Annotated in this window: 52 protein-coding genes and 1 riboswitch (1 of these 53 running past the window's edge); of the genes, 32 read left to right on the top strand and 20 right to left on the bottom strand. The window is 40.7% G+C overall.

Annotated elements, in window-relative coordinates:
* Positions 1–104 precede the first annotated feature (104 nt).
* From DS2_RS09900 to pepA, 4 genes are all read right to left on the bottom strand, one after another.
* A complete protein-coding gene (locus DS2_RS09900; RefSeq protein ID WP_035014595.1) occupies positions 105–1,943 on the bottom strand; it encodes a DEAD/DEAH box helicase in 1,839 nt (612 codons plus the stop codon).
* 76 nt (positions 1,944–2,019) lie between these two features.
* Positions 2,020–4,866 carry a valine--tRNA ligase gene (locus DS2_RS09905; RefSeq protein ID WP_035014596.1) on the bottom strand — a complete coding sequence of 949 codons (2,847 nt, stop codon included), beginning with the start codon at positions 4,864–4,866 and terminating at the stop codon, positions 2,020–2,022.
* A 26-nt stretch (positions 4,867–4,892) separates the two neighbouring features.
* Entirely contained in the window at positions 4,893–5,333 is a 441-nt protein-coding gene (locus tag DS2_RS09910) for a DNA polymerase III subunit chi (protein ID WP_035014597.1), read from the bottom strand.
* Positions 5,333–6,838: a leucyl aminopeptidase gene (gene pepA / locus DS2_RS09915; RefSeq protein WP_035014598.1), complete on the bottom strand. Its 1,506-nt coding sequence runs from the start codon at positions 6,836–6,838 to the stop codon at positions 5,333–5,335. The genes DS2_RS09910 and pepA overlap by 1 nt, the downstream gene beginning before the upstream one ends.
* A 315-nt stretch (positions 6,839–7,153) precedes the next feature.
* On the opposite strand from pepA, the gene lptF reads away from it, so the two are divergent.
* From lptF to DS2_RS09930, 3 genes are all read left to right on the top strand, one after another.
* Positions 7,154–8,266 (top strand): LPS export ABC transporter permease LptF, encoded by a 1,113-nt coding sequence (lptF, locus tag DS2_RS09920; protein ID WP_035014600.1) that lies wholly within the window; start codon positions 7,154–7,156, stop codon positions 8,264–8,266.
* Positions 8,263–9,327, top strand: coding sequence for an LPS export ABC transporter permease LptG (lptG, locus tag DS2_RS09925; RefSeq protein ID WP_035014601.1), 1,065 nt, complete (start codon positions 8,263–8,265; stop codon positions 9,325–9,327). The genes lptF and lptG overlap by 4 nt, the downstream gene beginning before the upstream one ends.
* Positions 9,328–9,409: 82 nt before the next feature.
* Positions 9,410–9,802: a YbaN family protein gene (locus DS2_RS09930; protein ID WP_035014602.1), complete on the top strand. Its 393-nt coding sequence runs from the start codon at positions 9,410–9,412 to the stop codon at positions 9,800–9,802.
* On the opposite strand, the gene DS2_RS09935 is transcribed toward DS2_RS09930, so the two are convergent.
* Positions 9,799–10,992 carry a flagella assembly protein FlgT gene (locus tag DS2_RS09935; RefSeq protein ID WP_035014603.1) on the bottom strand — a complete coding sequence of 398 codons (1,194 nt, stop codon included), beginning with the start codon at positions 10,990–10,992 and terminating at the stop codon, positions 9,799–9,801. The genes DS2_RS09930 and DS2_RS09935 overlap by 4 nt on opposite strands.
* A 261-nt stretch (positions 10,993–11,253) precedes the next feature.
* On the opposite strand from DS2_RS09935, the gene DS2_RS19865 reads away from it, so the two are divergent.
* From DS2_RS19865 to DS2_RS09950, 3 genes are read left to right on the top strand one after another with little or no spacing between them, the layout of a single operon-like run.
* Positions 11,254–11,931 (top strand): FlgO family outer membrane protein, encoded by a 678-nt coding sequence (locus DS2_RS19865; RefSeq protein ID WP_152537590.1) that lies wholly within the window; start codon positions 11,254–11,256, stop codon positions 11,929–11,931.
* A complete protein-coding gene (locus DS2_RS09945) occupies positions 11,924–12,394 on the top strand; it encodes an LPP20 family lipoprotein (protein WP_035014604.1) in 471 nt (156 codons plus the stop codon). Before DS2_RS19865 ends, DS2_RS09945 begins: the two co-directional genes overlap by 8 nt.
* A gap of 32 nt (positions 12,395–12,426) precedes the next feature.
* Positions 12,427–13,122 carry a FlgO family outer membrane protein gene (locus DS2_RS09950; RefSeq protein WP_051479780.1) on the top strand — a complete coding sequence of 232 codons (696 nt, stop codon included), beginning with the start codon at positions 12,427–12,429 and terminating at the stop codon, positions 13,120–13,122.
* A gap of 171 nt (positions 13,123–13,293) precedes the next feature.
* On the opposite strand, the gene flgN is transcribed toward DS2_RS09950, so the two are convergent.
* The 3 genes from flgN to flgA form a co-directional block, all read right to left on the bottom strand.
* Positions 13,294–13,719 carry a flagellar export chaperone FlgN gene (flgN, locus tag DS2_RS09955; protein WP_035014605.1) on the bottom strand — a complete coding sequence of 142 codons (426 nt, stop codon included), beginning with the start codon at positions 13,717–13,719 and terminating at the stop codon, positions 13,294–13,296.
* Position 13,720: 1 nt separating this feature from the next.
* A complete protein-coding gene (flgM, locus tag DS2_RS09960; RefSeq protein WP_081754248.1) occupies positions 13,721–14,050 on the bottom strand; it encodes a flagellar biosynthesis anti-sigma factor FlgM in 330 nt (109 codons plus the stop codon).
* A gap of 76 nt (positions 14,051–14,126) precedes the next feature.
* Entirely contained in the window at positions 14,127–14,816 is a 690-nt protein-coding gene (gene flgA, locus DS2_RS09965) for a flagellar basal body P-ring formation chaperone FlgA (protein WP_035014606.1), read from the bottom strand.
* Between the two features lie 208 nt (positions 14,817–15,024).
* Here flgA and DS2_RS09970 point away from each other — a divergent pair, with 208 nt between their 5' ends.
* The 16 genes from DS2_RS09970 (at position 15,025) to DS2_RS10045 (ending at position 31,704) form a co-directional block, all read left to right on the top strand.
* Entirely contained in the window at positions 15,025–15,954 is a 930-nt protein-coding gene (locus DS2_RS09970) for a chemotaxis protein CheV (protein WP_035014608.1), read from the top strand.
* A gap of 9 nt (positions 15,955–15,963) precedes the next feature.
* Positions 15,964–16,791, top strand: coding sequence for a CheR family methyltransferase (locus DS2_RS09975; RefSeq protein WP_035014609.1), 828 nt, complete (start codon positions 15,964–15,966; stop codon positions 16,789–16,791).
* Positions 16,792–17,007: 216 nt separating this feature from the next.
* Positions 17,008–17,409, top strand: coding sequence for a flagellar basal body rod protein FlgB (flgB, locus tag DS2_RS09980; protein WP_035014611.1), 402 nt, complete (start codon positions 17,008–17,010; stop codon positions 17,407–17,409).
* Entirely contained in the window at positions 17,409–17,840 is a 432-nt protein-coding gene (gene flgC / locus DS2_RS09985) for a flagellar basal body rod protein FlgC (RefSeq protein WP_035014612.1), read from the top strand. The genes flgB and flgC overlap by 1 nt, the downstream gene beginning before the upstream one ends.
* Before the next feature lie 18 nt (positions 17,841–17,858).
* Positions 17,859–18,599: a FlgD immunoglobulin-like domain containing protein gene (locus tag DS2_RS09990; RefSeq protein ID WP_035014613.1), complete on the top strand. Its 741-nt coding sequence runs from the start codon at positions 17,859–17,861 to the stop codon at positions 18,597–18,599.
* Positions 18,600–18,630: 31 nt separating this feature from the next.
* Positions 18,631–20,073, top strand: a complete 1,443-nt coding sequence (flgE, locus tag DS2_RS09995) for a flagellar hook protein FlgE (protein ID WP_035014614.1) — start codon at positions 18,631–18,633, stop codon at positions 20,071–20,073.
* Positions 20,074–20,249: 176 nt separating this feature from the next.
* Complete coding sequence (locus DS2_RS10000) at positions 20,250–21,014, top strand: flagellar basal body rod protein FlgF (RefSeq protein WP_035014615.1); 765 nt, start codon at positions 20,250–20,252, stop codon at positions 21,012–21,014.
* 28 nt (positions 21,015–21,042) lie between these two features.
* Positions 21,043–21,831, top strand: a complete 789-nt coding sequence (gene flgG / locus DS2_RS10005; protein ID WP_035014616.1) for a flagellar basal-body rod protein FlgG — start codon at positions 21,043–21,045, stop codon at positions 21,829–21,831.
* Positions 21,832–21,856: 25 nt separating this feature from the next.
* A complete protein-coding gene (flgH, locus tag DS2_RS10010; RefSeq protein WP_035014617.1) occupies positions 21,857–22,549 on the top strand; it encodes a flagellar basal body L-ring protein FlgH in 693 nt (230 codons plus the stop codon).
* A gap of 10 nt (positions 22,550–22,559) precedes the next feature.
* Positions 22,560–23,648, top strand: a complete 1,089-nt coding sequence (locus tag DS2_RS10015) for a flagellar basal body P-ring protein FlgI (protein ID WP_035014619.1) — start codon at positions 22,560–22,562, stop codon at positions 23,646–23,648.
* An 11-nt stretch (positions 23,649–23,659) separates the two neighbouring features.
* Positions 23,660–24,625: a flagellar assembly peptidoglycan hydrolase FlgJ gene (gene flgJ, locus DS2_RS10020; RefSeq protein ID WP_035014620.1), complete on the top strand. Its 966-nt coding sequence runs from the start codon at positions 23,660–23,662 to the stop codon at positions 24,623–24,625.
* Positions 24,626–24,692: 67 nt separating this feature from the next.
* Entirely contained in the window at positions 24,693–26,741 is a 2,049-nt protein-coding gene (gene flgK, locus DS2_RS10025) for a flagellar hook-associated protein FlgK (protein ID WP_035014621.1), read from the top strand.
* Positions 26,742–26,744: 3 nt separating this feature from the next.
* The gene (flgL, locus tag DS2_RS10030; protein WP_035014622.1) at positions 26,745–27,971 is read left to right on the top strand and encodes a flagellar hook-associated protein FlgL; all 1,227 of its coding nucleotides are present in this window, start codon (positions 26,745–26,747) and stop codon (positions 27,969–27,971) included.
* Between the two features lie 353 nt (positions 27,972–28,324).
* Entirely contained in the window at positions 28,325–29,149 is an 825-nt protein-coding gene (locus DS2_RS10035) for a flagellin (protein WP_035014623.1), read from the top strand.
* Positions 29,150–29,652: 503 nt separating this feature from the next.
* Positions 29,653–30,477, top strand: a complete 825-nt coding sequence (locus DS2_RS10040; RefSeq protein ID WP_035014624.1) for a flagellin — start codon at positions 29,653–29,655, stop codon at positions 30,475–30,477.
* Between the two features lie 399 nt (positions 30,478–30,876).
* Complete coding sequence (locus DS2_RS10045) at positions 30,877–31,704, top strand: flagellin (protein ID WP_035014625.1); 828 nt, start codon at positions 30,877–30,879, stop codon at positions 31,702–31,704.
* Positions 31,705–32,015: 311 nt separating this feature from the next.
* Here DS2_RS10045 and DS2_RS19870 read toward each other — a convergent pair whose 3' ends face one another.
* Positions 32,016–32,999, bottom strand: coding sequence for a sel1 repeat family protein (locus DS2_RS19870; protein ID WP_051479781.1), 984 nt, complete (start codon positions 32,997–32,999; stop codon positions 32,016–32,018).
* A gap of 186 nt (positions 33,000–33,185) precedes the next feature.
* A riboswitch (Lysine riboswitch) is annotated at positions 33,186–33,361 on the top strand.
* Between the two features lie 62 nt (positions 33,362–33,423).
* On the opposite strand from DS2_RS19870, the gene lysC reads away from it, so the two are divergent.
* Positions 33,424–34,776, top strand: coding sequence for a lysine-sensitive aspartokinase 3 (lysC, locus tag DS2_RS10055; RefSeq protein WP_035014626.1), 1,353 nt, complete (start codon positions 33,424–33,426; stop codon positions 34,774–34,776).
* 38 nt (positions 34,777–34,814) lie between these two features.
* Here lysC and DS2_RS10060 read toward each other — a convergent pair whose 3' ends face one another.
* Entirely contained in the window at positions 34,815–35,366 is a 552-nt protein-coding gene (locus DS2_RS10060) for a DUF6702 family protein (RefSeq protein WP_035014675.1), read from the bottom strand.
* A gap of 215 nt (positions 35,367–35,581) precedes the next feature.
* Here DS2_RS10060 and DS2_RS10065 point away from each other — a divergent pair, with 215 nt between their 5' ends.
* The gene (locus DS2_RS10065) at positions 35,582–36,433 is read left to right on the top strand and encodes a 23S rRNA (adenine(2030)-N(6))-methyltransferase RlmJ (RefSeq protein WP_035014627.1); all 852 of its coding nucleotides are present in this window, start codon (positions 35,582–35,584) and stop codon (positions 36,431–36,433) included.
* Between the two features lie 4 nt (positions 36,434–36,437).
* On the opposite strand, the gene DS2_RS10070 is transcribed toward DS2_RS10065, so the two are convergent.
* Positions 36,438–37,325 carry a LysR family transcriptional regulator gene (locus DS2_RS10070; RefSeq protein ID WP_035014629.1) on the bottom strand — a complete coding sequence of 296 codons (888 nt, stop codon included), beginning with the start codon at positions 37,323–37,325 and terminating at the stop codon, positions 36,438–36,440.
* Positions 37,326–37,425: 100 nt separating this feature from the next.
* On the opposite strand from DS2_RS10070, the gene DS2_RS10075 reads away from it, so the two are divergent.
* On the top strand, positions 37,426–38,034 hold the full coding sequence (locus DS2_RS10075) for an FMN-dependent NADH-azoreductase (RefSeq protein WP_035014630.1): 609 nt from the start codon (positions 37,426–37,428) through the stop codon (positions 38,032–38,034).
* Between the two features lie 179 nt (positions 38,035–38,213).
* Entirely contained in the window at positions 38,214–39,326 is a 1,113-nt protein-coding gene (gene asd, locus DS2_RS10080; protein WP_035014632.1) for an aspartate-semialdehyde dehydrogenase, read from the top strand.
* Positions 39,327–39,393: 67 nt separating this feature from the next.
* Here asd and DS2_RS10085 read toward each other — a convergent pair whose 3' ends face one another.
* The 4 genes from DS2_RS10085 to DS2_RS10100 all read right to left on the bottom strand — a co-directional run bounded on the left by DS2_RS10085 (position 39,394) and on the right by DS2_RS10100 (position 42,373).
* A complete protein-coding gene (locus tag DS2_RS10085) occupies positions 39,394–40,530 on the bottom strand; it encodes a patatin-like phospholipase family protein (RefSeq protein WP_035014634.1) in 1,137 nt (378 codons plus the stop codon).
* A gap of 263 nt (positions 40,531–40,793) precedes the next feature.
* Complete coding sequence (gene fldA, locus DS2_RS10090; RefSeq protein WP_035014635.1) at positions 40,794–41,315, bottom strand: flavodoxin FldA; 522 nt, start codon at positions 41,313–41,315, stop codon at positions 40,794–40,796.
* Positions 41,316–41,336: 21 nt separating this feature from the next.
* Complete coding sequence (locus tag DS2_RS10095) at positions 41,337–41,531, bottom strand: DUF2788 domain-containing protein (RefSeq protein ID WP_035014636.1); 195 nt, start codon at positions 41,529–41,531, stop codon at positions 41,337–41,339.
* 68 nt (positions 41,532–41,599) lie between these two features.
* The gene (locus tag DS2_RS10100) at positions 41,600–42,373 is read right to left on the bottom strand and encodes an alpha/beta fold hydrolase (protein ID WP_035014637.1); all 774 of its coding nucleotides are present in this window, start codon (positions 42,371–42,373) and stop codon (positions 41,600–41,602) included.
* Between the two features lie 299 nt (positions 42,374–42,672).
* Between DS2_RS10100 and fadR the strand changes: the two genes are divergently transcribed.
* Positions 42,673–43,395, top strand: a complete 723-nt coding sequence (gene fadR / locus DS2_RS10105) for a fatty acid metabolism transcriptional regulator FadR (protein WP_035014638.1) — start codon at positions 42,673–42,675, stop codon at positions 43,393–43,395.
* Between the two features lie 140 nt (positions 43,396–43,535).
* Here the strand turns inward: fadR and DS2_RS10110 are convergent, their stop codons facing one another.
* The 4 genes from DS2_RS10110 to sodB all read right to left on the bottom strand — a co-directional run bounded on the left by DS2_RS10110 (position 43,536) and on the right by sodB (position 49,147).
* Positions 43,536–45,056: a SpoVR family protein gene (locus DS2_RS10110; RefSeq protein WP_035014639.1), complete on the bottom strand. Its 1,521-nt coding sequence runs from the start codon at positions 45,054–45,056 to the stop codon at positions 43,536–43,538.
* 9 nt (positions 45,057–45,065) lie between these two features.
* Positions 45,066–46,334 (bottom strand): YeaH/YhbH family protein, encoded by a 1,269-nt coding sequence (locus DS2_RS10115; protein ID WP_035014640.1) that lies wholly within the window; start codon positions 46,332–46,334, stop codon positions 45,066–45,068.
* 86 nt (positions 46,335–46,420) lie between these two features.
* A complete protein-coding gene (locus tag DS2_RS10120) occupies positions 46,421–48,343 on the bottom strand; it encodes a PrkA family serine protein kinase (protein ID WP_035014641.1) in 1,923 nt (640 codons plus the stop codon).
* Positions 48,344–48,565: 222 nt separating this feature from the next.
* Positions 48,566–49,147 (bottom strand): superoxide dismutase [Fe], encoded by a 582-nt coding sequence (gene sodB / locus DS2_RS10125; protein ID WP_035014642.1) that lies wholly within the window; start codon positions 49,145–49,147, stop codon positions 48,566–48,568.
* Positions 49,148–49,356: 209 nt separating this feature from the next.
* Here sodB and DS2_RS10130 point away from each other — a divergent pair, with 209 nt between their 5' ends.
* Both DS2_RS10130 and DS2_RS10135 read left to right on the top strand, forming a co-directional pair.
* The gene (locus tag DS2_RS10130; protein WP_035014643.1) at positions 49,357–49,707 is read left to right on the top strand and encodes a Grx4 family monothiol glutaredoxin; all 351 of its coding nucleotides are present in this window, start codon (positions 49,357–49,359) and stop codon (positions 49,705–49,707) included.
* 139 nt (positions 49,708–49,846) lie between these two features.
* Entirely contained in the window at positions 49,847–50,779 is a 933-nt protein-coding gene (locus DS2_RS10135; protein WP_035014644.1) for a LysR family transcriptional regulator, read from the top strand.
* Here DS2_RS10135 and DS2_RS10140 read toward each other — a convergent pair.
* On the bottom strand, positions 50,772–52,655 hold the full coding sequence (locus DS2_RS10140; protein ID WP_035014645.1) for a methyl-accepting chemotaxis protein: 1,884 nt from the start codon (positions 52,653–52,655) through the stop codon (positions 50,772–50,774). The two genes, DS2_RS10135 and DS2_RS10140, sit on opposite strands and share 8 nt — an antisense overlap.
* Before the next feature lie 61 nt (positions 52,656–52,716).
* Between DS2_RS10140 and glp the strand changes: the two genes are divergently transcribed.
* From glp to DS2_RS10155, 3 genes are all read left to right on the top strand, one after another.
* Complete coding sequence (gene glp / locus DS2_RS10145) at positions 52,717–53,964, top strand: gephyrin-like molybdotransferase Glp (protein ID WP_035014677.1); 1,248 nt, start codon at positions 52,717–52,719, stop codon at positions 53,962–53,964.
* A 200-nt stretch (positions 53,965–54,164) separates the two neighbouring features.
* Positions 54,165–57,569, top strand: coding sequence for an Ig-like domain-containing protein (locus DS2_RS20565; protein ID WP_035014646.1), 3,405 nt, complete (start codon positions 54,165–54,167; stop codon positions 57,567–57,569).
* Between the two features lie 90 nt (positions 57,570–57,659).
* A protein-coding gene (locus DS2_RS10155; RefSeq protein ID WP_035014648.1) for a hypothetical protein crosses the window boundary here: on the top strand, positions 57,660–57,671 show its beginning. The gene runs 1,146 nt beyond the window's last position; 12 of the gene's 1,158 nt are visible here — the first part of the coding sequence; its start codon is at positions 57,660–57,662; the stop codon falls past the right edge of the window.

Below are 57,671 nucleotides of genomic sequence, written 5' to 3' on the forward strand. Positions count from 1 at the left end.
TACTGTTATCAGTAGGCCTTTTTTCGTTTATACCATTCAAAAAGTTTTGATCTAACTTGAATTAGATTTCGAGTACATTCGTTAAATTTATTGCTGATTTGGCATTAATTAATCTGATTCGCCTTTCTAAAATTGCCTTGATAATCAAAAATACGCGTGCTAACTATCCAGTTTTTCTGTTTTGCTTTTTTATCTTGTTTAGCTATTACAAAGTCTGGATGTGGTAGAGTGTCTAAGTGAGGTGTTAATTCTGTTATTTGATCAAATTGCTTTGGTGATGTCCCAGAGCAGATTCGTCTTGAAAACGCCTGATTAAACACTTCACGCTGGCGTTTAGAATTAAAATTAAAGGTTTCTTTAAGCTCACTGCCGTCTTCATCAAAATATTGTATATAAAGCACTTGTCCTTTAATTTCAGCGGTTATTCCAGCACAACGAATAACCATAGCATCTTTAAGTTTTAGTGCGTCTTTTATTTGTTCATCTGGATCAACCAATACTTGTTTGCAAGCTTGGCAGTAACGTGCTGCTATATCATTTTCGTGCTGACATTTAGGGCATTGTTTAAAAACGAATCTATAGTCACATTGAATCGGTGGTTGTTGCTGAATTAAACCCCAACAACGGCGACCAAAGTGCTCAATTAGGTCTCCATCTGCATCCACTTTTCCCCAAAAGATATTTTGAAAATCACATACAGGGCAGGGTACTTGTACCGGCACTGTACCTTTATTCGGTCTAACCGAACCGACTTCTGGATAATAGAGATCAAAATCATTACCCGCATAATCTATCACCAAACAATCTTGTTTATTTGGCGCTAGCCTGAGCCCTCTACCAACGATTTGTTGGTAAAGGCTAATCGATTGGGTGGGCCTTAGTATCGCGATAAAATCGACGTGGGGCGCATCAAAACCTGTAGTTAAAACAGAAACGTTCACTAGATATTTAAGCTTTTTTTGCTTAAAAGCTTCGATTAAATCATCCCTTTGTTTGTTGTCTGTCTGGCCAGTGATCAAAGCGACTTGATCTGGGCTAAATTGGCTTAAATAATGAAAAACTTCTTGTGCATGTTCAACTGTCGCTGCAAAAACCATAATGCCTTGGCGGGTTTGTCCATGCTGATATATTTGCTCACAAATCGCTTGGGTGACTCTTGGGTATTTACCCACAAGCTCGTTAATATCATTAGGTTTGTATTCACCATTGGCGGTTGCTTTCAGTGAAGTAAAATCGTAATGCTCAGTTGCCGCTTTGACTAGTTTAGGTTCAGTTAAATAACCTTGTTTTATCATAACAGCTAATGGTTGCTCAAAAATGCAGTGTTCAAATTGTACTGGATGTTCGCTACGGGCAAATCCATAGTAATGATATCTGTATATCCAGCCTGTATCGAGCCGGTATGGCGTTGCAGTTAAGCCTAATACACGAAGATTAGGGTTGAGTTGTTGTAAATGGTTTAATACTCTGCTGTATTGGTTATGTGCCGTTTCACTAGCCAGGCCTGTTATTTTTCTGCCTGCCGTTTCCGAGCTTAACGTTTCAGCAGGTCTTGCTAGTTTTGCTGTTGGTAAACCAATGCGATGACACTCATCAATTATGACGAGTGAGAATTTTTCAGTAAATGAGGACAAGTTAGGTGCTACTGACTGAATACTGGCAAAGGTTACTTTAAATTGGGTTTGTTTTTTATTTAACCCAGCGGAGAATATCCCTGCAGTCAGGCCATAACTTTGATATTTGGCATGATTCTGTTCAACCAATTCTTTTACATGGGTTAAAACTAAAATCTTGCCTTTAGCTTTTTTCGCCAGTTCAGCAATAACTAAACTTTTACCAGAGCCTGTTGGGAGAACGATAACTGCAGATTGAGGGGATTTTTTAAAGTGTTCGATTGCTGCATCGACAGCTTGTTGTTGATAGGGACGAAGTTGATAGGCCATGTTTGGTTAGATAACAATGTGTGGTAGAGCTTGTATATCACTCTACCACACAAAGACTTCTGTCTAAGTTTTTGGGTTACAGCGCAGATATTTCATCATATTGCTGCTTTAACTTAGTTAATGCGCCTTCAAATTCGGCAAGTTTGTCTTTTTCTTTGTCTAACACGTGCGCAGGCGCATTATTAACAAATTTCTCATTCGAGAGTTTGTTTTGTACTCTACCAAGTTCATTTTCGGCTTTGTCCATGGCTTTTTTCAAGCGTGCAAGCTCTGCATCCTTATCAATTAAACCAGCCATTGGGATAAGTATTTGCATATCACCAACAAAGGCACTAGCTGAAGCTGGCCCTTTGTCGTCGGCTGCTAAAATTTCAATCGATTCGAGTTTAGCCAATGACTGTAAGAAGGTTTGGTTTTCAGCTAAACAGCGTTGGTCGTCAGTGTTTAGGTTGCGTAACAAGACATTTAAAGGTTTATTCGGCGAAATATTCATTTCACCACGAATATTACGAATACCTAAAATAAACTGTTTTAACCACTCAACGTCCGCAATTGCTGCTTCATCTACTTTATCCGCAGCAAATTGTGGATAGGCTTGCAGCATTATGGTTTCACCAGTTACGCCAGCCAGAGGTGCTACTTTTTGCCAAATCTCCTCGGTGATATATGGCATAACAGGGTGCATTAATCTTAATAAAGTTTCTAATACTTGAATTAAGGTTTTGCGTGTACCACGTTGCTGCGCTTCAGTACCATTGGTTAGTACAGGTTTAGTTAACTCTAAATACCAGTCACAGAATTGGTTCCAAGTAAACTCATACAAAGTTTGCGCTAATAAGTCGAAACGATAGCTATCAATATATTTGCGTGATGTTTCTATCGTTTGTTGCAAACGGCCTAAAATCCACTTGTCCGCTAACGATAATTCTATGTCACCGCCATTTGACCCACAGTCTTGTTCTTCTGTGTTCATCAATACATAACGGCTGGCATTCCATAACTTGTTACAGAAGTTACGGTAGCCTTCTAAACGTTTCATATCCCAATTGATATCGCGGCCGGTTGAAGCCATAGCTGCTAAGGTGAAACGCAATGCGTCAGTACCATGTGCCTCAATACCATTTTCAAAGGTTTTACGGGTATTCTTCTCAATCTTCTTCGCTAGTTGTGGCTGCATCATGTTGCCACAACGTTTAGTCACTAAAGATTCAAGGTCGATACCATCTATCATGTCGATAGGATCTAACACGTTCCCTTTAGACTTAGACATTTTGTCGCCATTTTCGTCACGAATAAGGCCAGTTACATAAACTGTTTTGAAAGGTACTTGTGCTTTACCATCTTCATCTTTAATAAAGTGCATTGTCATCATTATCATTCTGGCTACCCAGAAGAATATAATGTCAAAACCTGTGACTAACACTTCAGAAGGGTGGAAGGTTTTAAGTTCTGGTGTTTGCTCTGGCCAACCTAATGTAGAAAAGGTCCAAAGGGCAGATGAGAACCATGTATCTAATACATCTTCGTCTTGGGTTAAGGCTACATCGGCAGCTATATTGTTTTCGCTACGTACTTCAGCTTCGTCACGACCTACATATACATTGCCATCAGCATCGTACCAAGCTGGAATTCTGTGACCCCACCATAATTGGCGTGAAATACACCAATCTTGCACATCATTCATCCACGAGAAATACATGTTTTCGTATTGTTGTGGAACAAATTTAATCTCGCCATTTTTAACTGCATCAATTGCAGGCTCAGCTAATGGTGCAACACGTACATACCATTGGTCAGTTAGTAATGGTTCAATAACTACACCCGAGCGGTCACCATATGGTACGGTTAAACTGTGATCTTCAATAACGTCTAATAATCCGAGCTGCTCAAATTCAGCAACAATGGCTTTACGCGCTGCGAATCTGTCTAGACCATGGAAACGCTCCGGAATTGGTGCGTCTAATTCAAGCGGTTTGCCGTCAAAGGTAAAAGATTCACCTTGGGCTAAGATTGCAGCGTCTTTATCAAAGATGTTGATCATCGGAAGTTGATGGCGTTTGCCGACTTCATTATCGTTAAAGTCGTGCGCAGGGGTGATTTTCACACAACCTGTGCCTTTTTCCATGTCGGCATGCTCGTCGGCAACAATTTTAATGCGGCGCTCAACAATTGGTAAAATGATTTCTTTACCGATTAAATCTTGGTAGCGCTCATCTTCTGGGTTAACTGCAACACCAGTGTCACCTAACATGGTTTCTGGACGCGTGGTGGCCACTACAATGTAGTTTTTGCCATCTTTAGTAGTCACACCGTCCGCTAATGGATAGCGGAAATTCCACATGTGGCCTTTCTTGTCTTTATTTTCGACTTCTAAGTCTGAAATGGCGGTGTGGAGTTTTGGATCCCAGTTAACCAAACGTTTACCACGATAGATTAAATCTTCTTTGTGTAAACGAACAAACACTTCTTTTACTGCTTCAGATAAACCATCATCCATAGTAAAACGTTCGCGATCCCAATCAACTGATGCGCCTAAACGACGTAGTTGTTGAGTAATGGTGCCACCAGATTCTTTCTTCCAATCCCAGATACGGTCAATAAAGGCTTCGCGACCTAGGTCGTGGCGAGTTTTATCCTCTTCGGCTGCTAATTTGCGTTCAACCACCATTTGTGTCGCAATACCAGCATGGTCAGTACCCACTTGCCATAAGGTGTTAAATTTATCCATGCGCTTATAACGGATCAATGTATCCATTATGGTGTCTTGGAAAGCATGACCCATATGCAAACTACCAGTAACATTAGGTGGTGGGATCATAATGCTGTACGCTTGGCCTTCGCCAGACGGTTTAAAATAGCCTTTTTCTTCCCAAGCTTGGTAAAGGGCTTTTTCGATATTGGATGGATTAAATTTAGTTTCCATAGCCGGTGTCTTACTCTAATACTGTATTAATTGGTTGTTGCAGGTGTAGTTGCTAATGCAAAGCCTGCAGCTCGATAGTGTTTATAACGTTCACGCGCTTGTACTTTCTCAGCTTCTTCAGCGGGTACAAAATCACATACGTGTTTAAATTGTTTAGCAAAAACTGGCATCTGTTGGCTGATATTTATCAACACATCTTTGCGTCCACGTGGTGGTTGCCAACTTATTTCGACTGGGGAGCCATATTTGGGACCTTCACCAAATAAATTGTGTGGTACAAATTTATTTGGATCGAATTGCCATAAGTACTCATCAATTTGCTCTGCTTGCTGCTGATTATCGGCAAAAATAAATACGCGATTGTTTTGCCGATAGTGCTGTGAAGCAAGCTCGCAGGCATAATGGACAACAGCCGAAACATTTACGTCCGGCTGTTGCTCTACTATGTAAAAAGTTACTTGTGTCATTAACTGTTATTTACTTCTGCCGCACGATCAATTAGATACTGGGTTAACATTGGTACAGGGCGACCTGTCGACCCTTTGTTTTTGCCACTTACCCAAGCTGTACCAGCAATATCTAAATGCGCCCAATTATATTTACGGGTAAAGCGCGATAAGAAACAACCTGCGGTTATACTACCAGCTGGTCGACCACCAATATTGGCCATATCCGCAAATGGGCTTTCCAATTGCTCTTGATACTCATCCCATAAAGGTAAACGCCAGGCTCTATCGCCAGATTGTTCTGATGCGTTCATTAATTCGTGCGCCAGTGGGTTATGATTACTCATTAAACCCGTTGCATGTTTGCCTAATGCAATCACACAAGCGCCTGTAAGTGTCGCAACGTCGATGACTACATCTGGATTAAAGCGTTCAACATAAGTGAGCGCATCACATAACACCAATCGGCCTTCAGCATCTGTATTTAATACTTCAACAGTTTGACCTGACATAGTGGTAAGTACATCACCAGGACGATAAGCATTGCTGCTCGGCATGTTCTCGCAGCCTGCTAAAATACCAACAACGTTTATAGGTAAATTAAGCTGAGCTAACGCGTGCATCGTACCTAAAACGGAAGCGGCACCACCCATGTCGTATTTCATTTCGTCCATTGCTTCGCTAGGTTTAATTGAAATGCCGCCAGTGTCAAAGGTTAGGCCTTTACCAACTAACACGATAGGTGCAACATCTTTATTCGCGCCTTGGTATTGAATGACCGACATCACAGATTCATTGTCCGAACCTCGGCCAACCGCTAGATATGAACCCATACCTAATTTTTCCATGTCAGCTTCTTTAACTAAGTAGGTGTTAATTGTCTGGTAATTTTCGGACAAAGCTAGCGCCTGCTCACCCAAGTATTCTGGGTTGCAAATATTGGGTGGCATATTCGCAACATCACGGCAGACTTTTTTACCCGTTGAAATGGCTAGTGCTTGCTCAATTGCTTTTTCACCTAATTGCAATTCTCGACGAGTCGGTACGTTAAACACTATCTTGCGTAACGGCCGGCGAGTTTCACCTTTTTTACTTTTTAATTGGTCAAAGGTGTACAAACAATCTTGCGTGGCTTCTACCGCCAAACGAAGTTTCCAGTATATATCTCGACCTTTAACATGTAATTCAGGCAGGAAACATACAGCTTCCATTGAGCCAGTTTCATTTAAGGTGTTAATTGTTTTGGCGATAATTTGGCGATATTGGCGCTCATCTAATTCGCGCTCTTTACCACAGCCTACAAGCAATACACGCTCACTCAATACATTTGGTACATGGTGCAGCAATAACATTTGCCCGGCTTTACCTTCTAAATCACCACGGCGAATTAGGTTGCTGATATAACCGTCGCTAATTTTATCTAGTTGCTCGGCTACGGCTGTTAGGCGTCGAGGTTCAAATACACCCACAACGATACAGGCACTGCGCTGTTTCTCTGGGCTACCACTTTTTACACTAAATTCCATAATGACTCCTAAAATAGCTTTAGCTCAATTCTCTTATCAACAGACACTTTTACCCATTAAACATAGCCTTTTTTGCTAATAGGGCAACAAGAAGGGATTACTTTTGTATAAGAACCTATATAATTTGTTGTAAGCCTAGCTAAAAGCAATTTAATTCGCGGATAAACTGCTATTATCTGCTGATACGTTAAACTTGGCTGTTGCGTACATATTTGCACCGCATCAGCTTAAAATAGTGCTTAACTATAGAAAAACAACGAGTTTACTTAAATTTTTGTTGCTTTGCAGCAAAATAGACAATAAACGGATAAAAGTTTGATTATTTTTCGCTATATTTTTTCAGAAACTTTTAAAGCCCAGTTCGCTGTATTTGGCGTATTGTTGGCTATATTCACCTCACAAACGTTAATGCGGGTGTTAGATGATGCAATGGATGGCAAAGTTCCAACGTCTTTGGTACTTGATATGCTAACGTTAAGCATGCCACCGTTGGCGGGTTTAATTTTGCCGTTAAGCTTGTTTATTGGGATATTTTTGGCGCATGGACAAATGTATGCAGACAGTGAAATGACAGTGTTTAAAGCCTGCGGCATTAGTGAATGGTACATTACCAGAGTCACCCTATCTTTTGCGTTAATAGTTGCTTTAATTACGGGGTTATTTGCTTTGTATGTAACACCTCTGGCATACGAGCAGCGTGAAGTGTTGCGCGAGGAAATCCGTTCTGATGTGGGTATTTCTGCACTGGTACCAGGTCAGTTTAAGGAATCAAGTAATAAAAAGGCGGTGATCTTTGTTCATGAAAGTGACCAAGACAATGCATTTGATCGAGTGTTTGTCGCTAAAGTAAATCCAGATACCAATTTTGATAATGAATTTCATGTTGTCTACGCCAACAAAGGAACATTAGAAAGTTTTGCCGATGGAACTGAACAGTTGGTGTTGAGTGACGGCACTGCCTATTCTGGTGGTACCAATAGACTCAATTATCAAATTACCGACTTTAGTCAATATCGCATGGTTGTAAAAGAGCAAACCCTTGAAGAGCGACGCCTAAAATTAATGGCGGTACCCACCCAAGAGTTGTGGCAGTCGTCAGAGCTTAGCCATATTGCTGAATTGCAATGGCGTATTTCTTTGCCACTGACTGTCGTGATTGTTGCGTTAATCGCAGTCCCTTTAGCAAGAGTTAATCCTCGTCAGGGGAAATACGCCAAAATGGTCCCCGCGTTTGCTATTTACCTATGTTATTTTTTGCTTCTAATGGCAGGAAAGTCAGCATTGGAAGATGGTAAATTGCCTGCTTCGATTGGAATTTGGTGGATTCATGCTGGCGCATTAATGTATGGGGTTTACTTGTTTACGACAGAGCGGACGCTTGGTCGACAGTTGTTGTTTAGAATGAAGAAAGGGCGTCGAATAGCATGATCAAGATATTAGATATTTACATTGGTCGTTCAATATTCAGCGCAACTTTTTTTTCGGTACTGGTGCTGACTGCGTTAAGTGGTTTGATTCGTTTTGTCGAGCAACTCAGGTATATAGGTAGAGGCACCTACACCATGGTTGAAGCATCTTTATTTGTATTGTATTCAATTGCACGTGACGTAGAGGTGTTTTTCCCAATGGCAGCTCTGTTAGGCGGGTTGTTGGGGTTAGGTGCTTTGGCGAGCAACTCAGAACTGATTGTTATGCAAGCGGCGGGTTGGTCGAAGTTGAATATTGTAAAATCAGCGATGAAGACCACTATGTTGATGGTTTTATTAGTTTTGATTGTTGGTGAGTTTGTTGCACCTAACTTAGAAGCACAAGCAGAAAAAATTCGAGATGACGCCATTTATGGCACTGGCAATAGCTTACAACCTAAAGCGATGTGGCTCAAAGATGGTAATAATTTTGTATTTGTTGCTGATGGACAAAACCCTGAGCAATTACAGCAAGTCACAGTTTATCATTTTGATGACGCGTATAAGTTGCAACAGGTAACCTATGCGAAAACTGCACAGTATGAACAAGACAACTGGAATATGTTGGATGTAAATAATACTCAGCTATATGGTGACCATATCGTACGTTTTGATACGACTCAGCAGCTTTGGCAAAGTAAATTAACCCCTGAAAAATTAACTGTTGGAAATGCAACACCAGAAGCTTGGTCGTTGACAGACTTACATGACCACTTAGATTACTTATCGGGCAATGAGCAGGACCCAACACGTTACCAGTTGGCGTTTTGGCGCAAAATATTTCAACCTGTGACTGTCGCGGTCATGATGTTGGTGGCACTGTCTTTTATATTTGGGCCATTGCGAAGCACTTCTATGGGCGCTCGTATTCTAATGGGGGTTATGACTGGCTTTGGCTTTTTTATAGCCAACCGCATATTCGGCCCTGTGGTACTGGTGTTTAACTTTCCGCCTGTGTTAGGCGCACTGTTCCCTAGTTTGGTTTTCACCTTGGTGGCCATGCATTATTTAAAACGCCGGTAATTATTTTAGGTTAAATATTTGTCTGCTTTTTATCTGGCTGCTAATGTTTAATATGCAGGTAAGAAAGGGGAGTGTTTAAATTATGCTAAAAACGCTTGCAAGGCTTAGTTTAATTGTCGCAGGGTGGATGTCACTCGCACTTGCTATTGCAGGGGTTGTTCTACCTGTATTACCTACCACTCCATTTGTCTTATTGTCGGCTGGCTGTTTCGCAAAATCTTCTCCGCGTTTTCACCAGTGGCTTTTGCGGCAAAAATATTTCGGACAAATGATCCGAGATTACCAAGCCTACAAAGGTATCCAAAAGCAAACTAAAATCCGTGCAATTAGCTTAATTTGGTTGAGTATGACTTTATCGGCTGTAATTGTCGGCAAAGCTTGGTTAGCGGTTATGTTGTTTGCTATCGCTATTTGTGTGTCCCTTTATTTGTGGCGAATGCCAAATGCGCCAAGCCCTTCACAGCATATTGTCTAGTCCATTACACTAAACGGCCGCACAACATCACCTGCTTGAATATTGGCCAACAGCTCTTTGTTTTGGCTGACTGCAATCGCAGATTGCCCATATACCTGAGTTACTTCGATTTGATGGCGACTTACAATAAAATGTGGGCGGCTAATGCCGTTCTTATCGACAAAGCTAGCTTGATGTAAAATGGTGAAAATATCACCAGCTTGCACATTGTTGTTTCGGCCTAAATTAAATCGCACCTGATGTGCATCCACATCAATAATGCGAGCTTTAGCTGAGACGCAGGCCAACGAACCATCTATTTCAGCCACTGCCTTTGCAACAGATTGTTGAATAATTTGTCCATAGGCACTGTACCAAAATCGTCGGCTCGTTAGGTCAACACGTTGTTTTAAATCAAACTCCCACATGGTTTGAGCAAAATAGTCAAATTGTTGCAAACGCTCGCCAGTTAATGCGTCATGCAAATACAAACGCATTTCAAAAAACCTTTCTGCCGTTTCATTGCTCAACCATTGAGTTAATTTATTAGATGTGCTGCCAATTGATAGATCAACCAACTCACCTGAGATCACCAGTTGGCTGTCAGTTTGACGGGCAATTTGTTGCAATATTACCGGAGCTTGGTTACTCGAAACCTGATCTTTTTTATTTTCTTGCGTATCTAAAATGGGGTTTTGGTAAAAGTCTCTGACTTCGACATTTTGACTGTGGCTTGTCATTTTTTGATAAATCTGTTCACCTAGGACCATTCCGAGCTGATACAATCCACCAATTTTCGCATGTTCGTTGTGCCTGATTTGCAGCGGCAGCACCGTGATGGCTTTTTTGTAATCTGAGGCATAACATTGCCGAGTATCGGCAAATATGTCTGCGCGGACTGTCACCGATAGCTCACCCTTATGTATGGTTTCGTCTAGCAGCTCAATTTCATTGACCACGCCACTAGAGCGAACCATAAACATATCTTGAGTCAATAAACCGTTGGTGACTTGTTGTGAGCTCGTAATAGAAGCTCCGGAAAATAACAGTGTTTGTTTTACCGCTTCTTCTATTGCTGCTTGGCGGGCTTGTGCTATGTTGCCATTAATCACTCGGCTAGAAGCGCTAGCCTGATACCATGCCGCAGTTGCTGAGGCTGTGCAAATTAACGACAAAAGCATACCGTAGATTATATTGGTCAAAATTTTCATTATTCGACTACCTTTAGCCAACAGTCATTTTATTGACGGTTTTTTAGATAATTGACGGATTGATGTTGATTGCTAGAGTAAAGCTAAGATTGTGCCAATCTCTCAAATAAATAATAAAAGTACTCGCGCCCCGAGTTATCAAGCGGTTAGCGCATTTACCTGCACGCTGGCAAATTTTATCCACGGAGAACTTTAATATTGGAATCATTTTTGCAGTGATTCTGCCAGAAACAAATTTAGGTAATTTTTGTGGGCGTTATTATGGCAAGGCTTTATTCATCTTCTTTAACAGCTGCGATTGCTATCAGTTTATTTGCGACAGGGTGTGCATATAAATCAAGTCACAGCTATGCAGTGCCAGAACAACAGTCGTCTGATATGACTGAATATTATCAACCGAACGTCAGTAAACTATCCATTAAAGCATACGCATATATGTTAGCTGACGAGCTTTTAGCTGATCTCAACCCACAAAATTTGTATGGTAATGTGGCTGTCACCCACTTTGTCAGTCAAGCGGATAGAAAGATGATCCAAGGGCAGGGGCACCCATTGAAAGCTTTAGGCGGGCAATTGGAAGAAAGCTTTATTTATGAGCTGCAAAAACGTGGTTATTCGGTTATCGACTTTAAGCTAACCGGCAAGATAAAAGTTGGTGAACAATCCGATCAAATATGGAGTCGGGACATTGAGCAGTTGACTGCTGATATTGATGTTAGATATTTATTGTCTGGTACATTGGTGATGCATCAAAACGGCGCGGTTGTAAATGTGCGTATGATGGATAGTGCCAACAAACAAGTTATTGCGTCAGCACAAGGGTTTGTGCCACACAATGTATTTTATTCAAGCCAAGACGTGATGACTCAAGATGGCATGTTAATCCATAGAGGTGAACGCGCACGAGTTCCAAAGGTCAGTGGAGTTGAAAATGACTAAACACTTTTTATGGTTGATTGGCCTGTTCGTTATGGCGGGTTGTCAAAATACAGTCCCTAGCGTTGAAATCAATAAACATTATCAATGGCAATACGATTTACCCGAACAGGACTACATTGTTTCTGCTGTTGGTTACGCGCCAATAGACAGCCAAATTGGTCAAGATAAATCAACTAAAATGGTTAAAGCGATTAAAGCGTCTAAACTGGATGCATATCGAGATTTAACTGAAAAAGTTCATGGTTATAAGTTAAATAGCCAAGTTAAAGTGAGTGATTTGGTACTTGGTAATGAAAGTGTCAGGGCATCAGTTCAAGGTGTCATAAAAGGCGCTCGTATTATTAAAACTTACCACTTAGATGGTGTATACATTACTGAACTAGAATTAAACTTGCGCGATTTGTATCGTATAAGAGCCTTTACCAATGGGCAAACCCGCATCATTGATGCGCGTTACCATTAACTGGCAACTTTCGATTTGAAAGTGAGGATATTATGAAAAAGTCAAAAATTATCACCCCATTTGTTTCACTACTTGCGTTGTCTGCTTGTCAAATAACAACACCTTGGCAAGCGCAAGATTCTATTGAAGCGCAAACCGATAAAACTTTATTGCTAGAAAATTTCAATGGTCATCAAGACCCGGCACTGTTGAATCATTGGGCGCGCGATCCTCACAGATTTTTAAATCAACAAAATAGCCATATTCGTTCAGATACACGTTTGGCCATTAGTGATTATGTTGAAGCTATGGCAATCAAACTGATAAAAAATATGCGCTACGTTACCGATAAAACACCTGTAGCTGTTGCTAGTTTTGTCCCTGTAGATTCCAATTTAGAAGAAACTAATTTATTTGGTATTCATTTAGCTGAGAGCTTTCAACATCAAGCAATGGTGTTAGGTTTGTCGGTTGTTGACTATAAAGCGACTGGAACCATTCGGGTGACTGAAACAGGTGACTTTGCGTTGAGCCGTGATATTGATGAGTTACGTCAATGGCACCCCATAGAATATGTGCTAACGGGTACCTTTACCTATAAAGATAATGGTGTTGAAGTGGTTGCTCGTATGGTCGGTATTGAATCTCGTGCTATTGTTGCCTCTTCGCAAGGCTTTATCCCACACAATGTGGCTCAGCAACTGATGTCGAGCAAACAAAAGGATGGTATTAAGTTAGTGAAAGAGTAAGTTGCAGGTGCGCTGGTGTGCTGTTTTTATGCTGGCGCGAAATTAGTAGCGGTTGTAATTAAAGCAACAGCAATTCAATTGCCACTGGAAGAATAGCTAATCCTTTTCTAAAGCGAGGTTTTCAAAAGTGTGGGGTCGTTGTTCTGCAAAAGAACACAACTTTAATAAGAACTAAGCTTTAATACCTTTACCCAAGGTTTGGGTTTGTGCCTGACCTTGTTTGTCGTAAGTCATAGCATCGGCATTTTTCAGCGCTAGAATAGATTGTTTTAAGCGTTGGACATTATTCAAGCTGGTGCGAATCACTCGTTCATTAATCGCATTTTTATTTTTGACTTCGGCCAGTGTGTTTTCAATTTGCTCCACTTTGGCGGCAAAATCATCTTGTGCTTTCAATTGTTCTAAATCTGCCAGTTCAGAGATAGATTTGTCCGTTTGTTGAATTTGATCAATTAACGCATTTTTACTTTGCGCGATTTGGTAAACCTCATCGGCTTGACGACTTTTAAACGCAGACAGCTCCTGCTCCAATAAAATAATTAATTGGTTTAAGTTGTCTTGTTGTTGTTGCAATAACTCAACTGCGTTTACTGTCATCTTATAAACCGAAAAGTTTACCTTCGCTTGCGATAATGTTAGCAGCTAATTTCTCTGCATTCACTTTGTATTCGCCAGACTCTATGGCTTTTTTTAACTTGTCCACTTTTTCTTGATCAAATCCAGAGGCGTTATTTGCCTTTTTGTTTAAATTATTCAAGTTCTGTGCAGTTTGAGTAAGTGACACAGAGTCTTGACGCGGCGCAGTTGTTTGCGCTGCTTGCGTATTGGTTTGGTTGGCTGTTTGCTGGCCTTGTTGCGCTTTTTGTTGCGCCTCTGCCGCGGCTTTACCAACCTGATTATTGTTCAGATTGTTTACATTAATAGCCATAATTCTTACCTAAAAATTTAACTTCACTATCTGTATCGGCCATCAGTTTAAAAACTTTAGCACTTAATAGCGAGTTTTATAAAAAAATCTGCACCTCAGATACAGAACTAACGCGTCCTTGAACAACTCGATTAGAACTGCGGTTTCTCACACTAACGGTATCGCCATAACTGCCATCAGACAGGGCAATGCCCGTTGTTTTTACACTTAAGTTGTTGGATACCGCTTCTATTGTAACCAGTTCTCCTTGACAGACAAAACAAATATTTCTACTAATTATAGCTTCACCTGAGCGAATTTGCCTTTTTGCTTTACTGCCAACTATGCTTTTTATATCGGCAATAAAGCCATTTCTTGAACGGTTTTTTTCTATCATGGCTACTTTTAGATCTTGTTGTGTGATGGTTTGCCCAGATTCAATATATGTTTCCGCGACGATAACTGGTGTCATAATTTTGACTTGAACAGGAATGTACATGCCCCAACCATTCTCGCCTTCACAACGAATACGCACAGTCATATTTTTAGAATATGGATTAAAATTTGGTACTTGAGCGGTCACTTCAGTATCACATGGTTGAATGTTCAGGCGACTGTCTATCGGCGAGGCAAATGCTTGTAACTCCTCGTCAGCTTGCGCTGGGTAGATGGATATCGCATGCTCTTCAGCCAATTGCTCGAGTTGTTTTTTGTTGTATACATTCGCCATTGTCGTAAAAGACATTATACTGAATAGAGGCATTAGCAAACAGAGACTCAATTTCATAATTTGTACCTTACTAATTTTAAGTTCCACTTTTTTAATATTCGACTATGCTTAATTTGAAAAAAGCGTTATAAATGAATCTAATATCTGTCAAATATTTGTTGGTATGGTAACTTTTAATGTTATTGGGGTTAAGTTAGGCAAACTTTGTGCCGAAACTATTAGAAACATTGTTGCTATCTAGCGTTATTAAATTCTGGAGATAAAAATGGCCGGAGTACTAGATTCCGTAAATCAGAGAACACAGCTTGTTGGTCAAAATAGGCTTGAACTACTGTTGTTTAAACTACAAGGTCAACAAAGGTTTGGCATTAATGTGTTTAAAGTACGGGAGGTACTACAGTGTCCAAAACTGACTTCATTGCCCAAACGCAATAAATTTATTCGTGGTGTAGCGCATATTCGTGGACAAACCATTTCGGTTATTGATCTTGGCATGGCCACAGGTGGACGAGCAATCCAAAATACCGAAGACTGTTTTATTGTTATTGCCGAATATAATCGCTCCGTTCAAGGCTTTTTAGTTTCATCAGTCGAGCGCATTATTAACATCAATTGGGAATCTATTATGCCGCCACCAAAGGGGGCGGGTCGATATAGCTATTTAACAGCTGTCACTGAAGTTGATAAAGAATTGGTAGAGATTCTTGATGTCGAGAAAATTCTCCATGAAATAATGCCGATAGATGCTGAAGTAAGTAAAGAGGTGTTAGACGCTAACCCAATTGTCAAAGATTTCACCAATAAGGTGTTGTTTATTGCAGATGACTCTTCGGTTGCTCGAAATCAGGTTAAGCGAGCGCTTGAAGGTTTAGGTATTGATATGCAATTGGCGATTAACGGCAAAGATGCTCTGATAAAACTCAACGAATTAGCGCAAGAAACAGGTGATGTAACTGATAAAGTCGCTCTGCTAATCTCTGATATTGAAATGCCTGAAATGGATGGCTATACCTTGACCGCTGAAATCAAAAATAATCCTAAACTTAAAAATCTCCACGTGATCTTACACACTTCGTTAAGTGGGGTATTTAATCACGCAATGGTCGATAAAGTAGGAGCTGATGACTTTATTGCAAAGTTTAATCCAGATGAACTAGCTGGAGCAGTGCAAAAATGGTTGAACGTGGACAATTAGGAATTTTGTGTGTTAGATAAAACCATTGGAACTGACGACTACAACAAATTTTGTACCTTTTTAGAACATCAGTGCGGAATTGTTCTAGGGGGGAATAAACAATATTTGGTTAAAAGCCGATTGTCGCCACTATTATCCAAATTTAAAGCGCAAAGCTTGGGGGAAATTGTTACTCGAGCGATGAACATTACCGAACGACAGTTACGAGCGGCTGTTGTTGACGCGATGACAACCAATGAAACCTTATGGTTTCGTGATTCATATCCATTTGAAGTGTTAGCAAAAGACATCTTTCCTAACTATGATAATAAATCGGTTAAGATATGGTCGGCTGCTTCTTCATCAGGGCAAGAACCGTATTCAATCGCGATGACAGCGTTAGAATATCAGCAGCGTAGAAGAACAAGTGGCCGTGTTTCTATTCTAGGAACAGACATATCCCCCTCGATGCTAGAAATATGTAAAAGTGGCGTTTATGATTCACTCGCTCTAGCAAGGGGGTTATCCCCGCAACGCAAGCAACAATTTTTTGAGCCATGTGCAGAAGCTGGGACGATGAAACTTCGAGATAATGTACGTAACCTAGTTAATTTCAGGCAAATGAATTTGTTAGATAGTTATTCGCTATTGGGCAAGTTCGATATTATCTTTTGCCGTAACGTACTGATTTATTTTTCCGCTGAAAACAAAAGTAAAATACTTCGGCAGTTTGCCCAAGCTTTAAATCCTGATGGTTATTTGTTTTTGGGGGCTTCAGAATCTATTACTGGGTTAAGTGATGATTTTGAAATGCAGCGTTGTAACCCTGGTATTGTTTACCGACCCAAGAAAAAATAGAGCGGCAATCTTTGCCGCTTTTACCTGCCGACATTAATTTACCTGTCTTTTTAAATCTATTTATTTGCTTTTAGCGCCGAAAATTCTTTAAAGGTTTAGTTTTAACCTTTTGATTTTTCATGTTTTTTGTTTTTGTTTGCTGTTTGGGAATAATAATTTTCTAATATTGGCATTTAAGTTGCTTTGTCCTAAGTAAGTAATTTAGGAGACAAAAAAATGGCGATTTCGTTAGATAAAGCTTTTAGCGTACACCCTAAAGCGTTACAGCTGCGCATCGAACGCTCTGAAGTGCTCGCAAGCAATATAGCTAATGCTGATACCCCAGGGTACAAGGCACGCGATTTTGATTTTCAAGCAGCACTTGCTGGTGAGAGACGAAAATATACAAGTTCTTTAGAGCGCACTAACGAAAAGCACATCAATGTTCAGTCGACTATCAATGATGGTTTGCAATTTAGAACACCAGCTCAGCCAGACACTGGTGATGGCAATACGGTTGAATTGCAAGCCGAACGAAATGAATTTCTACAGAATCAATTACGCTTTAATGCCAGCGTTAAGTTTATGACTGACAAGATAACTGGTTTGAAAAAAGCAATTAATGGTGGGCAAGGCTAATGAGTAGTTTATTTAATGTATTTGATATATCAGGCTCAGCAATGCGAGCACAATCAGTTCGCTTAAATACCACAGCGAGTAACTTATCGAATGCCGATAGTGTTAGTTCATCGGTGGATCAGACCTACCGTGCTCGCCACCCAGTGTTTGCTGCTGAGATGTCACGAGCTTCTAGCAACATGGAAAATAGTGAAAATATTGGTGTTAAGGTAAAGGGTATTGTTGAAAGTGACAAACCGTTGACAGTTGAATACAACCCTAACCATCCAATGGCAGATAAAAATGGTTACATTTATAAACCTAACGTAAATGTGATGGAAGAAATGGCAAATATGATTTCTGCTTCACGGGCTTATCAAACCAATATTCAAATTGCCGATAATGCGAAGAAAATGTTGTCTCGCACATTACAAATTGGCCAGGGTAAATAGGGTTAGAGGTCTAGGCTTATGTCAACAATCGATACTAACAATAGCAATATATTGGAGAACTTGCGTAAAACAGAGCAAGCGAACCAAAATCAAAGTGAAGCTGAGCGCAACACTATGGGGCAAGAAGATTTTTTCTCCTTGCTGACAACTCAGCTAGCTGCACAAGACCCAACCAACCCGGCTAGCAACGAAGAAATGATCTCGCAAATGACCAGTTTTACTATGGCTGAAGGGATTACCGACTTGGGCGATAAATTTGACACATTTACAGGGCAGTTCAGCGAATTTCTTGCCAATAATTCTGTAAATCAAACATCGAATAAAGCATTGCAAGCTTCATCTATGGTTGGCCGCCAAGTATTGGTTGAATCTGAACAAGGTGCGCTTTTTCAAGTAGGCGAAGACAGCTACATGATGCCTGCTCAATTAATGTTTGAAGGTGGCATGAATGATATTCGAGTAAATGTACAAGATAGTTCGGGTAAAACCATTCAAACATTGGAGCTGGGGGCTTCGTCAGAAGGTCCATTGACTTACACATGGGATGGTAAAAATAGCGCGGGCGAACAAATGCCAGCAGGCTTATACAAAATTGAAGCAACAGGCATAGACCCATCATCGGGTCAACGAACAGATATTACAAATGGCTCATACTCTACGGTTAGCAGTGTGCGCTTTGGTGCGGGTAACGCATTAGATATGAATTTAGCCGGGTTAGGCAATTTCTCAATGGACGACATTATTGAGGTTGCGCCTTAATTAGGTTCAAAAAACGAAGAGGTAACAAGGTATGTCTTTTAACGTAGCGTTAAGTGGTATTTCGGTATCACAGAAAGATTTAAATACAACGGCAAATAATATTGCCAATGCCAACACCACAGGTTTTAAAGAAAGCCGCGCGGAGTTTGGTGACGTATTTGCAACATCTGTATTTGGTGCAGGCAAAACTAAGGTGGGTGATGGTGGTTTAACCTCTGTTGTTGCCCAGCAGTTTGGTCAAGGTAGCTTAAAATTTACCAATAACTCGCTCGATTTAGCGATCACTGGTAATGGCTTTTTTGCGATGACGCCCGATTTAGCATCACGTGATATGTCATTTACCCGAGCAGGTAATTTTAAACTGAATGAAGACAATTTTGTGGTTTCAAATAAAGGTCATTATTTGCAAGTTTATCCAGTAAATGAAGACGGCACATCACAAGGTGTTTCATTATCGACCACCGAAACTTTACGTATTCCAGATTCAGCCGGTGTGCCGGTGGCGACCACAAATGTTGAAATGACTTTTAATGTTGATTCAACTTCGACACCATTAGACCCAGCTTTATTTAATCCGAATGATAACACCACTTATCATGCGTCATCATCAGTAACCATATTTGACTCCCTCGGTGAAAGTCATATCCAAACAACTTATTATGTTAAAGATGAAAACGCTGCTAGCAATACACCACCAATTAACCGTTGGTATGTATTTATGTCAGTAGATACAGATGCTAACGGCAATCCAGTTCCTGTTGATTTAAATGGGACAGCAATTGGAGCGAGTGATGCAAACGCAACTGCCGCTAGCGGTGGGCAAATTACTGCTTCGCCAACTGGGTATGCAGCTGGTGACGGTGACTTTGTTGGTATTCCTTTAGTGTTTAATAACCAAGGTGAAATTCAGTCAGTAAATGGTTACCTACCTGGTACAGATGCAGAGCCTTTTGTGACCAGTCAGCCGTTGGGGCCAACATTAACCAATACACCGCCCGAAGCGGGTGTATTAACTAATGGCGCTGATGCTGCTCAAACCATCACACTCGATTTCACAGAACCAACACAATTTGCATCTTCATTCGAAGTAACATCACTCGAGCAAGACGGTGCTACTGTGGGCCGATTAACTGGTGTGTCCATTGCAGATGATGGTTTAGTTTCTGCCAATTACTCCAACGGTACAGTTGATTATTTAGGCCGTGTTGCGCTAGTGCGATTTGCTAACGACCAAGGTTTACAACAAATCGGTAACGTAAGCTGGAAAGAAACAATTAGCTCAGGCCAGCCATTAGCGGGTGAAGCAAACACAGGTACCTTTGGCACCATTGTTTCTTCAGCTTTGGAGCAATCGAACGTAGATATAACTCAAGAGCTGGTGGATTTGATTACCTCTCAAAAATCATTCCAAGCTAATTCAAGAGCATTAGACGTCAACTCGCAGTTACAACAGAATATACTGCAAATCCGTTAATAAAATTTCTACCTCTTCAACAAACGAGCTGTCAATGTTTTGGCTGCTCGTTTTCTTTTTATACCCGCATTAAATTATTGATACTAAAGCATAAAAATTTTCACTTCATTTTGTTTGTTGGCATTAACCTTGCAAAATAAACAGTATGTCAAACTATTGTCAGAGCGGCGGTTAACATGGATAAAATGCTATGGGTAGCCATGAGTGGCGCCAAACAAAATCTAAATGCGGTATCTGTTCAAGCCAATAATTTAGCCAATGTTAAAACCATTGGTTTTAAGGCTGATCTAGTACAAGCGCGCAGTATGCAAGCTTTTGGAGAAGGTTTGCCATCTCGCGTTTTTTCAATGGCTGAGCGGCCCTCGCAAAACATGTCCGGTGGCACCATGATCACCACAGGTCGAGATTTAGACATTGCGATTCAAGGTGACGGCTGGATGGCGGTGGAAGACAAAAATGGTCAAGAAGCTTATACCCGCAATGGTAATTTGCAAATTACGCCTGAAGGATTGTTAACCACATCGAGTGGTCAACCTGTAATCGGTGAAGGCGGGCCCATTTTATTGCCAATTCCAGTAGATAAAGTGGAAATTGGTTTAGATGGCGCGATTGTTGTTAGACCTCAGGGGGCGCCAGCAAACTTTTTAGAAGAAGTTGATCGGATAAAGCTAATAAAGCCAACTGACGACTTTGAATTAGACAAAGGTAATGATGGTTTATTTAGGCCAAAAGAATTAGATGAGTTTGCTCAGTGTGGCTTTTGTGAAGCATCGCCGGATGTGCGCATTATTAAAGGTGCGTTAGAGTCGAGCAACGTTAATGCAGTTAGCGCTATGGTTGATATGGTTTCATTGCAAAGACAATTTGAAATGCAAAACAAGATGATGAAACAAGCCGAAACCATAGATCGTCAATCAGACATGTTAATGAGAGTTTTTTAATTGAGTTTAATTACTCAGGAGGTGAAATATGCATTCAGCACTCTGGATCAGTAAAACTGGGCTTGATGCACAGCAAACCGATATTTCGGTTATCTCAAATAACTTGGCCAATGCCAGTACAATTGGTTTTAAAAAAAGCCGAGCAATATTTGAAGATTTGCTCTACCAAAATATTAATCAGCCTGGTGGTCGTTCTTCGCAAGATACTGAGCTACCAAATGGTTTAATGTTAGGCGCAGGTTCAAAAGTAGTGGCAACACAAAAAAACTTTTCGCAAGGTAACACGCTAACAACCGAAAATGCGTTAGATGTGATGGTACAAGGAAAAGGTTTTTTTGAGGTATTACAACCAGATGGCACCATAGCTTATACGCGTAATGGTCAATTTACCTTAGATGCAGATGGGCAAATGGTCACCTCAGGTGCAGGCTTCTTAATCCAGCCAAACATTACAATTCCGCCTGATGCACAATCAGTTACTGTTTCTCAAGATGGTGAAGTCAGTGTTACCTTGCCTGGACAAGCGGATAACGTAGTGGTTGGCCAGCTAACTTTAACTGATTTTATCAATCCATCAGGTCTACAACCAATTGGTCAAAATTTGTATACCGAAACAGCGGTAAGTGGCGCGCCAGTACAAGGTAATCCAGGCGTTGATGGCTTAGGTTTAACCATTCAAGGTGCATTAGAAACGTCAAACGTGAATGTGACTGAAGAGTTGGTCAATCTGATTGAGAGCCAACGTGCATTTGAAATGAACTCTAAAGTTATTTCGTCGGTTGACCAAATGTTGGGTCAAGCGGTGCAGCAGCTATAAATTTAGTTTGATTTGGAGGTGGCTGATGAATAGCTCAATGTATAAATCAATGGCAACAAGCTTGATGCTTTTGTGTTTGGTCAGCTGTGCAACCACCAAAGAATCAGCTGCGATACCGGACGATCCAGAATTTGCACCAATAGAGCCAATTCCAGAAGCGGTAGCTGTGGTACCGACAGGCTCATTGTATTCTGATATTAGTCCAAACAATATTTATTCTGACAGTAAAGCACGCAGGTTAGGCGACATTATCACAGTGGTCTTAAAAGAAAATACCTCTGCGTCTAAGCAATCTAAGGCAGAATACGGTAAAGAAAACGATGTATCAATGCAGCCTTTTTCGGCACTCGGTCGTGTTGCAACCATTGGTGGTAATCCGATAGATCTTAGTTTGAGTAGTGAAACCGAATTTAAAGGTGACTCTAAAGCCGATCAGAGTAACAGTTTAACTGGGCAAATTTCAGTCCATGTAACACGTATTTTACCCAATGGTAACTTGGTGGTACGTGGTGAAAAATGGTTAACGCTGAATACGGGTGATGAATATATTCGAGTAACAGGCATAGTTCGACCTGCTGATATCAGTAGTGACAATACTGTGCCAAGTACACGTGTTGCCAATGCCCGTATCCAATATAGTGGTACAGGCTCGTTTGCAGAGTCTTCGCAGCAAGGCTGGTTATCTAAGTTCTTCTATTCCACTTGGTGGCCGTTTTAAGGAGTAGATAATGAAAAAGCTTATTGTATTGATTAGTTTGCTGTTCTTTACATCGTTTGTGCAAGCGCAACGCATTAAAGATTTAGCTAGTATTCAAGGCATTCGTGATAATCAATTAGTCGGTTATGGTTTAGTTGTTGGTTTGCCTGGAACGGGTGAGCAAAGTCCGTTTACCGAACAAAGTTTTAGAACCATGCTGAATAACTTTGGTATCAGCTTACCATCGTCAACTAAACCAAAAATTAAAAATGTTGCAGCGGTAGCTGTGTCAGCCACCTTGCCACCATTTACTAAACCAGGTCAACAAATTGACGTAACTGTTTCGTCAATTGGCAGCGCAGGAAGCTTAAATGGCGGTACCTTATTACAAACAATGTTAAAAGGTGCAGATGGTAAAACTTATGCGATTGCCCAAGGCAGCTTAATTGTTGGTGGATTTGGTATTCAAGGGCAAGATGGTTCGCAGGTACTGGTGAATACGCCTACAGTTGGACGTATTCCGAATGGCGCTTTGGTTGAACGCGAAGTACCAACTGCATTAGGCCACGGGGATACATTAACCTTTAATTTGCACCGTTCCGATTTTACCACAGCAAAACGTATGGCAGATGTGATTAATCAGCTGGTTGGCCCTAATTCAGCAACAGCAGTTGATGCCACCTCAGTAAAAGTGATTGCGCCCAGAGATATTGGCCAGCGGGTTTCATATATTGCTACGTTAGAAAACCTAGAATTTACCCCAGCAGATGCGCCCGCTAAAGTGATAGTGAATTCACGTACTGGCACAATCGTTATTGGCAAAGATGTGCGCTTGGCACCGACTGCAGTAACTCATGGTGGACTGACAGTGACTATTGCGGCGAATCAACAGGTCAGTCAGCCAAATGCATTTGCGGGTGGTGATACAGTGACCACCAAACAAACACTAATTGATGTGGCACAAGATGACACCCGAATGTTTGTTTTGGATGCTGGTACTAGTTTAGATGAGCTAGTGAGAGCGTTAAACGAAATTGGCGCAGCTCCCGGTGATTTAATGGCAATTTTAGAAGCATTAAAAGAATCGGGTGCACTGCAAGGCGAATTAGTGGTTATCTAGCGGGTGGCGAGATGGATAAATTAGATCAAGCTCAATTTGTTCAAGATTTTGCTGGCTTAAATGGCCTCCGTGAGGCTGCCCAAAGTAATCCAAATGATCAAAAGGCTCTGCGCAAAGCGGCGGAGCATTTTGAATCCATTTTTATGAAAATGATGCTGCAAAGTATGCGTCAGGCAGAAGAAGTATTAGAAGACAAAGACAGCCCATTTAATAGCCAAGAAACGAAATTTTTCCGAGGTATGATGGATGACCAGCTGGCTGTAGACTTATCGTCAACTGGTGCATTGGGTTTGGCCGATCTAATTGTAGAACAATTGTCGCCAGGCACAGGGAATATCACCGCAGCATCAATTACGCGTAACGATGGCCAACTATCCAGAGCGCAGGCTTATCCGCAAGCCAATCAGTTTTCCGCAAGAGCAGCTGAGCAACCACAAGCAAATCAAACCGCTGTGGAGCAAAGTACGGCTTTGCCGGTTGAGCGAGTAGAATTTGCCAACAAACAAGACTTTGTTGATAAATTGCTTCCGTACGCGACCATGGCAGCGGAAAAATTGGGTATTTCTCCAATAGCCATGATAGGTCAAGCAGCGCTAGAAACTGGTTGGGGTCAAAAAATGATGCAAAAATTCGATGGCAGTAATGCGTTAAATTTTTTTGGAATTAAAGCGGACGGCCGTTGGGATGGAGACAAAACGACTGTTAGTACCCTTGAATATAAAAATGGTGTTGCGCATCAAGAACGAGCACAATTTCGTGCTTATTCAAATATTGCCGAGTCTATGCAAGATTATGCCGATTTTATTTTAAATAGCCCCAGATATCAGCAAGCAGTAGAGGTTGGTAAAGACGTTAAACAGTATTTTTCTGAGCTGCAAAAAGCAGGTTATGCGACCGACCCCAACTATGCGGATAAAATTATGTCTGTGTTGAAAGATTCTGTGTTCGATTCCGCAAGAGATATGCTAAAGTTTTAATAATGTTTGCCGATATAAAACATAGCAAGAATTTTAGCTATTAGGCATTGGGTTGGGGTTAAACTAAATGACGGACTTGTTAAAGATTGGTTCATCGGCTTTGTTGGGTAATCAAAACCAACTGGCGACAACCAGTAACAATATTGCCAATATGAATACGCCGGGCTTTACCCGTCAGCGTACCGAATATGCAAACTACGTAGAGTGGGGAGTAGGCCGACCACAAGTTATCCGTATGTTTGACCGTTATGCCATTGATCAATATCGCCGCGACACTACCGAAAACGCCCGATTACAAACCTATACAGAAAACACTAGTGTATTGGATAACTTATTTTCCGACCAAACTGTCAGTATTTCAAAAGGTTTAGAGGGCGTATTTCAACGTTTGCATGAAGCAAATGACGATCCGTCTTCATTAACACCTCGTCAATTGGTAATTTCCGATTCAAACGCACTTGTTGGTCGAATGCAAAGTCTAACAGACAGAGTGTTGGAACAAGAGCAAATCGTAAACGATGAAATTAAGTTAGAACTAAGTGAAACCAATTCATTGATCAAAGGTTTATATGACTTAAATGGTAAAATAGTTGCATCGAAACAATCTTCTGTGAATGGCCAATCAGCTCCAGAATTATTAGATGAACGTAATGAAGTCATTCGACGTTTAGCTGAAAAGGTCAACTCACAAACTATTGAAGCCGATACAGGTGCTATTTATGTTAATACTCAAGGTGGACAATCGCTGGTTACCAATGCCAACTATTTTCAGTTTAAGGCAGTTTCGGGTGATCCTGACCCGAACCGCACAGAAATACAAACCTTCATTAATAGCAACCCAAATGCAGTACAAGATTTTCGCACCGAAAATTTGGGCGGATCTATTGGTGGTTTAATTGAATATCGAAAAACGGTGTTGGACGAGTCGATAAATTCGTTAGGGCAACTCGCTATCGCTTTTTCCGATGCCATGAACGAACAAAACAAAAAAGGTGTTGATTTAGAAGGCCAACTCGGTGGTGATATATTTAACATTCCGAGCACTCAGGCTTTAGGGTATCGCGACAACAGCAGTGCCAACCATTATGTAGAAGTGAGAATTGAAGAGGGCTTGGGTGACCAGGTGAGTAACTTTGATTACCAAGTAACTTTTACTTCAGCTACTGAGTATACTGTTCAAGCATACAAACAAGGCGAAACCATTGGCACGGCAAGTGGCCCCTTTACAATTCCAGCGAGTACAGCTGATTATCAAGGCAGTGCCGATGGATTGCCCGATGGTTTAGAGTTAAGGTTTTCACCTGATAATGCATTTGTAGCCGGCGATACATTTTTGGCAAGACCAACTCGGTTAGCTGGTGTGCAAATTGAAATGAACTTAAACCGGCCAGAGCAAATAGCTTTAGCTGCACCGATTTCGGTCGAAAATCCAATTACTAATATTGGAAACGGCGAAATTAAATTGCAAGAGATTACTTCAACCGATACTGATAACTCAACACTGAATATGAGTGCATTTGATGCGGCCAACGCATTAGATGCGGATGCGCCGACTAAAGTGGTTTATACATTAGCAGGTACTTATGAAGTACAAGATAGTTCTGGCAATGTACTAGGAACAGCAACCTCTGGTGACAACATTATGGCGCAATTGCAAGCCGCTGGTGCTTGGCCAGCAGCCACGCATGGTAGTGATTACCCTGGATATGAAGTTAGCATTGCTGGTCAGCCACAAGCAGGTGATGAATTTAATATTAGCTTCAACTCAGATGCTTTGGATGATAACTTTAATGGGCAGAAGTTAACTGATTTGCAGTCTGATGACACCATGCGGCGAAATATCGCCGGTACAGGTAATAACACCCTTACTTTTACTGAAGCCTACTCTAATTTAATCGGCTTTGTTGGTGACACTGCAAATCGAGCACAAATTGACCTAACAGCCAGTACCACTATGCTAGAGCAATCTGAACAGCGGGTGGCGGATATGTCCGGGGTTAATTTGGATGAAGAAGCGGCAGACTTAGTTAGGTATGAACAAGCGTACAGTGCGGCTGCTCGAATTATTACCGTGTCTAATACCCTGTTTGATTCGCTATTGCAGGCGGTGAGGTAATTTATGCGATTAACCACAAATTTAATTTATGACCGCAGTTTACAAGGTATCTTAGAAACTCAAAAAAAGTTGGTGCGCGCCAATGATGTATTGGTGAAACAAACGAATATTTTAAAACCATCGGATGATCCATCTGGCGCAACTAAGGTTGTACGTTTTGATGAGGATTTGTCGCGGTTAGAGCAGTTTAGTAAAAATACTATACAACTTAAAAATCAATTGAGTACACAAGAAACAGCATTAACGGGTATCAATAATTCGTTGACTAGAGCGCATACTTTATCCATTCAAGCTGGTAATGGTGCGTTTGATGATACCGATAGACGAGCAATGGCTGTAGAGTTAGATTTAATTAAGCAAGAAATTGCCGATTTAATGAACTCAAAAAACTCGCAGGGTGATTATATTTTTGCGGGGGCAAAATCAGATAAGCCGCCTTTTATTCAAGATAGCTCTGGTAGCTATATTTACCAAGGTGACGAGAACGTTAAAAAAGTACAGATATCAGAAACATTAAAAGTAGAAGCTGGTATTCCAGGCTCTGGTTTTTCTATATTTGAAGATACAGCTGCGCGAAACGGTGTAACGATTGCGGGCTCGTCAACGGCGTCTGGCAGTTATCGATTAGAAAATGGCGATAGCTTTGATAACTTCCATCAACAGAATTACCTAAAAATTCCTCCTAGCCCAGCTGGCTCAAATGACTACAGTGTTGTTTTTGGTACAGGGACATATCAAGTACAAGATAATAGTGGTAACGTCTTGGACTCAGGTAATTTCACCGCTGGCACGCCGATTAACTTTAAAGGGTTAGAATTTTCTGTTAATGGCACACCTACTGCTGGACAGCAGTTAGATTTTACTTTAAACGATCCAGCCAAACGAAATATTTTAAATTCGTTAGACGAGCTGATTTCTCGCTTGCGAGATCCACAAGGCGCTGGTGATTCATTAAACGACACTATTCAAAATACACTGTTTTCGATTAACCAATCACAAGAAAATGTTGGTTTTGCTCGCTCTGAAATTGGTGGACGCATTAATGTAATCGATAGTGTGGATATGTCGAACAAAGACCTAGAGATAAACGTTAAATCTGCCAAAGCCAAAGTCTCTGAAGCAGACTTTGCCGAGGCTGTTACTGAACTACAAAAACAAGAAACCGCTTATCAAGTGTCAAATACCACCTTTGGTCGCATTACAGGACTGTCTTTATTTAACTTTCTATAACTTTACCTGAACGCTCACCTTTGACAATAAACCCGCTTTCGGCGGGTTTTTGCGTTTTCAGACTAGCTGATTTTTACTGAGTTGACTTGACTGGTTGAATCTTGTTCAGTTTTCACCTGAAAAAAATTATTTAAGTTTTTGTTTTATTACCGAGTCGGCAGGTTGTGTAAAAACTTTAGAGCGTAATTATCTAATTTTTAAGGTTATTTTTTTAAATTTTTCCTAAAGAGTCGTTTTTTCTCTCCGATATATTAAGTGTCACTGGAAGACATAAGTTTCAAACCACAAAGTAAGTTTAAGCTCAAAAACAACAAGGTTTATATAAAAAGACGTTAGATTAGGAGAGAGTAATTATGTCTATGTTCGTAAATACAAATATTTCATCGCTCAATGCGCAGCGACAACTGTTCAACTCGGGTAACTCGCTCAATGTAGCGTTTGAACGTTTATCGTCAGGTTTTCGTATCAACAGAGCATCAGATGATGCGGCTGGTTTGCAGATCACCGACCGAATGACCACCCAAGTACAAGGTTTACAGCAAGCAGTTCGAAATGCGAATGATGCGATTTCATTAACGCAAACTGCTGAAGGGGCGATGCAAGAGATTACTTCATCATTGCAACGAATTCGTCAGTTAGCGGTGCAATCGCAAAATGGTATCAATAGTTCATCTGACCGTTTGGCGCTACAAAAAGAAGTATCAGCACTTAAAACTGAAATCAGCCGTATCGGTTCAACCACGCAGTTTGCTGGTGTAGAGTTGTTGACAGGTACTTACTCGGCTGCATTTTTAGTTGGTGCAAATGGTGGGCAAACTATTTCGGTTAATTTGTCTCGCAGTGGTGGATTTGGTGCTTCGGGCTTGAGTATCGGCACCTTATCTGTTCAAACAGCCAGCCAAGCATCAGCTGCGTTAACTTCAATTGATGCTGCAATTTCGACTATAGGTTCGACTCGAGCCGACTTGGGTGCGTTACAAAATCGCTTCCAATCAACTATTCGTAACTTAAGTAACATAGTTGAAAATGTTTCAGGCGCGCGTTCACGCATTAAAGATACAGATTTTGCGACTGAAACGGCGTCACTTACCAAAAATCAAATTTTACAACAGGCAAGTACAACTGTATTGAGTCAGGCCAACCAAAGACCTCAATCTGCCTTGTCATTGTTGGGATAAGTCTATGAATAATATTACGCGGATGATTGTCCGCACCTATCAATTGATAGTGATTTAAACCACAAGTGGAAAGCGTTATCTCGTTCGAGCTCAACGCGCCAGGGTGCTATTTACGCAAATTGTCATAAATTTAATCTGTGACTCTTTGCAAACCAGTTCGCGCACTCTCTCCTAACTTGTGTAGCGATTTGCTGGGGAATTTTTCCCCAGCTGTTTTGCTTGTTCTGTTGGTGGTGGACCTGTTGCTCCCATCAATCCTGTCCTATGTCTATTCTAATAACCCGAAAAAAACAAAGTTCATCTTTATTTTTTGTTATACTCTCATTTGTATGTATAAAGTATTATTGAAATGACAAAAAATGTTCAATTAATTTCTAAAGTGTACTTTTTATGTGCCGATATAAATGGTGAAGAAGGATAAATTTATAATTTATGCCTTTAAGTGTAACTTGTTGGCTTAGGCCTTCATTTATTGAACATTTTATTGCATAGGAGTGAGTACTATGAGTATGTTCGTTAATACTAATGTGTCCTCAATAAACGCACAGCGTCAGTTGTTTAATTCTGGCTCTGCGCTTAATGTTTCATTTGAACGTTTGTCATCTGGTTTTCGTATCAACCGAGCATCGGACGATGCTGCGGGTCTACAGATTACCGACCGTATGTCGAGCCAAATTCAAGGTTTGAATCAAGCGGTTCGTAATGCCAATGACGCTATTTCATTAACCCAAACAGCTGAAGGTGCAATGCAAGAAATTACTTCTTCTTTGCAGCGTATCCGTCAGTTAGCGGTTCAATCGCAAAACGGTATCAATACCTCAGCGGACAGAACGGCACTACAAAAAGAAGTATCAGCACTTAAAACTGAGATAAGCCGTATTGGTACAACAACTCAGTTTGCCGGTGTTGACTTATTAACAGGTACCTATTCAGCTGCTTTCTTAGTAGGTGCTAATGGTGGTCAAACCATTTCCGTTAACTTATCACGCACCGGTGGTTTTGGTGCTTCGGGTTTAGGTGGTGCTAGCTTTGATGTTAGTACAGCAGAACTTGCGTCAGGCACTTTGACCGCTATCGATTCGGCTATCTCAACAATTGGTTCGACTCGTGCAGATTTGGGTGCGTTACAAAATCGTTTCCAATCAACAATACGTAACTTAAGTAACATTGTGGAAAATGTTTCAGGTGCGCGTTCTCGCATCAAAGATACAGATTTCGCAACTGAAACAGCTGAATTAACCCGTAATCAGATAATTCAGCAAGCCAGTACTACTATCTTAAGTCAGGCAAACCAAAGACCTCAATCGGCTTTATCGCTATTAGGTTAATATTTGACTTAAGCTCTGCTTCCGCCCGTTTGGGAATAGCCAGGAGGTAGTGCGACGGGTTTTTCAGGCCAAACGGGTGAGTTGTACTCACTCCAATAAGGGCCGAGAAGCGGTAAATCTCGGCTCTTATTTTTGCCTTTAGGACTTTTTTGCACTTTTTACCTCAAATATGGAAATTTTTATAGGCGGGCAGTGTGGTTTGTAGAGCTAGTTAAATCAATGGGTTATAGCCCATTTGCCGATCAAAGTTGTGAGGTTTTGCCGATTTGCGGCAAAACTTTCCGCTATTATTTGCTGCCAATCTATAAAGATTGTTGCGGCCTCTCCGATATATTAAGTGTCAGCGGATGATAACAATAAAAACAAGGCACTTAATAAACCAAGTTAGGAGAGACCAAAATGTCAATGTTCGTAAATACAAATGTATCTTCATTAAACGCTCAGCGTCAGTTATTTAATTCAAACTTAGGATTAAACACAGCTTTTGAAAGACTATCGTCAGGTTTTCGTATTAACCGTGCATCAGATGATGCGGCAGGTTTGCAAATTACCGACCGTATGACTACACAAATCGAAGGCTTAAATCAAGCGGTTAGAAATGCAAACGATGCAATTTCTTTAACCCAAACCGCTGAAGGTGCAATGCAAGAGATCACCTCTTCATTACAACGTATTCGTCAATTATCAATTCAGGCACAAAATGGTATTAACAGTTCGTCTGACCGTTTAGCACTACAAAAAGAAGTTTCTGCACTTAAAACTGAAATTAGTCGAATTGGTTCAACGACTCAATTTGCCGGTGTTAACTTGTTAACTGGTACTTATTCTGCAGCATTTTTAGTCGGTGCAAATGGTGGCCAAACTATCTCGGTAAATATGTCACGCACTGGTGGCTTTGGCGCCTCAGGTTTGGGTGTAGGTACACTGACAGTTCAAACGGAAAATGATGCGTCGGCCGCGTTAACCGCAATTGACACCGCAATTTCTGTGATTGGTGCGGCTCGAGCAGACTTAGGTGCATTGCAAAATCGATTTCAGTCAACCATCCGTAACTTAAGTAATGTTGCGGAAAATGTATCTGCTGCGCGCTCTCGTATCAAAGATACCGACTTTGCTGAAGAAACCGCTTCATTGACTAAAAATCAAATTTTACAACAAGCAAGTACTACTGTACTTAGCCAAGCGAATCAAAGACCACAATCAGCATTATCTTTGTTGGGAGGTTAGTTAGCATAACAACTCATTTTGGTTGTTTATTAAGTGACTGGACATGGAGGTTCGTTTTTACTTGATTAAAACAATGTGACTGTTAATTTGGCAAGCATATTGCTTTAATCCTTTTAGCAAATACAATTTGCGACCAAATGCGTTAGTTAGACAATTATTTGACGGAAATCCCTCTTTCCAAATTGTTTAACTTGAGCATAACCAACTGACAGGAATAGTGGCTAACACCTCAACCCTCACTACCTCCTGGCGCTATTTCTGTTAGTTGGTTGGTTTTTCTGCTTAAACCTTAGATTCAATATTGATGGTTGTTAGTTTTGTAGCGCTAATTTAGCTTGAATGTCTTCTATTTCTTCATATTTTTCCGCAGCTAACCGCTGTGCTTGATTGAGTTCGTGCGCGGTTAATTTGTGTTGAATATCCATCATCGCGGCTTTTGCTTCAGTTACGCCATAAACGTTGGCAAGTGACATCCAAACATAACTATGAATAACTGACTTGGGCAGACCTTCACCTTTAATAAACATCATGCCCAAATAGAACATCGCTTTACCATGTGCTGCCATGGCCGCCCGACGAAACCACTTTGCCGCATGGATGTAGTCGGCATGTTTTGCGTAATAAACTCCGGTAGAGAATAATTTTTGCGGGTTGACCGTCTCGCCATCGGCTTGCTTTTTTTGTTGAAGTAGCTGGCTTACTGCTTGCGTCAGTGCGTTTATTTGCACAGATAGGGCATCTATACTATTGGCTAGCGGTTGCAAACTGGTATCTGTGGTTTGGGTTTGAGAATCAGATTCAACTTGTGACTTTTGGTGCTGCGCAAGCTTATCAATGGTGCTGGGCATTTGGCTATCGACCCATTCAGCTTCGTCTGCTTGTTGAGTTGTTGTATCATCTAGCTCTAACTCAAATTCAGCTAATTGTTCTTCATCTAGCTCAATTTCATCGAGTGTGTCATCCTGCTCAAGTGATAGGTCGATGTCGGCCATTTCACTATCATCAATCAATAAATCATCATTGTTGAGTTCGTTTGTATTGAGTTCTTCTGATACTTGGATGTCCGTTTCATTGTCCGCATGTAAATCAGCTAATAAATCATCATTTAGATACTCATCTAGTTCGTCTAAGACTAGATCATCATCTGGTTGAGTATGTGCAGAAGCATCTGGCTGTTTGACGAAGGATAGTTCTTCTTCGTCAAATACTTCAAGATCGGGTAAGTCATCCCAATTATCAGGGACTAGATCAGCATCTAGTGATAATTCTTCTTCGGTCGTGTTATTTTTTTGCATGCGAGCTAACTTAATTTTATCAGTAACCTGTTATCTGACGTATATTTAAAAACTTTAGTTTAAAAGTCAGCAGAAAGAAATATACAGTCGTTTATTTAGCGAAAATTTTGCAGTTTTAATGTTGATTTTTACAGCAATTTGCTATTTAATGCGCGCGCGTCTTAACTAGGGGTGTATACCCCTCCCAAGACCGGAAGAGGTGCGTTGTTCAGGTAACTAATACGAGAAGACTAAGCTTCATTTGAGTGTTAGCCAGGGGGATATACGCCGAGAAATTGCTGTACTTAGTTATCAAGTAATTTCGGTCAGATTGGTTGAATCTAACTGACTGTCACCAGAATCGGTGGAGAGCTTTCGGCCCAAGAAATGAAGCCCTTCTTCATTCCACAGCCTTGCTTTCCCTTTGTTTACTAAGTGGGGAAAAATGAAAAACCTTATCGTTGCCAAGTTTGGCGGAACCAGTGTTGCAGATTTTCAAGCTATGTCTCGCTGTGCGGATATCGTACTTGCTGACGAAAATATCCGAGTCGTTTGTGTATCTGCGCAGTCAGGCGTGACCAATAAATTAGTTCGTTTAACGCATATGAGTGTCACTGCTCAAGAGCGGGAAGATATCTTAGCTGAGATCCGTGCAACTGAATATGCCATTGTTGATGAGTTGGGTAAACCTGAATGGGTGACCTTAGCGTTAGACAATCTATTGGCGGAGCTTAAAGAAATTGCTTACTCAGATAGTTTAGTGGGTTCAATGCGTTTGAAAGACCACATTCAATCGTTTGGTGAGCAAATGTCATCGTTACTTTTTGCCGAAGTTTTACGGCAACGCGGTGCACACGCTGTCAATTTCGACATTCGCCAAGTACTGAAAACCGATAGTAATTTCGGTAAAGCTGAACCAGATATTGAGCAAACTCGAATTCAAGCTGAAAAGCTCATAGCACCTGAGTTAGAAGGCACAGTGTTTGTTACTCAAGGGTTTATTGCATCAGATAACCAAGGCAACACCACAACACTTGGCCGAGGTGGCAGTGACTATTCAGCTGCTTTGGTGGCTGAAGCATTAGAGGCTGAAACTTTGCAAATCTGGACAGATGTGACGGGGATTTATACAACTGATCCTCGGTTGACTAAACAGGCGCGACCTATTGCGGAATTGAGTTTTGATGAAGCTGCAGAAATGGCTACATTCGGCGCTAAGATATTGCACCCTGCAACGTTGATTCCAGCTGTGCGCAAGGGAATAGGGGTCTTTGTTGGTAGCAGCCGCGAACCAAAAGTGGGTGGCACTTGGATACGTAACAAGGCAGAAAATAAACCGCCATACAGAGCAATTGCTTTACGCCGTGATCAAATATTGTTAACGGTCAAAAGCCCAAAAATGTTATTTGCAACTGGTTTTATCGCCAAGGTATTTTCGATTTTAGCTCAGCACAAAATAAGTGTGGATTTAATTACGACATCGGAAATTTCGGTCGCAATTACCATAGATAATCCAAATAACACGACAACTCAAGGCATTAAACAAGAGGTTTTGGATGAGTTAGCTGAGTTTTGTGACGTGAGCGTTGAAGATAACTTGTCGCTAGTTGCGGTTATTGGCAACCATTTACAAGCGAATTCAGGGGTTGGTGGTAAATTGTTTGCAGCTCTAGAAAACTTTAATCTGAGAATGATCTGCCAAGGCGCCAGCCCGCATAATTTTTGCTTTTTAACTCAGTCAGACGATGCCGCTAAAGTCGTTGAGCATTTGCACGAAGAGTTATTTGACGCTATTTAAGCTGCTTATTTAGTCAAAAAATCATAAGGCCTAAACCTTTAGGCCTTATGTGTATCTTGTAATGAGAAGGTATGTAGATTCTCTAAGCTTTTTTCGTCTTTTTGCCAAACAATCAAAGGCTCATCAACCGCACTGGTAAAGGTGTAGCTGCTATCTTGCACTTGCACTTTATTAACTTGCTCATCGTTTGAGTGAAATAACACACGATTGTTAATACTCAAGGTATTTGCGTTGTCTAAAGGGGCTTCCAGATTAAATACGACTGTATCGCCTTCAATATTGGTTGATTTAATCGCTAGGTTAACGGGTTGACCATCTTCTTTAGTGACAGGTAAATATTCCTGAAAGTAATAGTCAATGTACGACTGGTATTCCGATGGTTTAGACAAGTCGATAGCAGCCAAATGTTCAGCTTCTTGTAGATCTTGCTCAATCATTTTACGATTGACTTTAAGAGCAAGCTTAACGGTATCGTCATCTACAGATAATTCTGAAGAGCTATTTGTTGCGCTTTCATCTGCTTGACTATTAAATGGCAGCAAAAACATTAGCGCTAGACTACCTAATAGTTTGTTTGATGTTAGCTTCATGATTAAATCACCTTGCTGGTTCATAATTGTTGTTTATTTGTTGTTAATTTGTATTATTTTTAGATGTTAATCAAGTGTGAAAGTTCAATTATTTTTTATATTTTTTGTTTTTTGTAAACAACTCGTTGCGTTTTGGCCATTAAACTAGATTTTTTCTGTTCAAATTCAATAATTAACGTTATCTTTAACTTTTACCACTAAGCTCAAATTATTTTATGTTAAGTTACCGCCATAGCTTTCATGCGGGCAATCATGCTGATGTTATTAAGCACATTACCTTGATTGCTGTTATCGAAAAGCTTAAAAAGAAAAATAAACCTTTTGTTTACATCGACACGCACTCTGGCCGTGGATTATACGACTTATCTAGTGACGAATCACGCAAAACTGCTGAGTTTGAGCAGGGTATTGGCCGATTGCTGGATAATTCAACTGGATGTGATCAAATTGTAATCGACTACATTGACTATGTTAGTCAATATATGCAAAGCACACCGCCTATGTACCCTGGCTCTCCCAGCATTGCGTGCGACCTTTTGCGTGAACAAGATAAATGTATCTTCATGGAATTACATAGTGACGAAATTGCAAAACTCAAGAGAAACTTTAACAAAGACAGTCGAATTGCCATTCATCATAGGGATGGTTTTGAAGGTTTAAATGCTTGTATGCCACCAGAGCCAGCAAGAGGGCTAGTATTAATCGATCCTGCGTATGAAGTTAAACAAGATTATGCTGATGCCATCAAAGCACTCAAACAATCGATTAAAAAATGGTCTCATGGTATTTTTCTACTTTGGTATCCTAAATTGGCTCGGCAAAGGGACAGAAGTGAGCAGCTTAAAAACGAACTGGCTGCATTACCGATTGACAATTTACTTGCAGTAGAACTAGATGTTGAAGCTCAGCAAGCTGAATTTGGCATGTATGGTTCGGGTATGTTGATTGTTAATGCCCCATACCAATTAGACACTTTACTCGAACCCATTACCCAGCAACTTGCAAGTAAACTAGCGCAAGATGCAAATGCTAAAGCACACATTGAATGGCTGATAGAGCCAAAATAAAGCCCTAGTTGAGCGGAAGGTTTTTCAAGTGCTGGTATAAGGCTTTTGCTCCTGGACCAGCATTTTCACCTTCGGCTAATATTAAATATAGCGTGATGACCTGACGATTATCAAATTGCAATGGTACTGGCTTTAACTGCCCTGTGGTTAATTCTGCTTGAATGAATTGTTTTGGAATCGAGGCGAAACCAACCCGACTTTTGACCGCATCAATCAGTGCTGCAAAAGAGCTGACCGTCCATCTTTGTTCTGCACCAAGCCAGCCTGCGTCTTGGTTGCGTTTTATACCTGAATCACGTACGACTATCTGTCGATAGCGACGCAGCTCTGTTTCAGTTAGTGGATTCGGCTGCGAAAATATTGGGTGCTGTGGATGAGCGACCAGCAGCTTTTCTGCTTCGCCGATTGGTGTGCCCAGAAAGCCAGGCGGAATGCGTGCCACATACGCCAGTTGAGCCGTTTTCTCAAACAAAGCTTCGTCAGTTGCTGATAAAGTTGTTTCTAATAGTCGTAAACGGGTTTGAGGATTCTGGTTAGAAAAACTGGCTAACCTTTCTAATATTTGAGGGATATGTACAAGCGCATCAATGGCTATGGTTAGCTCAGATTCCCACCCCGAAGAGAGAAAGTGTGCGGATGCTTCAATATTATTCATAAGGTCTAACAGTCCATAAGCTTTGCGCAGCAAAACATGGCCTTGTTCAGTTAACTGTGCCTTACGCCCTTGCAGCTTGATTACTGGCACAGGTAAAGATTCATTCAAACGTTTAATATTGTAGCTGACAGTGGACTGACTTTTATTTAATCGCTCTGCGGCGGCGACAAAGCTATTTTCTTCATGCACTGCTATCAAAGTTGCCCACTGTTCTATGCTGGTTTTGGGTAAGCTCATATATCAAATTATTCGATTTTTTGTATCTAAATATTAGTGATCTTGAGTGGTTTTGTCGATGTATTATATTTTTACTGACATAGGAAAAGAGGCAGAGACAATGAGCAAAAAAATATTACGTGTGAATAGCAGTTTATTTGGCAACAACGGTTCATCAACACAAATTATAGACAATTTGGTTAAGCAATTGGCAGACAAGTTAGGCGAAACGAATGTGGTGACGCGAGATTTTTCCAAAGAGCCAGTTCCTCATTTAGATGGTGAGTGGGTCAGTGCACTGATGACACCCGCTGCAGAAAAATCAGCTGAGCAGTCAGCCAAAACACAAGTTTCAGATACATACATCGCCGAGGTTGTAGAAGCTGATTACATAGTGATTGCAGCGCCTATGTATAACTTCAATGTACCTTCAATGTTAAAAGCCTGGTTTGACCATTTAGCGCGAGCGGGTGTGACCTTTAAATATACTGAAAATGGGCCAGTTGGTTTAGTTGATGATAAGCCAGTTTATGTCGTGACAACACGTGGTGGCATGCACAAGGGCACAGACAGAGACACTGAAGTGCAATTTATTCGTACATTTTTAGCATTTATAGGGTTAACTCAGGTTGAGTTTATCTATGCGGAAGGCTTGAATATGCAAGCTCATAAGGAGCAAGCTTTAGAGAATGCCAAAGAGCAGGTCAGTCAATTGGTTGAAGCCGTGTAAACTCGGGGGCCGTTAAACGAACATTCCTAAACTTAACAGGTGCTGTTTGACCATCAATATGGGTATTTAACCAGCTAAAATTTTGTTGGCTTAGCAATGGGGACTGGCTAAAAGCGCTCAATTTATGTATGATCGTCCCCTAATTTTTAACTCTTTCAGTTCATAGAGGATAAGTTTTCATGAAGAAAGTTGGTCTAGTCGGTTGGCGAGGCATGGTTGGTTCAGTATTAATGAACCGCATGGTTGAAGAGCAAGACTTTGATTTAATCGAACCTGTATTTTTTACAACATCTCAAGCTGGTAAAGCTGCACCTAATTTTGGTAAAGACGCAGGCGTTTTATTAGATGCAACTGATATTGAAGAGTTAAAGAAAATGGATGTCGTCATTACCTGTCAAGGTGGCGATTATACCAAAGCTGTTTATCCTAAATTACGCCAAGCTGGCTGGAATGGTTATTGGATAGATGCAGCTTCTTCACTTCGTATGGATGATGAAGCGTTAATTATTTTAGATCCAGTTAACCAAGGTGTTATTAAAGATGGTATCAGCAAGGGTGTAAAAACATTTGTTGGTGGTAACTGCACAGTTTCATTGATGATGATGGGCTTAGGCGGCTTATTTGAAAATAAAGCGATTGATTGGATTTCTTCGATGACTTATCAAGCTGCGTCAGGCGGTGGTGCTAAACACATGCGCGAATTGTTGTCGGGGATGGGCGTGTTGAATCAGTCTGTGGCGTCTGAGCTAGCTGATCCTGCAAGTGCTATTTTGGAAATTGATCGTAAAGTAACAGCTAAATTGAATGATGCGGATTTTCCAAGCGAAAACTTCATTGTGCCTTTAGCTGGTAGTTTAATCCCATGGATTGATAGTGATTTGGGTAATGGTCAAAGTCGCGAAGAGTGGAAAGGCGCTGCAGAAACGAACAAAATTTTAGGTCATTCAGGTATTCAAATTCCAGTCGAAGGGATTTGTGTGCGCATCGGGACAATGCGTTGTCACAGCCAAGCATTCACCATCAAATTGAATAACGACATTCCTTTAGATGAAATTAGTGATATGTTAGCAAGCCACAATCAGTGGGCTAAAGTTGTGCCAAATGATAAAGAAAGCACAATTAATCAATTAACGCCTGCTAAGGTTACTGGTACTTTAGATGTTCCAGTTGGACGTTTACGTAAACTAGCAATGGGTGACGATTATTTATCTGCATTCTCTGTTGGTGACCAGTTATTGTGGGGGGCTGCTGAACCTCTACGTCGCATGTTACGCATTTTATTAGAAGATTAATTCTTTAACTCGCTTATACACATCAGGCGCTCAATATCTAGTGAGCGCCTTTTATCTGTCTGCTGTTTTATAGCTGTAAAAACGCCTTAATTTCTTCCATTTTAGCGCTGGCATCTTCAAAGCCTAGATCAATCAATTCTTGGCAATATGCTTGTTCAAATAACAAATAGCTAATTAAACTTGAATTAATCGCTGTGTTATTGTTAATCCCTAATATCTTGAGAATGCTACGAATTGAAAACGGCATACTGGTGTAATGACGTGCCGCAATTTCATTAAAGTTTTTCGAAGGATTAAGTTGCATAACGGAAATGGGTTTTAAACCACATTTTTTGCGTGATTCTGTCGGGATAAAGTGCAGCGTTTGATTGATCCTTTGCATGCGTTCAATATCAGATGTGAGCGCCTCGGTAAAAATCGTATCAAGCAAGTGACCAATAATAGCTCCGCCAGTCGGTGGCATTGCGACTTCATCTTGGTAAGTAAATCTGTTTTTAGGCTGCTCCATACCTATGATAAAAATTTTGTCTGCACCTAAATGAATTGATGGACTGAGCGGTGCTAACTGGTGAATTGAACCATCACCAAAATATTCACCGTGCAATTCAACAGAAGGGAATACCATTGGTATTGCAGACGACGCCATTAAATGCTCGATTTTTATCGGGCTGTGTATGCCACGGCGTTTTGCTCTGATCCAAGGTTCAATATTGTCTTTAGACTGAAATAAACAGACCGAATCGCCGCTGTGATAAGAGGAGGCGGTTACAGCTAATGCTCTGAGCTGATCTCTGTCAATATTGCGTTGAATGCGGTCTAAATCCAGCAAACGTGTTAGCAGTGCTTGCAACGGTGAGTTATCGAACCAGCTAATGGTTTGTTTTAATGTTGGGTGTTCATTGCGAGCCGTGAGATTTTTAACTACGTTTCGATACAAGGTAGAAAAATTACTGGTATAAACCATATCTGTGGTGAAGTTTTTCCATACCCACTCGAGCTTCTTTACCCCCAAATGAAAACATGGGGCATAACACGCAAGCGCTGTTGCATTGATTGCGCCAGCTGATGTACCTGTTATTACTGGGAAGGGCGTACAATGAGTTCTAGGCACTTCACCTGCAATTGCTTTAAGTACACCAACTTGGTAAGCAGCTCTAGCGCCACCTCCGAGTAACAACAAACTAAAGCGGGATCTATCTGCCATATACACCTGTCATTTTTTGCAATACATATAGAGCTAAATCAATATAAATTGCTTGGCTAAAAACCATTTATTCTACGTTAAGTTGACTTGCCTTGTCTAAATGGCTTTTATCTCCAGCTGATTATCGCTATTTATGTTGATTTAGCTCTAAGTATATACGCAATTTAAGATGTTGGAACAGTCTGGTGATTTCTAACGTGCAAGCTTAAGCGTTGGAGGGTAAGGTACGGGTCAAAACGCCGTACCTTAAAGCAGATTTTAACTTAGAGTTCAGACAAGTACATTTCTTCGGTGATTTGTTTACACCAAGCTTTAACTCGTTCTTCGGTCAATTCTGGTTGGCGATCTTCATCTATACCTAAACCAATAAAGTGGTCATCATCAGCTAGGCCTTTTGAAGCTTCAAAGTCATAGCCATCGGTAGACCAATGACCAACAATGGTTGCGCCTTTGCGTTCTACAATGTCGCGCACCATGCCCATCGCATCTAAAAAATACTCGGCGTAATCTTCCTGATCGCCACAACCAAAGATAGCGACGATTTTGTCGTTAAAATCAATTTCTTCTAAGTCTGGGAAAAAGTCATCCCAGTCACATTGCGCCTCACCATAATACCAAGTTGGTATGCCAAATAGTAAGAAATCAAACGCCTCTATTTCTTCTTTAGTCGTTTTAGCGATGTCGTGCACCGCGACTAAATCTTTACCCAATTCTTTTTGGATCATTTTGGCAACGGCTTCAGTATTGCCTGTGTCACTACCAAAAAATAAACCAACAACTGCCATGCTAATCTCTCTCTACAAATCTTAAAAAAATACTTGTATTAAACCTTTAACTAGAAACCCAGCACATCCTAAAAAAAGCACTAGCCAAACCATTATTTTTCCGAACAATGGTACATCGCCAGTTTTTAACACGTCTTTAATTGCAAGCCCTATCAATAAAAATAACGCCGATATGCCTAGATAAAAACTTAAAGTTTCAAATTGCTCGAATGTCATAAGATAGGTATTTTACAATTAGTTAACTGAGTATCATTTTTAGTGGGCGAACTATATCATAAAAATGCTCAACGCTGTGGTTTTTGCAGAAAATCGGCGACAATTTTATTAAAAATATTCGGCTTTTCTGCATGTATCCAGTGGCCAGCACCTTGGATGACTTTGACATGTGCTGTTGGAAAACGCTGTTGTATCTCAGTTTTATGCTCTGTACTAATATAGTCGGAATCCATTCCCTTGATAAATAACGTCGGTCCTTGATAGGTATTAGGGATATCAGATGGGAAGCCAGCAATTTCCGGGTAGGCCTTTTCAAGCACGGGTAAGTTCATTTTCCACTGCCAAGTATCATTGGACTTATATAGGCTTTTGGCTAAAAACTGACAAATTCCCACGCTATCAATTGATTGACTCAGTTGTTTAACTGCTTGCGCTCTTGACGTTAAGCTGGCTAATTCAATTTGAGTTAACGCGTTAAAGACTTCTTGATGACGATTTGGATAGGTGACAGGCGCGATATCTTCAACTATTAGACTGTTCACCATTGTTGGATGATGTAAAGCAAAATACATTGCAGCTTTACCGCCCATTGAGTGACCGAACAAATGACAACTATCGATATTTAATGCTTCAAGCGTTTGTTGTATGTCAGTAGCCATGTCTTGATAAGAATGTGCAGAACTGTGCGGTGAATTACCATGGTTGCGTAAATCTATGCTTGTGACTAAATATTGAGCTGATAAGGCTTTAGCAAGTTGTGCAAGGTTATCAGCATTGCCAAAAAGGCCATGTAATAACACCACGTTTGCGCCTGAGCCCACTTGACTATAGTTAAGTTGCATTCCTATACCTGCTTAATGAAATGTCGCTAAAGTGTACCATGGTTGGCAAAATTTGCCGCGTAGGTGATAAATGATTCAGTTTTATAATCAACATAGCTGAATTAGGCTAGATTATTTGTAGTTTTACTGATAGAAGTAGACTCTTGCTTTAGTGTCGCTCAAAATTTGGCGTATTCTGATAGATTAAGATTAATTTGATTGATAAATTAGATCAGGATCAGTTATTTGCTACACTTCTAACAACAAGGGCGTTTTAACGTCCGACCAGTTGTAGTAATAATTTGGTTGGGGAAGGCTACATGTATATTAAGGCTCAAAGCCCTGCAGCATTTGCAGAAGCGTATTTAGTTGAATCTATTTGGAATGGTAAATACGCGCCAGGGACTATATTGCCAGCAGAACGTGAGTTGTCTGAAGAAATTGGCGTAACGCGGACAACGCTGCGGGAAGTATTGCAGCGGCTTGCTCGTGATGGTTGGTTGACTATTCAGCATGGTAAGTCGACTAAGGTGAATGATGTTTGGTATACATCTGGTCTGAATATTCTTGAAACTGTCGTACGGTTAGATACGCAAAATGCAGATAAATTGGTTGATAACTTGCTGTCGGCTAGGACTAATGTCGCGACAATTTATGCCAGAGCAGCGATTAAAAACAATCCGCAACAAGTTTTAGAATTTTTGGCCGATGTTGAGCAAATTGACGATACTGGCAAAGCCTTTTCTGAATACGATTATCAGTTCCATCATGCGTTGGCTATGGCGTCAAACAACCTAGTTTACGTTCTAATTATCAATGGTTTCAAAACACTGTATGACAAACTAGGTGTATTTTATTTTTCTCATCCCGAAGCCAGAGCGTTAGCGAAACAATTTTACAAAGATTTTCAATTGTTAGCTGAACAAGGCCAATTTAATGCTGCGCCAGAATTAATTCGCAAATATGGTGTTGATTCAGGTGAAATTTTTCAGCAACATCGTGACAATATGCCGACCTTGGCAGAGTCAGTAGTTGTTAAATAACCTGATTTGATTATCGCAAATCTGCATAGGCACTGGTGAACGCGGTGCCTATTAACGTATTCTAACCTGTATTGTTATTAATCAACCTGAACTCAGGATAAATAGCCTCTAGAAAGCAAGTTGTTATCCAGAAGTTCAGGTTAGTCAATTTCGACCTTTTTACTGACACTTGGGCAGCGTTCCAAGGTGACTACAGACCCATCTGGAAACTCTTCTTCAAGTTTCACATCGAATTGCCACAACTGATATAGGTGTTTTAGTACCTCGGTGCGGCTATCAGCCAATGGTATTCTATGGTGAGGTTTGTATCTAAGGGTCAATGAACGATCGCCGCCCACATCTACACTATGCACTTGAATATCAGGCTCAAGATTACTTAAGTTGTATTGACGTGATAAAGACTCTCGAACATCTCTATAACCTTGTTCATTATGAATCGACTCGACATGAATGTAATTTTCTTTGTCGTCATCTTTGATATGAAATAGTTTTAAATCACGCATGACTTTAGGGGACAAGAATTGCGAAATAAAGCTTTCATCTTTAAAGTTTTCCATTGCAAAATGTAGTGTCTCTAACCAGTCAGAGCCAGCTATGTCAGGAAACCAGTGTTTGTCTTCTTCTGTTGGATGTTCGCAAATACGTCGTATATCTACCATCATGTTAAAGCCCAAGGCATACGGGTTTATGCCTGAGTAATAATTGCTGTTATAAGGCGGTTGATAGACTACATTGGTATGACTTTGCAAAAACTCCAACATAAATCTATCTGTGACTAAACCTTCATCGTACATGTGATTGAGTATGGTGTAGTGCCAAAAAGTAGCCCAGCCTTCGTTCATGACTTGGGTTTGTTTTTGAGGATAGAAATACTGCGATATTTTACGGACTATGCGCACAACTTCACGTTGCCACGGTTCAAGCATGGGCGCGTTTTTTTCTATAAAGTAGAGTAAGTTTTCTTGTGGTTCCTTAGGAAATCGAATGTTTTCAATTTCCGACTCTTTTGCTTTTTTCGGAATGGTTCTCCACAAGTCATTTACTTGGGACTGAAGATAAGCTTCACGTTCTTTTTGACGTCTTTGTTCTTCATGAATAGATATTTTTTGTGGGCGCTTATACCTATCAACCCCAAAATTCATTAAAGCATGGCAAGCATCAACGGTTTTTTCGACCTTGTCTATCCCGTATTTTTCTTCACACTCTGCAATATAATTTTTGGCAAATAAAAGGTAGTCAATAATTGAGCTTGCATCAGTCCAAGTGGTAAATAAATAATTGTTTTTAAAAAAAGAATTATGACCATAGCAGGCATGTGCCATCACAAGTGCCTGCATAGTAATGGTGTTTTCTTCCATTAGGTATGAAATACATGGATCGGAATTAATGACAATTTCGTAAGCCAGTCCCATATGGCCACGTTTGTAATTTTGTTGTGTTTGGATAAATTTTTTACCATATGACCAATGTGTATAGCCGATCGGCATACCTACGCTAGAATAGGCGTCCATCATTTGTTCCGCGGTAATAATTTCAATCTGATTAGGGTAAGTTGATAGTTTGTAATGTTCTGCCACACGTTTAATTTCAACATGGTATTGTTCTAACAGTTCAAAGGTCCAATCTGGCCCATCACTCAAGGTCTTTTTTGCTTCTGCCATAAACTCACCTTACTTGACCTGTTTTTTGAAAAGTTCTCTAAATACGGGATAAATATCGGATACTTCACGAATATGCTGAATGGCAAAGTTCTCGTGTTCTGCTGCCAATTGTTCGTACTCTCTCCATAAGCTCTGATGATTCCGAGCAGTGATTTCGATATAGGCATAATAGCGGACAAAAGGGATAATTTTATTGTTTAATAACTCACGGCACAAAGGAGAGTCATCAGCCCAGTTGTCACCGTCTGATGCCTGCGCTGCGTAAATATTCCATTCATGTGGCGAATATCTGTCAGCTACAATTTCTTCCATCAGTTTTAAAGCGCTGGAGACAATAGTGCCACCCGTTTCTTGTGAGTAGAAAAATTCTTGTTCATCGACCTCTTTTGCCTGAGTGTGATGACGAATATATACAACTTCGACATTTTTATAAGTGCGGGTTAAGAATAAATAGAGCAAAATATAAAAGCGTTTAGCCATATCTTTGGTGGCTTGGTCCATTGAACCAGATACGTCCATTAAACAAAACATTACAGCTTTGCTGGTGGGGACGGGTTGTTGTTCATAGTTTTTATAACGTAAATCAAACTCGTCGATAAATGGCACTTTTTTTATACGGGCTTTAATTTCTTCGATTTCTTGCTCTAAAATCTTAATGTCTGCTTGGTTTTCGTCAGGATCTGCTAACAGCCGTTCCAGCTCGGCCTGAGCCGCTTTCAGTTGCTTTTTATGCTTGCCCGCCATCGCAGTTCGTCGTGCCAATGAGTTTTTTAAAGAGCGAACAATATCTATGCTTGAAGGGTTGCCATCAGCCTTAAAACCCGCGCGCACGGTTTTATATTCAGTTACTTTAGCAAGTTGATTTTTCTTTAAATTCGGCAGCTCTAAATCTTCAAATAAAATATCTAAATATTCGTCTTTTGATATTTGAAAAACAAAGTCGTCTTCACCTTCACCGTCTTTGCTTGCTTGGCCTTCGCCTGCACCTCCGCCTTGGCCTGACGGTGGACGTTGAATTTGATCGCCTGGTTTAAATTGGTCATTGCCAGGGTGAACCATATCGCGTTCACCACCTTTTCCTTGATGGAAAAAGGGCTCAGATACATCCCTTTTGGGGATACTGACACTTTCGCCTGAATCTATATCAGTTACACTACGCTTGTTTATTGCGTCCGATACTGCTTCTTTAATTTGCTGATTGTATCGGCGCAGGAAACGGCGACGGTTTACTGTGCTTTTATTCTTTGCGTTTAGACGTCTGTCGATAAAATTCGCCATACAATCCTCACTACTTTACAGTCTGTCTATGGTGTAAAAAGCTAAGCCTGATTGTCAGGCTTAGCTCAGCTTATTTAACACCATTTTTATGATGATTTACGCACGCGTAGATACCATTCAGACAATAGTCTAACCTGTTTACGTGTATAGCCTTTTTCCATCATGCGCGCGACAAAGTCATCATGTTTTTTCTGATCTTCCGATGAGGTTTTAGCATTAAACGAAATAACCGGTAACAGCTCTTCGGTATTCGAGAACATTTTTTTCTCGATAACGGTTCTGAGTTTTTCGTAGCTAGTCCAACTAGGGTTTTTGCCAGAGTGTTTCGCTCGAGCTCGTAAAACGAAATTGACGATTTCATTGCGGAAGTCTTTCGGGTTACTAATACCAGCTGGTTTCTCAATTTTTTCTAGCTCATTATTTAGTGCGCTGCGGTCAAACAACTGACCTGTTTCAGGATCGCGATATTCTTGATCTTGAATCCAAAAATCAGCATAGGTGACATAGCGGTCGAAAATATTTTGGCCATACTCTGAATATGATTCTAGGTAGGCTGTTTGAATTTCTTTACCGATAAACTCGATATATTTAGGTACTAAGTAGCCTTTTAGAAACTCAAGGTATTGTTCAGCAACGTCCGCAGGAAATTGTTCTCGCTCTATTTGTTGTTCAAGCACGTAAAATAGATGGACTGGGTTGGCAGCTACTTCACTGTGATCAAAATTAAAAACTCGGGATAAAATTTTAAAGGCGAAACGAGTTGATAAACCATTCATCCCTTCGTCGACACCAGCAAAGTCTCGATACTCTTGGTATGATTTTGCTTTTGGATCTGTGTCTTTTAAGCTTTCGCCATCATAGACACGCATTTTTGAAAAGATGCTCGAGTTTTCAGGCGCTTTGATCCGAGACAACACTGAAAATTGCGCTAAAGTTTCCAATGTGCCTGGGGCGCACTGTGCCGTAGCCAATTCACTGCTTTCAATCAGCTTAGTATAAATTTTTATTTCTTCTGAAACACGCAAGCAGTAAGGCACTTTAACGATATATACTCTATCTAAAAATGCCTCATTATTTTTATTGTTTCTAAAAGATTGCCACTCAGACTCATTTGAGTGGGCTAAAATAATACCGTCAAATGGCAGTGCAGACATGCCTTCTGTTGGATTGTAGTTGCCTTCTTGCGTTGCGGTTAATAACGGATGTAGTACCTTGATTGGTGCTTTAAACATCTCCACAAATTCCATGACCCCTTGGTTGGCGCGACATAACGCCCCAGAGTAGCTATAGGCATCTGGATCATGTTGTGCGTATTCGTCTAATCGGCGAATATCAACTTTACCAACTAGCGCGGAAATATCTTGGTTGTTGTCGTCACCGGGCTCAGTTTTAGCAACTGCTCTTTGATCCAACACTGACGGATATACTTTGACCACTTTAAACTGTGAAATATCACCGTTAAATTCATGCAGACGCTTACGCGCCCAGGGTGACATAATAGTTTTTATGTAGCGTTGCGGGATCTTGTATTCTTTTTCTAACAGCTCACCATCTTCGTTGACGTCAAACAAACAAAGTGGATGGTCGTTCACTGGAGAGCCTTTGATAATGTAGATTGGACATTTTTCTACTAAACTTTTAATTTTTTCGGCAAGAGAGCTTTTGCCGCCGCCAACTGGACCTAACAAATATAAAATTTGTTTTTTCTCTTCTAGACCTTGAGCGGCATGACGTAAGTAAGAAACAATTTGTTCAATTGCTTCTTCCATGCCATAAAATTCAGAAAAAGCTGGGTAACGTGCGATGACTCGATTAGAAAATATTCGACTTAACCTAGGAATTTGTGAGGTATCGACCATTTCGGGTTCGCCAATGGCCATCAGTAAACGCTCTGCTGCATTTGCATATGCGGTTTTATCCGTTTTGCAAAGCTCGAGAAATTCGTGAATTGAATATTCTTCTTCTTGTTTTAGTTCGTACCTTTGTTTGTAGTGCTCAAAAATACCCATAAAGGCCTCCAGCATAATGTCGCGAAACAAGATAATGAAATCAGATTGTTTGGTAACTTAAATTAAGCTTAGACCCAGTTTTAAAGTAACTACAAGAAAATAAAGTGAAAAAATCTGATTGACTTATCTAAGTCTATGTATCTAAAAGTCTAGCGACAATGAGGAGGGGTGTAGCTGAAAAGCAGCAAAGCACAAAGTGCTTTGCTTGGGGGGAAAATAGAATTAACCTAAGTTCTTTTCTACGAATTCCCAGTTTACAAGTGCCCAGAAAGCTTCTAAATATTTAGGGCGAACATTGCGGTAGTCAATGTAGTAAGCATGTTCCCATAAATCAACTGTTAGAAGTGGTGTTACACCTTCTTCAGTTAACGGTGTGCCGGCGTTTGAAGTGTTCACGATAGCTAATTGACCATCAGCTTTTTTCACTAACCAAGTCCAGCTTGAACCGAAGTTATTTACAGCTTTGTCATTCAACTCAGCTTTAAATGCTTCAAATGAACCAAATGCTGCATTGATTGCGTCAGCAACTTTACCAGTTGGCTCGCCACCGCCATTCGGGCTTAAGCAATTCCAGTAGAAAGTGTGGTTCCAGATTTGAGCTGCGTTGTTGAAAACACCGCCTTCAGAAGTTTTTACAATTTCTTCTAAAGATTTGGTCGCCAAGTCAGTACCTTCAACCAAACCATTTAATTTAGTTACATAAGTTTGATGATGCTTACCATAGTGGTACTCAAGGGTTTCAGCTGAGATATGTGGCTCTAATGCGTCTTTTGCGTAAGGCAATGCTGGTAATTCAAATGCCATGATATTTTCTCCGTTTGGCTCTAGTTGTAAACAAACTTTTTATCGTGACTCTTAAGGTAAGGTCAAATTGGACAATTCTCAAGGGGTAATCTGAAATACCGCCAACAATTTTCAACATTTAGTCGCTGAATTTCAGATTGCACTAGGGAGAAGCTCTATTTTTCGTTACAATAGCTTTAATTGAAAATCGACAAATTGGTGACATCATTATGGAAACAATTGAAAAAATTAAAACGCAAATCAGCGAAAACCCGATATTAATATACATGAAAGGTAGCCCTAAGCTACCAAGCTGTGGTTTTTCTGCGCAGGCTTCTCAGGCATTAATGAACTGTGGTGAACCGTTTGCGTATGTAGATATCTTACAAAACCCTGACATTCGTTCAGAACTGCCAAAGTACGCAAATTGGCCAACATTCCCACAACTTTGGATTGAAGGTGAGTTAATCGGTGGCTGTGACATTATCTTAGAAATGTTTCAAAAGGGTGAGTTACAACCACTAGTCAAAGAAACAGCAGCAAAACACAAAAAAGACGATTCAGAGTCGCAAGCTGAATAAGTTTAAATATGGACTAATCCATCTGAATTAGATTCGGATGGATTAGTTTCTCACTATTTTTTATCCTACCCCTTGTTCATTTGATAAAAAGTTACTACCATTCATATTGTTGATTGGCTTTGTTAAAACTATAATCTAAATGAATATTTCTAAAATTGATCTTAATCTGTTGATTTACCTAGATGTTTTGCTACGAGAGCAGAATGTAACACGGGCAGCCCAGCAATTAGGCATCACCCAACCTGCAATGAGTAATGGCTTAAAGCGTTTACGCGAGTTGTTAAATGATCCTGTTTTGGTGCGTACTTCTGATGGCATGTCACCAACCGAAAAAGCACGCCGACTGCAACCGACAGTCCGACGTATTTTGTTGGATTTAGAAGAAGCGTTGCAACCAACAGACCCATTTGATGCAGCAAGAAGTGAACGTGTATTTCGCATTATGGCAAGTGATTATGCGGCTTCGACTTTGCTACCAAAATTATTATCTCGTTTGCAAGAATTAGCGCCTAATGTCACGTTAGATGTAATGACACCTAGTGATGTAACTTTCCACGATGTGGAAGAGGGCAAGATAGACATGGCGATTAATCGGTTTGATGACTTGCCACTATCTTTCCACCAGAAGGTTATTTGGTCTGATAGTTTTGTTTGTTTAACTCACAAAGAAAACCCTGTTATCGAAAATTGGAATATAGACGCATACTGTAATGCTCAGCATATTTGGGTAAGTAAAACTGGTTTTGGTGTTGGTTTGGGGATGGACCCAACCGATATTCAAAAACTAGGCTGGGTGGATGAAAAGCTAGAAGAGATGGGTAAAAAACGTGAAATCCGAGTGTTTACTCGTAATTATCATGTGGCTATTCAACTGGCACTCGCGAAAAAAATGTTGGTTACTGTACCTCGCAGGGCAACAGCACATTATTTGCATGAGCCAAATATTGCGATTTTAGAACCACCGTTAGATTTACCTGAAATTAAACTAGATATGATTTGGTCGCCATTGTTACATCATGACGCAAGCCACATATGGCTGCGCCGTTTAATTAATGAGGTTGCAACTAGTTAATTTTAAATTTGGCAACAGATGCCACCAACTCATCTAAGCTTGTATTCAATTTAGTTGATATTGCTTTATTGGTGGCAGCCATACTATGAATTTCTACCGCCAAATCCCTAATGTTAGTCACGTTGCGACTTACTTCTTCGGTTACAACATTTTGTTCTTCAACTGCTGATGCTATGTTGGTATTCATATCTGATATCGCATTTATCTCCGACGATATTTGTTGCAACATCTGACTTGCAGACTGAACCTCTGCGACGGATTTTTCACTATCGGTTAAGCAGCTTTGCAGGGTAGAAACTATACTGCCACAGCGAGTTTGCAGGCCAGCAATGTTGTCTTCAATTTGTTTGGTCGACTCTTGTGTTCGCATCGCTAAATTTCTAACTTCGTCTGCAACTACTGCAAACCCTCTACCTTGTTCTCCAGCTCGAGCGGATTCAATCGCTGCATTTAACGCAAGCAGGTTGGTTTGTTCGGCAATGTTGCGAATGACTTCGATGATATTTCCAATAGTTTTGCTGTCTTCATCTAGCTGAAGGATTTCTGCATTGGCATCGCCAACTCGACCAGATAAATTTTGGATAGATAGCGCAGTATTTTCGACTTGGTTTTTTCCCTCGTTAGCAAGAGATGCTGTATTTGACGCGTTGGAAGCTGCCTGCTCTGTGTTGCGAGAAATCTCAGCCACAGTTGATTGCAGTTCATTCGTTGAGGTTGCAGAAAGGTCTGCTTCATCTTGTTGGGTTTGTGTTGCTGACTGAGTCTTTATTGTCATACTGTTGAGATCGGTTGATGCAGATTCAAGCAACTCTGTAGCATGATTGATATAATTTATCGCTTGGGCAAAGTCAGACTGAAGCGCATTAAAATTTTGTGCTAAATAACTTATTTCGTTTTTTCCTTGAATGTTCGTTCGAATCGTTAAGTCGTTATTTTTACGAACTTCGTCAATTGATAGATACAATTGATTGATCGGTTTGACGATTAGGTTTGATAAAAATAACCCCAAGAAAAAAATGATGACAATAAATACGGTTGAAATAGCAACGGTAAAATAGAAAATATTTTGTTGTTGGTCGCTAATGACTGAACGAGTTTCATTTTTAAGTCGTTGTAATACTTGTAAAGTATTGTCAGATACACCCTGCATAGTTCCTAACAATCCTGAGCTCGAGTTCAGTCCAAGTTTTGACTGTGCCGCGACAAACTTATCGAAATAGGCGGCATAGTCTTGTATCAAGCTAGCAACTTTGCTTTTGACGTCGTTGGGGATTGGGGATGCTTCTAACTTGTTTAAGAATACATCTATGTGATCATTAAATTTATCAAGATACTTTGTATCAAAACGCAGCATAAAATCTTTTTCAGCTCTTCTAAGCTGCAACATTTGGCTAAGCAGTTCGTACTCGTTTAATGCCTTTACTTCACTTTCTACATTGTGAACCGCTTGGCGCAGTGAACCATAATGGCCTGATTTAGGATCTAAACCAATGTTTGTTTGATGTGAAACAATTTGCGTAAATAAATTGCTGTACTCACGCATGTTATTGCGGAATACTTGCAATACATCTGTTGGCAAGTCTTGTTGCTCAAACATGCTTTCCAAGGTACTGGTTTTATTCGATAAATTTTTTGAGGCTGCGATAAAGTCATCAGAGTAAGACAATTGCTTTTCAGTTTGGAATTTGTTGGCCGTGAAACGCAAAGTCTGGACATCTGTCTCTAGTTCAGCTAACTGCACTAAGGTATGATTTAATTTTCCAAGTTTTTCAAACTCGATAAAAATGAAAGCGACAAGTGTGATCACGCCAACTAGGGTGATGCCGATATTTAGATAACTGCGGGATTTAATTGAAAGGTTATCAAACAGAACCATGTCCAAGCCATCTCCATGTTGGTATTGTTTTAAAAAAAAACAGTTAAAGGTAAGTATAGCAGTGAATTGTGACAACGATATATTTATAACAGTAGAGCAAGCATTAATCAGAATGACCCAAGCGATACAACCTAGGCTGCAGGTGGAAGAAATTCCACTAGAGCAAGCTTTAGGTAGAATATTAGCTGAAACAATTCGTTCGCCGATAAATGTACCTGCATATGATAACTCAGCTATGGATGGATATGCACTAAATTTATCGAATGCAGCAGCGCAAAGTCGCTTTGATGTGGTGAGCCAGATATTAGCGGGTAAACCAGACGACACTCAGTTAAAGGAAGGGCAGTGCGCACGTATAATGACCGGTGGTAAAATACCACAAGGTTGTGATGCAGTTGTGATGCAAGAAAACACTAATATAGTCACAGATGACGTGATTGAACTGACAACAAATGTGGCTCACGGGGCGAATATCCGAAGAAGTGGTGATGATATTCGTTTGGGTGATACAGTGCTTGAGTCAGCTAGAAGTTTGACGCCCATTGATATTGGTTGCTTAGCTTCGTTGGGCCTGCAGACTGTTAAAGTTTACCAGAAAATAACTATAGGCTTATTTACCACAGGAGATGAACTCGCTCAGCCTGGTGCGCCTCTGCTGCCAGGGCAGATCTACGACAGCAATCGACCTATGTTAAAGGCATTATTGGCTAAAGCTGGTTTTAATATTGTTGATTTGGGTGCAATAGACGATGAACTTGAAAAAATTACCCAAGCTTTAGATTTTTTAGCACATCGGTGTGATGCTATTATAACTTGTGGGGGGGTGTCGGTAGGTGTTGCGGATTATACCGGCCAAGCGTTCGCAAGTTTAGCTGAGATTGATTTTTGGAAAGTCGCAATGAAGCCAGGTAAACCATTTGCATTTGGCAGGCTTAAAAAAGATTCTCGCTGTGTATATTTCTTTGGCCTGCCAGGCAATCCTGTGTCGGCAGCGGTAACCTATGAGTTATTAGCTCAACCTATGTTGAAGTATTTAAGCGGAGTTGACCAAGGACAGCGGACGCACTTGAAGTTACCTACGGAGCAAGCTATCAAAAAACGACCTGGTCGCAAAGATTTTCAAAGAGGCGTGCTGGTCAAAGACTCAAACGGGGTTCCGATGGCGGTTGTACCGTTTGCAAAACAAAGCTCTGGTGTACTGTCTGAGCTATCACAAGCGGATTGTTTAATTGTATTGGAAAAAGAGCGAGGGGCTGTTGCCAAAGGTGAGCATGTTCTTGTTATGCCGTTAACCAAAGCAAATTTGTGAGACGCAGATAACAGATTTTAGGCAAATTAATTTTGAAGCAATTTTTTTAACTGCTACATTTAAATTTATGTGTTGTTAATGTGTTTGAACGCAAATTTTCATTTTATTGCAAAGTGTTTGCTTTAAGTTAGCGAAAACGGACGTTTAAACTGATGAGTTTCACGGAATATTAATTGCTAGTCTGATACAGGATAAGAACAATGAAAATGCCTAACAAACTGAAATCTAATCTTGCTTTGTGTGTGGCTATCGGATTGTTGTCTGGATGTTTTGGTGGTTCGAGTAATACGCCGAAGCCGACGCCAACACCGACTCCAACACCGACTCCAACACCGACGCCGACTCCGACGCCGACGCCAACTCCGACCCCAACACCGACTCCGACGCCGACGCCGACACCAACACCGACGCCAACACCAACACCGAGTGCTCAAGTATCAGGTATTGCCGCCAAGGGCATTATTAAAAATGGTGTGGTCACTTTATTTAGAGTTGAAGCTGACGGTTCGTTAGGCGCTCAGTTGCAGACTAACCCTTCTCCGATTGAAACCAATGCGAAAGGGCAATATAGCGCTGAAATTGTTGAAGACTATGAAGGTGCGATTAAAATTGAAGTAACCCGAAACGATGATACTCGTATGGTCTGTGATGTGGTAGAAGGCTGTGGAGATGGTATTGAATTCGGTGATGAGTTGACTTTGGACAGTACGTTCAAACTTTCAGCAGTAACCAAAGCAAAGAAAGAGCAAGGTCAAGACAAAGCTGTTGTCGAAACTAACGTCACCCCATTAACAGATATTGCTGCGGCCATTTTTGCGGAGACGGTCGCAAACGCTGGTAGTACTCAAGTTGACCCTGAAGATGTAGTTAAAGCTGCGAATAAGCAAGTCGCTGAAATTTTTAAACTGGGCGATGGTGTTGATGTTTCAGAAATTCCTGTCATTGATATCACAGATCAAGATGAAATTGAAAAAGCAGATGCTGAGTCTTTCCAAGCCGCGGCAGTGGTCTCTGCTATCGCAGCAAAAGCAGTTAAGTCTGAAAACTTGACGGTATTTTTAGAAGAAGCAGCCAAAGACATTGCACAGAATAAAGGTACTGTCAAAGCAAAAGCTGCAGCTGCTGACGCTGATAAGTTTAAGATTACCTTAGAAGACACTGTCGAGCAGGTGAAAAACCTAAATGATAATCTACAAACTAAGATTAAAGAAAAAATTGAGCGTTCAACAGATCTAACTGACGAGGAAAAACAACAAGCTAAGGATAAAGCAGATCAAGCATTCCAAACCAATGATCAAATTAGTGCTGCCGCTACAGGATATGTAGCTGATACTGAAGAAGTTATAGAGCAGGCGGAACAAAATCAAACTGACCGAGCAGGTGACGCGCTGGAAGTAGACGATATTGAGCCTGAACCAACCGGACCTGTCATTGTTGGTAAGCTGTTTGTTGATACTAAGAAACTTGATGAAGACGGAGAAATTACCTTTGATCCGTTAGAAAATGATACGCTTCGAGTTGAGAATGATACCTCTGCTGTCGCGACGCTAGATAGCATAACGACTGCGCAATCTGGTACTGCAACCATTGTGGATGGCAAAGTTAAATATGTTCCTAATGCCGACTTCCATGGTGCAGATACAATTGACTATACGGTCAAGATTTTAGATGAAACTCGTACCGGTAAAATTATATTTACGGTAAGACCACTACGCGACACTATGGATCACAATGTTGACTTAGATGAAGACAATACACATGTGCAGGCGATAGCGAGTCACACCATAGACAATATTCAAAGTGTGGTTATTTCAAAGCAACCTGCACACGGCACAGCGAGTGTCTCAATGAATGAAGATAGCAGTCGCTATCGCATATCTTATACACCTGATGCAGATTTTAATGGTGATGACACCTTGGAATTTGCAGTAACAACAAATGTTGTGCTTGAAGGTGGCAGTAACGAAGTAGAAACTGGTTCAATTAATTATAAGGTCAAATCCTTTGCAGACGCGGTCGACGATTCGATTGATGCGCTACAGTATGTATTTAAAGACGGTATTGACTTAACGGCAAATGACAAATTTTCAGGTGCAGTTGCAACAGTATCCTTGTTAGATGGCAACACAGCGGTGCAATCTTTATCGACTTCGTTGGCAAATATTATAATTGAAAGTGACAACACCCTAACTTATCAACCTTTAGATGGTGTATCTGGCTCTGAGGAGTTTACCTATCAGGTCACGACTGAAACTGGGGCTGTCGAAACAGCTAAAGTAAAAGTTGATATTGCAGAAAATGGCGCGACTCAACGAGCCCTTGCAATGGTTGACGATATCCGTACTTGGGGCGCTTATATGTTCCCGGATAAGTTCACTGGACCAAGAGACTTAGTCGATGACACTGAGCAGCTGTTTGATGCAATTGATGCTGCTATGCCAGTGTTTGCAGATGAAGTTGCAGAGTTGGAAATGATAGGTGATGTTGCATCATTATTAGAAGCTATCACAGATGATGTTATTGACGACAACACTGATTTGTCAATTTTTGAAACAGCAGATCTTGCTCTATATGATGACTCTTTCACTGGTAAAGTGGAAGTTGTCGAGCTAATGGATGGTCAGGCTAGCTTTGAGGTTGACCTTGAACAGGATGGCGTGACCCTGAAAGGTAAATTGACCTTGATGCTACCTGATGAAGAAAATGACGCAACGGTTGCGGAAAAAACTCTATCTCTGGAGCTGAATGGACAGTTAGATGCAGGTACAACGACCATTGATATCTCTGAAGGTTTGATTGCAGTGCTAATTGCAGGTGCAGACCATTCGACAGAAGAGCAAAACGAAGTGTTGAGCATTGACTTTGAGCTTATGGTTGAGCTAATGCAAGATAGCCTTGCAAATGAAGTTGATGACAAAGTGACATTTACTGGTGAGTTGAATGCAACTGTTGTTAAAGGCCAAGAGTTTACCGTGATCAACCATGATACAGATGATGGGGTAAGTGAAACAGAAGTGTTTGATTTATATTTACCTTCTCGAATTCATGCTAAAGGTGCATTCTTAGTGAATGATACAGATGAGTTTGATGCTTCGTTATTAATCATGGTTGCGAATGCCAAAGAGCACAAATTGGCACAACCCATCGAAATTTACGATTTAAGTGAAGAAGATGTTGACGGTAAAATTGAGGATGAAGACAACTGGCTGAACGTAACTGGTACCTTAAGTTTTTATGCAAATCCTTCGGTGCAACAGCAGGGTGAAATCCAGTTAACAGTTCGTCGTGTTGCATACGATGAAGTTGAAGTTGATGTTGAGCTATCTGATAACAATAGCGAACTGCACATTATGCTTGATTCGGACAGCGACGGTGATTTAATCATTCGTAATAGTTTTGATGTACAAAACGGCAACGGATTGGTGATTGAGTACAACGAAGATGGTATTGGTGAAGTCGATGATTCAGACCCTGATGCAGCGAAAATTGTGGCAATTATTCGTGACACGCGTGACAACAACAGAATACTTGCGACATTTGAGCAGTCGGGTGACTTAGTAACGGTTTTCTATACTGAAACAAACAAGTTTGAGACGCTTTACTAACAGACACTTGATTCAGGAAAAAGGGGGCAATCGCCCCCTTTTTTATCGAGAAAATGCAAGATTTAGCATTATAAAAAGTACGGACCTTGGATGAAAAATTAC

Origin of the sequence: Catenovulum agarivorans DS-2, from assembly GCF_000568405.1 — a bacterium.
GTDB classification, from domain to species: Bacteria; Pseudomonadota; Gammaproteobacteria; order Enterobacterales; family Alteromonadaceae; genus Catenovulum; species Catenovulum agarivorans_A.

Excerpts from the sequence above, each read along its gene's own strand:
- DS2_RS09900 (WP_035014595.1), bottom strand. The coding sequence starts at position 1,943 with ATGGCCTATCAACTTCGTCCCTATCAACAACAAGCTGTCGATGCAGCA.
- DS2_RS09905 (WP_035014596.1), bottom strand. The coding sequence starts at position 4,866 with ATGGAAACTAAATTTAATCCATCCAATATCGAAAAAGCCCTTTACCAA.
- DS2_RS09910 (WP_035014597.1), bottom strand. The coding sequence starts at position 5,333 with ATGACACAAGTAACTTTTTACATAGTAGAGCAACAGCCGGACGTAAAT.
- pepA (WP_035014598.1), bottom strand. The coding sequence starts at position 6,838 with ATGGAATTTAGTGTAAAAAGTGGTAGCCCAGAGAAACAGCGCAGTGCC.
- lptG (WP_035014601.1), top strand. The coding sequence starts at position 8,263 with ATGATCAAGATATTAGATATTTACATTGGTCGTTCAATATTCAGCGCA.
- DS2_RS09930 (WP_035014602.1), top strand. The coding sequence starts at position 9,410 with ATGCTAAAAACGCTTGCAAGGCTTAGTTTAATTGTCGCAGGGTGGATG.
- DS2_RS09935 (WP_035014603.1), bottom strand. The coding sequence starts at position 10,992 with ATGAAAATTTTGACCAATATAATCTACGGTATGCTTTTGTCGTTAATT.
- DS2_RS19865 (WP_152537590.1), top strand. The coding sequence starts at position 11,254 with ATGGCAAGGCTTTATTCATCTTCTTTAACAGCTGCGATTGCTATCAGT.
- DS2_RS09945 (WP_035014604.1), top strand. The coding sequence starts at position 11,924 with ATGACTAAACACTTTTTATGGTTGATTGGCCTGTTCGTTATGGCGGGT.
- DS2_RS09950 (WP_051479780.1), top strand. The coding sequence starts at position 12,427 with ATGAAAAAGTCAAAAATTATCACCCCATTTGTTTCACTACTTGCGTTG.
- flgN (WP_035014605.1), bottom strand. The coding sequence starts at position 13,719 with ATGACAGTAAACGCAGTTGAGTTATTGCAACAACAACAAGACAACTTA.
- flgM (WP_081754248.1), bottom strand. The coding sequence starts at position 14,050 with ATGGCTATTAATGTAAACAATCTGAACAATAATCAGGTTGGTAAAGCC.
- flgA (WP_035014606.1), bottom strand. The coding sequence starts at position 14,816 with ATGAAATTGAGTCTCTGTTTGCTAATGCCTCTATTCAGTATAATGTCT.
- DS2_RS09970 (WP_035014608.1), top strand. The coding sequence starts at position 15,025 with ATGGCCGGAGTACTAGATTCCGTAAATCAGAGAACACAGCTTGTTGGT.
- flgB (WP_035014611.1), top strand. The coding sequence starts at position 17,008 with ATGGCGATTTCGTTAGATAAAGCTTTTAGCGTACACCCTAAAGCGTTA.
- flgC (WP_035014612.1), top strand. The coding sequence starts at position 17,409 with ATGAGTAGTTTATTTAATGTATTTGATATATCAGGCTCAGCAATGCGA.
- DS2_RS09990 (WP_035014613.1), top strand. The coding sequence starts at position 17,859 with ATGTCAACAATCGATACTAACAATAGCAATATATTGGAGAACTTGCGT.
- flgE (WP_035014614.1), top strand. The coding sequence starts at position 18,631 with ATGTCTTTTAACGTAGCGTTAAGTGGTATTTCGGTATCACAGAAAGAT.
- DS2_RS10000 (WP_035014615.1), top strand. The coding sequence starts at position 20,250 with ATGGATAAAATGCTATGGGTAGCCATGAGTGGCGCCAAACAAAATCTA.
- flgG (WP_035014616.1), top strand. The coding sequence starts at position 21,043 with ATGCATTCAGCACTCTGGATCAGTAAAACTGGGCTTGATGCACAGCAA.
- flgH (WP_035014617.1), top strand. The coding sequence starts at position 21,857 with ATGAATAGCTCAATGTATAAATCAATGGCAACAAGCTTGATGCTTTTG.
- DS2_RS10015 (WP_035014619.1), top strand. The coding sequence starts at position 22,560 with ATGAAAAAGCTTATTGTATTGATTAGTTTGCTGTTCTTTACATCGTTT.
- flgJ (WP_035014620.1), top strand. The coding sequence starts at position 23,660 with ATGGATAAATTAGATCAAGCTCAATTTGTTCAAGATTTTGCTGGCTTA.
- flgK (WP_035014621.1), top strand. The coding sequence starts at position 24,693 with ATGACGGACTTGTTAAAGATTGGTTCATCGGCTTTGTTGGGTAATCAA.
- flgL (WP_035014622.1), top strand. The coding sequence starts at position 26,745 with ATGCGATTAACCACAAATTTAATTTATGACCGCAGTTTACAAGGTATC.
- DS2_RS10035 (WP_035014623.1), top strand. The coding sequence starts at position 28,325 with ATGTCTATGTTCGTAAATACAAATATTTCATCGCTCAATGCGCAGCGA.
- DS2_RS10040 (WP_035014624.1), top strand. The coding sequence starts at position 29,653 with ATGAGTATGTTCGTTAATACTAATGTGTCCTCAATAAACGCACAGCGT.
- DS2_RS10045 (WP_035014625.1), top strand. The coding sequence starts at position 30,877 with ATGTCAATGTTCGTAAATACAAATGTATCTTCATTAAACGCTCAGCGT.
- DS2_RS19870 (WP_051479781.1), bottom strand. The coding sequence starts at position 32,999 with ATGCAAAAAAATAACACGACCGAAGAAGAATTATCACTAGATGCTGAT.
- lysC (WP_035014626.1), top strand. The coding sequence starts at position 33,424 with ATGAAAAACCTTATCGTTGCCAAGTTTGGCGGAACCAGTGTTGCAGAT.
- DS2_RS10060 (WP_035014675.1), bottom strand. The coding sequence starts at position 35,366 with ATGAAGCTAACATCAAACAAACTATTAGGTAGTCTAGCGCTAATGTTT.
- DS2_RS10065 (WP_035014627.1), top strand. The coding sequence starts at position 35,582 with ATGTTAAGTTACCGCCATAGCTTTCATGCGGGCAATCATGCTGATGTT.
- DS2_RS10070 (WP_035014629.1), bottom strand. The coding sequence starts at position 37,325 with ATGAGCTTACCCAAAACCAGCATAGAACAGTGGGCAACTTTGATAGCA.
- DS2_RS10075 (WP_035014630.1), top strand. The coding sequence starts at position 37,426 with ATGAGCAAAAAAATATTACGTGTGAATAGCAGTTTATTTGGCAACAAC.
- asd (WP_035014632.1), top strand. The coding sequence starts at position 38,214 with ATGAAGAAAGTTGGTCTAGTCGGTTGGCGAGGCATGGTTGGTTCAGTA.
- DS2_RS10085 (WP_035014634.1), bottom strand. The coding sequence starts at position 40,530 with ATGGCAGATAGATCCCGCTTTAGTTTGTTGTTACTCGGAGGTGGCGCT.
- fldA (WP_035014635.1), bottom strand. The coding sequence starts at position 41,315 with ATGGCAGTTGTTGGTTTATTTTTTGGTAGTGACACAGGCAATACTGAA.
- DS2_RS10095 (WP_035014636.1), bottom strand. The coding sequence starts at position 41,531 with ATGACATTCGAGCAATTTGAAACTTTAAGTTTTTATCTAGGCATATCG.
- DS2_RS10100 (WP_035014637.1), bottom strand. The coding sequence starts at position 42,373 with ATGCAACTTAACTATAGTCAAGTGGGCTCAGGCGCAAACGTGGTGTTA.
- fadR (WP_035014638.1), top strand. The coding sequence starts at position 42,673 with ATGTATATTAAGGCTCAAAGCCCTGCAGCATTTGCAGAAGCGTATTTA.
- DS2_RS10110 (WP_035014639.1), bottom strand. The coding sequence starts at position 45,056 with ATGGCAGAAGCAAAAAAGACCTTGAGTGATGGGCCAGATTGGACCTTT.
- DS2_RS10115 (WP_035014640.1), bottom strand. The coding sequence starts at position 46,334 with ATGGCGAATTTTATCGACAGACGTCTAAACGCAAAGAATAAAAGCACA.
- DS2_RS10120 (WP_035014641.1), bottom strand. The coding sequence starts at position 48,343 with ATGGGTATTTTTGAGCACTACAAACAAAGGTACGAACTAAAACAAGAA.
- sodB (WP_035014642.1), bottom strand. The coding sequence starts at position 49,147 with ATGGCATTTGAATTACCAGCATTGCCTTACGCAAAAGACGCATTAGAG.
- DS2_RS10130 (WP_035014643.1), top strand. The coding sequence starts at position 49,357 with ATGGAAACAATTGAAAAAATTAAAACGCAAATCAGCGAAAACCCGATA.
- DS2_RS10135 (WP_035014644.1), top strand. The coding sequence starts at position 49,847 with ATGAATATTTCTAAAATTGATCTTAATCTGTTGATTTACCTAGATGTT.
- DS2_RS10140 (WP_035014645.1), bottom strand. The coding sequence starts at position 52,655 with ATGGTTCTGTTTGATAACCTTTCAATTAAATCCCGCAGTTATCTAAAT.
- DS2_RS20565 (WP_035014646.1), top strand. The coding sequence starts at position 54,165 with ATGAAAATGCCTAACAAACTGAAATCTAATCTTGCTTTGTGTGTGGCT.